Below are 57530 nucleotides of genomic sequence, written 5' to 3' on the forward strand. Positions count from 1 at the left end.
CCGTGGCGCTGGTGGTGTAGTCGGCCACGGCGGTGGCTTGTTCCATGGTCTTGAGCAGGGCGCTGGTGTTGGCCGAGATTTCCTTGGTGGTGGACAGGATCTCGACGCTGGTCTGGGCCTGCTCCACGCCCGTCGCCTCCTGCTGGCGGGCCGAGGCGGCGATTTCCGTGGCCGAACTGGCGACCTGGATGCCGGCCTTTTGCACGTTGTTGATCAGGGCGCGCAGGTTGGCCAGCATGGTGGCGATGCCGTGGCCCAGCTGGCCCACGGTGTCCTCGCCGGCCACGGTGACCTGGCCCGTCAGGTCGCCCGATGCGGCCCTGGAGACGACGGCCAGCAGCGCGTCCACCTTGGCCCGCAGCGCGTTGGTGGCGGCCACTTCGCGCGCCTGGTTGTCCTCCACGGCTTGCGCCATGCGGTTGAATTCCCGGCCCACTTCGCTGTATTCATCGTTGCCGCTGGCGTCGGCCCGCACGCCGGCCTGGCCGGCCGCGATGGCGCCCACGGCCTGGATCAGGCGCGCCAGCGGATCGAGCACGGCGCGCGCCAGCAGCCACGCCACCAGGAAGGCGAGCGCCACGCATAGCACGCCGCCGGCCGTCAGCGTCAGCTTCATGTTCTGCTGCAGCTGGGCCGATTCGCGGGCGCGCACCGTCAGCAGTTTTTCCTCTTCGCCGCTGATCTCGGCCAGCAAGGCTTCGAGCGCCGTCACATGGCTCAAGCCGCTGGCAATCAGGGGCGCGACCTGCGCCTGGTCCATCGTGATGCCGCGTTTGTCGGCCTCGGTACGGCGCGCCATGACCGGTTGCACCACGCTCGTCAGCCAGTCGTCGAACAGTTTGGTCAGCCTGGCGATGCGCTCCTGCTGGGCAGCATTGTCGGCCGTCAGCGTGCGCAGCTTGTCGAGGTGCTGGCGCAGCCGGGCCGCGTTGGTGTCGCTGTCGCGCAAGCGCTGTTCGCCCGTGAGCAGATAGCCCCGTTCGTTGGCCTGGATTTCCAGCGCGAGAATGTCGACCCGGTCGCTCTCGTGCAGCACTTCCAGCGTGTGGCGGTCCCACCCGTTGGCGTCGGACAGGCGCTGGAAATTGGCGTAGGCCATGATCAGCAGGACCAGGATCAGGCCCAGGATGGCGGCAAAGCCCAGATACAGTTTGCTCTTGATGCTCAGGTCTTTGGTCACGGTGGCTCCGGTGCGCGGCAGGGGGAAGATGATGGCAATGTAACATTTTGCCGTGCGCGGCGCGAGCGGCATGTTGCGGCGCGGGCGCGCGCGTCGTCCAAAAAAAACGGGCCGCTGTGAGAGCGGCCCGTGGTGGCGGCTTATTGGCCGCTCACTGGATGAGTGGCTTACTGGCCGCGCTTGAGGCGGGCGTTGGCGGCGATGCGCATGCGCAGCGCGTTCAGCTTGATGAAACCGCCGGCGTCGGCCTGGTTGTAGGCGCCGCCGTCTTCGTCGAAGGTGGCGATGTTCATATCAAACAGGGAGTCGGTCTTGGAGTCGCGCGACACGACGATCACGTTGCCCTTGTACAGCTTGACGCGCACCCAGCCGTTGACGGTCGATTGCGTGTGGTCGATCAGGGTCTGCAGCGCCACGCGCTCCGGCGCCCACCAGTAGCCGTTGTAGATCATGGAGGCGTAGCGTGGCATCAGGTCGTCCTTCAGGTGCGCCACTTCGCGGTCCAGCGTGATCGATTCGATGGCGCGGTGGGCCTTGAGCATGATGGTGCCGCCCGGCGTTTCATAGCAGCCGCGCGACTTCATGCCCACGTAGCGGTTTTCCACCAGGTCCAGGCGGCCGATGCCGTGCTTGCCGCCCAGGCGGTTCAGCTCCGTCAACACGGCGGCCGGCGACAGGCGCACGCCGTTCAGGGCCACGATGTCGCCCTTTTCGTATTCGATGTCCAGGTATTCCGGGGTGTCCGGCGCCGCTTCCGGGCTGACGGTCCAGCGCCACATGGTCTCTTCCGCTTCCGCGCTGGGGTTTTCCAGGTGGCGGCCTTCGAACGAGATGTGCAGCAGGTTGGCGTCCATCGAGTAGGGCGCGCCGCCGTTCTTGTGCTTCATGTCGATTTCGATGCCGGCGTCTTCCGCGTACTTGAGCAGCTTTTCGCGCGACAGCAGGTCCCATTCACGCCACGGGGCGATGATCTTCACGCCCGGTTTCAGGGCGTAGGCGCCCAGCTCGAAGCGGACCTGGTCGTTACCCTTGCCGGTGGCGCCGTGCGAGATGGCGTCGGCGCCGGTCTCGTTGGCGATCTCGATCAGGCGCTTGGCGATCAGCGGACGGGCGATCGAAGTGCCCAGCAGGTATTCGCCTTCGTACACGGTGTTGGCGCGGAACATGGGGAACACGAAGTCGCGCACGAATTCCTCGCGCACGTCGTTGATGTAGATGTTCTCGGGCTTGATGCCGAACTTGAGCGCCTTGGCGCGGGCCGGTTCCAGTTCCTCGCCCTGGCCCAGGTCGGCCGTGAAGGTGACGATTTCGCACTGGTAGTTATCCTGCAGCCACTTGAGGATGACGGAGGTATCCAGTCCGCCCGAATAGGCCAGGACTACTTTTTTGATGTCGCTCATTTTCGATTCCAATCTACGGTTCTACGGTTATTCTTTGCTGTCCAGGCGGCCCAGCAGCAGGTATTCGATCAGCGCCTTCTGGATGTGCAGGCGGTTCTCGGCCTCGTCCCACACCACCGACTGCGGGCCGTCGATCACTTCGGCCGCCACTTCCTCGCCGCGGTGGGCCGGCAGGCAGTGCATGAACAGCGCGTCCGGCGCGGCGCGCGCCATCTTGGCCGCGTCCACGATCCAGCCGTCGAAGGCGGCGATGCGGGCCGCGTTCTCGGCTTCGTAACCCATGCTGGTCCACACGTCCGTGTTGACCAGGTGCGCGCCCTCGCAGGCGTCGGACGGGTTGGCGAAGAAGGTGTAGCGGTCGGTCGACACCAGCGACATGTCCATGTCGTAGCCCTTGGGGGTGGACACGTTGACGTGGAAGCCGAACACTTCGGCCGCCTGCAGCCACGAGTACAGCATGTTGTTGGCGTCGCCGATCCAGGCTACGGTCTTGCCGGCGATGGGGCCGCGGTGCTCGTAGTAGGTGAAGATGTCGGCGAACACCTGGCACGGGTGGTGTTCGTTGGTCAGGCCATTGATCACCGGCACGCGCGAGTTGGCGGCGAAACGCTCGATGATGTCCTGGCCGAAGGTGCGCACCATGATGATGTCGCACATGCGGCTCATCACCTGGCCCGCGTCCTCCACCGGCTCGCCGCGGCCCAGCTGCGAGTCGCGCGTGTTGAGGTAGATGGCCGCGCCGCCCAGCTGGTGCATGCCGGCCTCGAACGAGAGGCGGGTACGGGTCGAATTCTTTTCGAACACCATCACCAGCGTGCGGTCGATCAGCGGATGGTAGATCTCGTAGTTCTTGAATTTCCGTTTGATCAGGTGCGCCCGCTCGATGACGTACTCATATTCGGCCAGCGTGAAGTCGGAAAACTGCAGATAGTGTTTGATCGGTTTTTGGATAAGCATAGTCACAGCGAGTCACAACGGAGAAGGCGTGGGCGCGCGGCAGTGTGCCCGGGCGGCCAGCATAGCCGATCCATTATAAAGGGAATTTGGTGTAACGGTCTAACGGTGGCAGATTCTGCTGTCTATACAGGTTTTCATGGCGCCGCCCGGCCGGCGCGCGCCTTGTTGCCGGCTCACGACAGGGGGGGCGGGCCGGAACGCTGCCGCGATTGACCCGTCCCGCCCCTTCAAGCACAATCGGATCGCCTCATTAATTTCCGTTTTGCAACAATATTTCTAAAAAAATAGCACTGCTGCATTGCCAGGCAAGGTTGCCACCGGGCCGGGGCGGCGCGGCAGATCCTCTCACTTCTGAACGGGAAGCTTATGTTTACAAACATGCGGATCGGGGTGCGCCTGACCCTGGGTTTTGGCGCCATGCTGGCCATGGCGGCAGTGCTGGCGGTGGTGGGCATCCAGGCCTTGTCGTCGTTAAAAGGGGAAATGGATGCCGTCACGCGGGCCACGCTGCCGAAGATGACGCTGGCTAACCACAACATCCAGGCCGCCTATGACTATGCGCGGGCATTCGCCTACATCGTCACGTCGGAAGGCTTGCAGGGCGCCGATGCGGCGGCCCTGCAAGTGGCGCACGGCCAGCTGACCGACACGGTCAAGGAAGTGAACCAGAACGTGGCGGCGCTGGAACCGATGCTGAGCAGCGACGAGGAAAAGCGCCTGCTGGCCAAGGTCAAGGAGAGCCGGGCCAGTTACGGCAAGAGCCGCAACCATGTGCTGGAACTGAAGAAGGCCGGCGACGGCGCCCAGGCGGCGGCGCTGATGTTCACCGAGACCAACAACCTGCAGACCACCTACATCCAGGCCTGGAAGGACTTCATCGCCCATGAGGAGCAACTGATCGCCGACGGCGAGCGCGCCACCAGCGCCACCTATGCCACGGCGCGCGACGTGCTGCTGGCCGTGCTGTGCGTGATGCTGCTGGCGGGGCTGGCCATTTCCATCCTGATCACGCGCAAGCTGCTGCACGCGCTGGGCGGCGAACCGGGCGATGCGGCGGCCGTCGCCGGGCGCATTGCCGGCGGCGACCTGACGGCCGCCATTACGCTGCGCGCCGGCGACGACGCCAGCCTGATGCACGCGATCCGCGCCATGCGCGACAACCTGGCCGGCATCGTGCACCAGGTGCGTGGCGGCACGGACGCGATCCATACCGCGTCCACCGAGATTGCCCAGGGCAACCACGACCTGTCCACCCGCACCGAGCAGCAGGCCGGCGCGCTCGAGGAGACCGCCTCGTCGATGGAGCAGCTGACCTCGACCGTGCAGCAGAACGCGGCGCAGGCCAGCCAGGCCAACGCCCTGGCCCGGCAGGCTTCCGAGGTGGCGCTGCAAGGGGGCGCCGTGGTGGACCAGGTGGTGGGCACCATGGGCGACATCAGCGCCGCCTCGCGCAAGATTGTCGACATCATCAGCGTCATCGACGGTATCGCTTTCCAGACCAACATCCTGGCCTTGAACGCGGCAGTGGAGGCGGCCCGGGCCGGCGAGCAGGGCCGCGGCTTTGCCGTGGTGGCATCGGAAGTGCGCAACCTGGCCCAGCGCAGCGCCGCTGCCGCCAAGGAAATCAAGACGCTGATCGACCACTCGGTGGCGGCGGTCGATTCCGGCAGCGCCCTGGTGGCCCAGGCCGGCACCACCATGGAACAGGTGGTGGCCAGCGTGCAGCAGGTGGGGCAGATGATCGCCGAGATCAGCGCCGCCAGCCGCGAACAGAGCGATGGCATTGAACAGGTCAACCGCGCCATCACGGCGATGGATGGGGTGACGCAGCAGAATGCGGCGCTGGTCGAGCAGGCGACGGCGGCGGCCGAGTCCATGCAGCACCAGGTGGGCCAGCTGGTGCAGGCGGTGGCGGTGTTCCACCTGGCGCCGGGCGGCCAGCCGGCAGCGCGCTTGGGACGGCGGGCGGCGCCGGCCCGGTTGGCCGGCTGAGCGCCCGCGGGCGCGGCTGCGCCCGTCCGTGCTGTCAGTGGTAGATGCGCTGGGCGCTGGCCGCGTCGTGCTGGGGGGCCGTCAAGGGCAGGTCGAGCGTGAACACGGTGCCGTCGGCGCCGCTGGCCACGCTGATCTGACCACCGAGCAGGGAGGTGACAATGTTGTAACTGATTGACAAGCCCAGGCCGCTGCCGCCCTGGCCCAGCTTGGTCGTGAAGAAGGGATCGAAGATGCGCGACAGGTGTTCGGGCGCGATGCCGTTGCCGTTGTCGCCGAAGGTCACCAGCACCCGGCCCTCGGCCGGCGTGGCCGCGCGCAGCCACATGTGGCCCGTCTGCCCGCGCCCGAACGCGTGCAGCAGGGCGTTGTTGATGAAGTTGGCGATCACCTGGCCAAACGGGCCGGGGTAGCTGTCGAGCGCGATGTGCTCGGGCACCTCCGATTCGATCTTGTGGTCCGAGGCGCGGATGCGGTTCATCATGGTGGCGATCAGTTCATGGGCGACCTGGTGCAGGTTGAACGTGCGGCGCTGCTCCGTGGTGCGGTCCACGGCCACCTGCTTGAAGCTGTTGACCAGGTCGGCCGCGCTGTTCAGGCCCCGCATCACCAGTTCCGATGCCTTTTTCGCGTCCGTCACGTAGGCGCCCAGGTCCGAGCGGCGCAGGCCGGGGCCGTTCATGCGGCGTTCCAGTTCCTCCGTCTTCTGGGCCAGCGTGCTGGCGATCAGCAGGCTGTTGCCGATCGGGGTGTTCAGTTCGTGGGCCACGCCGGCCATCAGGCTGCCCAGCGCGGCCAGCTTTTCCTGCGACAGCAGCTGGGCCTGGGCATCCTTGAGCTGGCGGTAGGCCTGGGCGTTGTCGATGGCGATGGCACCATAGGCGCACAGGGTGCGGAAGATCAGCCGTTCCCGTTCGCCGTAGGCGCACGGGCGCAGCGCCTGCACCGTCATCACCCCCAGCGCCCGCTCGCCCACCAGCATCGGTGCGAACAGGGCCGACAGGCTTTCCAGCGTGCCGGGGGTGTGCGTGCTGGGGCCCGCGCTGGGCGCGTGGTCGATCACCACTTCGCGCCGCTCGCGCAGGCTGCGCACGGAATGGGCGTGCGGGTGGTCGAGCGAAACCGTGTTGACGTCCAGCGGCCGGCCCGATTCCACCCCGAACGCGCGGCTCAGCGTGGCGCCGCCCGGATCGGTCAGGTAGACAGCAAAGGTATCGGCCGGCAGCAGCGCCTGCACGTGGCGGTCCAGCGCCTGGAACACCGCTTCCGTGTCGAGGTGGGTGGTGATCTCCTGGCCGATGGCCGACAGGCGCTCCAGTGTGTCGCTGGTCTGCTGCAGCACCTCGGCCCGGCGCGCCTCGGAGGCGGCCAGTTCGCGGTGGTGCTGGCCCTCGGCCCGCGCGTGCTCGGTCTGGTGGTGCACCTGCATGGCGATGGCGCGGTTGGTCGCCTCCTGGCTGTGGGTCTTGTCACGCGCGGCGCTGGCCGCCAGCGCCGATTCGTAGGCCTGGGCGTAGTTGCCCACGTTGGCGTACTCGCGCGCCAGCGCGTCGAGCAGGTCGCCGGGCAGGGTGTAGCCGTCGATGGTGGAGGCCACGGCCAGCGCCTGGTGCAGGTAGTGCAGCGTGGCGTTCTGCTCCGTCATGCCGTCCGGCGCGGGCAGCCGGTGCTCGGTGTGGATCAGGGACAGCACGCGCAGCGCGGCGATGTGGTGGTAGGCGTTGGCTTGGGCGGCGGCCAGCGCCACGGCCTGCTGCGCCGTGCGCAGGGCCGCCTCGCCCTGGCCCAGGAAGCACAGGGCGTGCGCCTGGCCGCGCCGGGCCACAGTCTGGAAGTCGGCCTGCTGCAGCGCGTCGGCCCGTTGTTCGAGCTGGCGGAAGGTGGTCAGCGCGCGTTCGTAGTGGCCCTGGTCGAGCGCCAGTTCGCCCAGGTACAGCAGCGCCACGGCGTAGCTGCGCGCGCCCGACAGGGGGGCCAGGATGGTCAGCGCTTCCTGCAGCAGTTCCTCGGCCGCGTCGAGCCGGCCCAGGCGGCGCATGGTGTCGGCCGTGTGCATCATGCACGCGCCCACGCTGCGCGGCCAGCCCGTGGGACGGGCCAGGTCGAGCGCGCACTGCATCCATTCGAGCGCTGCGTGGTGGTCGTTCAGGTTGGTGAAGTCTTCGCCGATGTTGGTGGCGGCCGTGATGGCGGCGCGCACCTGGCCCGTGCGCAGGGCCGCCTCGTAGCATTGGATGTAGTGGCTGGCGGCCGCGCCGAACTGGCTCAACAGGCTGGCCGACAGGCCCCGAAAGTCGCTGATCCAGGCAGCGGCCGCCGGCGGCGCGCCGGCGCCCAGTTGTTGCAGGCGCTCGCTCCAGCGCTGCTGCGCCGCGCGGGCGTCGCGCAGCACGTCCCAGCGGGCCATGGTCGCCTCCATCACCACGGCGCGCAGCCCATCACCGGCCCGTTGGGCGGCCGCCAGTCCCAGGCCCAGTTCATCGTCGCAGCGCTGGTGGTCGCCGCGGTCGATGGCGATCCAGGCCCGCAGCCAGTGGGCGTCGGCGCAGCCGGCCCCATCGTCGAGGGTGTGCAGCGTGGCGTGGGCGGCGTCGGCCAGGGCGAGCGCGCCATCGAGCTCGCCCTGCAGCCACAGGCTCTCGCCGCGCACCAGATCGAGCCGGGCCAGGCTGGCGCTGGCCAGCGCCGGATCGGCGCCGGCCAGCAGGGTCCGGGCCTCGTCGGCCAGGCCGGCGGCGCGTGCCGGGTCGCGCTGGCGCAGGTGCCAGGCCAGCCGCAGCAGCGGCTGCAGGCGCGCCGGGCCGCGCAGGGGCAGCAGGGCCACTTCCCATTGCGCTACCGCTTCGTCGACCGCGAACATTTCCATCGTCTACCTCGGACAGGTGGGGACCGGCGCCAGCGTACCGGCTCGGTGTATCGCCTCAAAGCATTGCCTCAGGGCATTTCTCAGCTCATTGTAATACCGAGTGGCTGCGTTTGCGCAACCGGCAACATCGATATTTTTGTGGCACGAGCCGCTAAAGGTGGTGTTTTTTGCATTCTGTACCGACAGGCATGCATTTCATCCCAAACCGGCGCAGCTGTGCCACGGTCGTGCTTACACTGGCGCATCGGAAACTTGCGCACGGCGCGGAAAGGTGATGTTGATGAACGAGCGACAAGACCAGCCCTGGATCACCGTGTTGCTGCGCTGGGCGCTGCCGTTGGGGGGCTGGTGCGTGGCGCAGCTGGCGTGCGCCATCGAAGCGCCATCGCCCGTCGATCGCGTCGTGCAACAGGCCGCCGTGGACTTCATGGCCGCGCCGCACGCGGTCGGCTTGTCGATCGGCGTGATCGAGGCGGGCAAGTCGTACCGCTACCACTTCGGGACCGTCAGCACGGCGCAGCGGCGGCGGCCCGATGACGCGACCCTGTATCCGATCGCGTCGTTGACGAAAACCTTCACCGGCGCCTTGCTGGCACAGGCGGCGCTGGATAACAAGCTGGCACTCGATGACGACGTGCGCCGCTATCTCGGTGCCGGCTACGACAACCTTTGCTACGAACAGCAGCCGGTGCGCCTGTATCACTTGCTCAATCACCGATCCGGCTTGCCCTTCGTCCTGCCCGACAAGCCTGAGGCCGCACCTGGGTTCGGGCATGACGCCGTGCCATTCCCGCAGCGGATAGACGCCATCATCGCCGGCAGCAGCCGGGCAGCGTTCTACGCCGACCTGCACCGCGTCAAGCTGAGCGCGCCGCCGGGCGAGCACTTCCAGTATTCGAACGCGGCGGCGCAACTGGCCGGCTACATCCTGGAGCGCCGCTACGGCAGCAGTTTCGACGCCTTGCTCAGGCAGCAGATTACCGGGCCACTGGGCATGCGCGACACAGTGATCGTCCCGAACCCGCAGCAGCAAGGCCGCCTGGTCATCGGTTATGACGACAGTGGCACGGCCCAGCCTTACGGGCCGGTCCAGTCGCAGGCGGCCGGCGCGCTCAAGTCCAGCTTGGCCGATATGCTGGCCTATGCCCGCTGGCAACTGGATGAGCGCGATCCGGCCGTGGCGCTGTCGCATCAGCCCACCTATGCGCATGATGATTACGCGGTCGGCTTGAACTGGCAGATGTTGCGGCGCGGGCCGCAACGCGTCATCTGGCAGGATGGCGCCATCCCCGGCTTCGCCAGCCTGCTGGTGCTGGAACCGGAGGCCGGGGTGGCGATCGTACTGCTGTCGAACGAGCTCGATAGCGGCACGCTGGGGCGCTTGCGTACGCTGGCCAACACCATCGCCAGTGGCTTGCATCAAGACGCGCTGGCCGTTCCCTGAGCGATCGACATGACAGGCGTGGCATGACAAGCGCTGATGCGCCTGGCCATTTTTGCAAGCTATACTGTGATCCCAAGTCCTCTTTGTTGAACTGATGCAGACCGAACGTCTTATTCTCCGGCCATTTACGCTGGACGACGCGGAAGAATATTTCCCGCTCGTTTCCGACCCTGATATCGTGCGCTACACGGGCGAGCCGCCGCTGGCATCGGTGGACGAGGCGCGTGACTTGCTGTTGACACGCCCGCTGCGCGATTATGCCCGGCATGGTTTTGGACGCATGGCCTGCATCGAAAAACAAACCGGGCGCCTGATCGGATTCAGCGGGCTGAAATATCTGGAGCAACTGGGCGAGGTCGATGTGGGCTATCGCTTTCTTCCCGATTGTTGGGGCAAGGGCTATGCGACCGAGAGCGCCATGGCGCTCATGCGGCAAGGCGTGCGCGAGCACGGCCTCCAGCGCATCATCGGCTTGGTGGAACCTGCCAACGGCGCTTCCGTTCACGTGTTGAAAAAACTGGGACTGCAATTCGAGCGGACGACAAGGCTCGACGGCTGCGCCGAGGATCTGGATCTGTACGCCATCGCCACTTCACGATGAGTGGGGACGCGGGCGCCAATCAATACAAGGTCTGCGACGACTCGTGCAGCAGCTGTCCATACAGCGTATGGCGCATGCGCGCGATCTTGCCTTCCTCCACGGCCGCCAGCACCGCGCACTGCGGCTCGATCAAATGGCGGCAGTTGTAGAACTTGCAGTGCCCGAGATAGGGCGCGAATTCCACGAAGGCCCGTTCCAGCATGCCTTCGGTCAAATGGTATAAACCGAATTCCTGGAAGCCGGGCGAGTCGATGATGGACGAACCGCCCCCCAGCGCCGGCAGCTGGTACAGGCGCGTGAAGGTGGTGGTGTGCTTGCCCGTGTCGAGCGCGGCGGAGATCTCGCGCACGGCGATATCGGCATCCGGCACCAGCAGGTTGATCAGCGAGGACTTGCCCATGCCGGACTGGCCGATCAGGATCGACGATTGCCCCGCCAGCAGCGGCGTGAGCGTGGCCACGGTTTCCTCGGGACGGCCCTTGGCCGACACTTCATGCACGGGATAGCCGAGCGCCGCATACGGCCGCAGCCGCTCGCGCGCCTTGTCCAGCGACGCCGTCACGTCCGTCTTGTTGAGGATCAGGCGGGCCGTGATGCCGGCCGCCTCGGCCGCCACCAGCGCGCGCGACACCAGGTCGTCCGCAAAGCCGGGCTCCGTGGCCACCACGATGAACAGCTGGCTCACGTTGGCCGCCAGCAGTTTCGATTTGTACTGGTCGGAGCGGTAGAGCAGGGTGTCGCGCTCGTCGATACGGTCGATCACGCCCTGGTCGGGCGAGGTCAGCGTGACCTGCACCCGGTCGCCGACGGCCACGTTGGTCTTCTTGCCGCGCGTGACGCATTGCAGCCGCAGTCCGTCCGCGTCGGCCAGGTAGTGGCGGCCGTGGGCGGCGATGATGGTGGCGCGGACGGTGGTGCCGCGGCTCATGGGCGCACCGCCTTGTCCTGCGTTGCCGCTTGCTGCGCCAGCGCGCTGGCCTTGGCCGCGCAAATGAAATCGTTGTGCGACAGGCCGCCGCGCCCGCCGTTGACGGAATGCGTGTGGTAGCGTGCCCGGCAGTTGTTATAAGTCACGGTCAATTCAGGATGGTGGTCTTCATTGTGGCTAAGCCATGCCAGCGCGTTGACGAAGGCCATGGTGCGGTAATAGTCGGCCTGCGGGAAGTCGCGGCACAGTTGGCCGTCCTCCAGGCGCCAGCCGGGAATCTGGGCCAGCAGGCGGGTGACGTCGGCCGCGTCCAGCGCGGCGGTCGCGTGGACGCAGCGGGCCTGCAGCAGGTCGGCGGTGGTGAGCATGGCGTGCCGCATCATGCCGCCAGCTTCAGGTGGCGGATGCGCACGCTGGCCGGCGGGTGCGAATCGTAGAACGCTGAATGCAGCGGGTCCGGCGTCAGCGTGGAAGCGTTGTCCTCGTACATCTTGACCAGGGCCGACACCAGGTCGTTGGCGTCCGTGTGGCGCGCCGCGAAGGCGTCCGCTTCGAATTCATGCTTGCGCGAGCTGAGCGAGGTCAGCGGGCCCAGCAGGAAGGTGAACACGGGCAGCACCAGCATGAACAGCAGCAGCACCATGGCGTCGTTGTTCTGGCCCGGCAGCAGCAGCGGGTCCACGCCCAGGCCCGTGTAGAACCACAGCTGGTTCTTCAGGTAGCCCAGCAGGGCCAGGAAGGCCAGCGACACGGCGAACATGATGGCGATGCGCTTGATGATGTGCTTGAGCTTGAAGTGGCCCAGTTCGTGCGCCAGCACCGCTTCGATCTCCTGCGGCGCCAGGCGGGCCAGCAGGGTGTCGAAGAACACGATGCGCTTGTTGGCGCCAAAGCCGGAGAAGTAGGCGTTGCCGTGGGCGCTGCGCTTGGAGCCGTCCATCACGAACAGGCCCTTGGAGGCGAAGCCGACGCGCGCCATCAAGCCTTCGATGCGCGCCTTGAGCGCCGCGTCGGCCAGCGGCGTGAACTTGTTGAACAGGGGCGCGATCACGGTCGGGAACAGCACCATCATCAGCAGCTGGAAGCCGCTCCACACGAACCACGCGTACAGCCACCACAGGTCGCCGGCCTTGGCCATCAGGGTCAGCACCACCCACACCAGCGGCAGGCCGATCACGGCGCCCAGCGCCACGCCCTTGAGCAGGTCGGCGAAGAACAGCCCCGGCGTCATCTTGTTGAAACCGAAACGCTGCTCCATGCCGAATTGCTTGTAGTAGTCGAACGGCAGGTCGATCAGGCCCGTGATGAGGGCGAAGCCGGCCATCAGGGCCAGTTGGTAGGTCATGCCGGGGCCCGTGTGCTGGTACACGGCCACGGACAGGCATTGCAGGCCGCCCAGCAGCGTGAAGCCGACCAGCACCAGCGTGTTGACCAGCAAGCCCAGCAGGCCAAACTTGGTCTTGGCCACCGTGTAGTCGGCCGCCTTCTGGTGGGCCGCCAGCGGGATGGTTTGCGCGAATTCGGCCGGCACGGCGGCCCGGTGGCGCAGCACGTGGCGGATATGGCGCGAGGCGAGCCAGAACCGCAGCAGCAGCGTCAAAATGAGGAAGGAGACAAACAAAATCGAAAACGCGAGTGAATACATGCTGGGCCTGTGAGAAAATGGCGGATTGATTTCGCCAAGAGAGAATTATGTCACAAGCTACCGACTTCGCAGCAACCCAAGGTGTCGCCCCCGCGCCCCAGCGTCCCAATGAGCTCAACCTGGTGTGGGTGGACATGGAAATGACGGGCCTGGAGCCGGATACCGACCGTATCATCGAAGTGGCCGTGGTCGTCACCGACATGCACCTGAACGTGCTGGCCGAGGGCCCCGTGTTCGCCATCCACCAGAGCGACGAGACGCTCGACAAGATGGATGCCTGGAACAAGGGCACCCACGGCCGTTCCGGCCTGACCGAGCGCGTCAAGGCGTCCACCGTCACCGAAGCCCAGGCCGAGGCGGACCTGATCGCCTTCCTCAAGCAGTGGGTACCGGCCGGCAAGTCGCCCATGTGCGGCAACACCATCGGCCAGGATCGCCGCTTCATGGTACGCTACATGCCCAAACTGGAAGCGTTCTTCCACTATCGGAACGTCGATGTGTCCACGCTGAAGGAACTGTGCAAGCGCTGGAAGCCCGAGATCGTGTCCGGCTTCAAGAAGCACCAGAAGCACACGGCCATGGCCGACATCATCGAGTCGATCGAAGAACTCAAATATTACCGCGAGCACTTCATCAAACTGTAAGCGGACCTTCACCCAAGGAGCGCCATGCAAGCAGAGAACTTCGTATTGCAGGATTACCTGGACCGTATCGGCTACACCGGCGAGGCCAGGGCCGACCTGGCCACGGTCACGGCCATGATGCGGCAGCAGTTGTTCACGGTGCCGTTCGAAAACCTCGATGTCCAGGCCGGCAAGATCGTGTCGCTGGTGCCGGAGGAAATCGTGGACAAGATCGTGGCCCGCCGCCGCGGCGGCTATTGTTACGAAGTCAATGGCATCTTCGCCATGGCGCTGCAGGCGCTGGGCGTGCCCTACCAGCTGGTGGCGGCCCGCCCCATGTTCTATCCGGCCCGCCGGCCGCGCACCCACATGGTCATCGTGGTCACGCTCGATGGCGTGCAGTGGCTGTGCGACCTTGGCTTTGGCAGCTACGGCATCCGCGCGCCGATCCGGCTCGACCTGATCGATACGGAACTGGTGCAGGATGACGATGTGTTCAGGCTGAGCAAGCCCAACGAGCGCGAATTCCTCGTGCAGGCGCGCGTGGGCGGGGAGTGGATGAACCAGTTCGGCTTCGACCTGTCGCATCAGGAGTGGATCGACTTCATGCCGGCCAACTACCTGAACTCCACCCATCCCGAATCGATCTTCGTCAAGACGCTGCTGCTGGTGCAGCACCGGGCCGATGGCCGTTCCATCCTGTTGGGCGATACGCTCAAGACCGTCACCCGTGGGCTGGTCGAGCAGCGCAGCATGGGGCCCGAGGAGCGGGCGGCCGTGGTGCGCGAGGTGTTCGGGTTGACGTTGCCATCCTCAGGCGCGGCGGCCTGAGGCGGGGAGGGCGCGCCGGCGTGGCCGGCGCCCCCTGTTGCGATCAGCCCGCACGCGCGGGCTGATGCCTTCGATGCTTACTCGGCGCCCGCGTCGGCCGCGCCGTGGCACTTCTTGTACTTCTTGCCGCTGCCGCAAGGGCAGTCGTCGTTGCGGCCCACTTTCGGTTCTTCGCGCTTGACCGTGGTGACGGGCGCTTTGCGGCGCGGCACCCAGAACTTGTGGATGGCCGGCAGGTTCGCTTCCAGTTCCAGCGCCAGCTTGTGCGCCAGCACGGGGTCTTCCACCAGCGGCAGTTCCTCTTCCTCGATCTCGTCGGCGCCCAGCAGGTAGACCGGGCGCATCAGGTCGCCCACTTCCGAGTCCCAGATCTCGTCCCACGAACCGGGGCGCAGTTCCATGCCTTCCCAGAAGCCCCAGCACCAGGCTTCGGCGTCGATCAGGGTCTGGCCTTCGTGCTCGTGCTCGACGAACAGCGGCTCGAATTCCTTGGGCGCCACTTCGAACGTCACCAGCACCTCGTTCATGAAGCGCATGATCAGGTTGACGATGCGTTCCTCCTCCTTGGCGTTCTTGAACTTGGGCACGTCCTTGCCGTCCTGGCCCCAGATCTTGGGCAGCCATTCGGCCGGCATGATGGTTTCCGGGCCGATCGCGATGGCCGTCAGGAAGCCGTGCAGGGTGTCCATCGTCATCGCGTCTTCGGGCGCGCGATCCGACAGCAGGAAGTTATCGAGTTCGTTGAATTCTTTTTCGCTCAGTGGCTGATCGAGTTGCATAGTTAGCTCTTTTTATCGGGTTGAAGGCGACAGTATACGCTGCGCGGCTGCCGATGCCCACTTCCCACTTGTTAGCGGCGGCCACGTACAATGGCGCCATGCATACCGACGATCTTTCCGGCGCACGCGCCCACCATCCTTTTTCCGACCTGAGCCCGGATTGCGTGCTCGATGCGCTCGACAGCGTGGGCTTGCGCGGCGACGGCCGCCTGCTGGCGCTGAACAGCTACGAAAACCGGGTCTACCAGGTCGGCATCGAGGATGGCGCGCCGCTGGTGGCCAAGTTCTACCGGCCCGCGCGCTGGAGCGACGCCGCCATCCTCGAGGAGCACGCGTTCACGGCCGAACTGGCCGAGCGCGAGATTCCCGTGGTGCCGGCGCTGGCGCTGGATGGCAATACGCTGCATCACTACCAGGGCTTTCGTTTCGCCGTGTTCGCGCGCCACGGCGGCCGCGCGCCCGAGCTGGGCGATCCGGCCGTGCTGGAATGGACCGGCCGCTTCATCGGCCGCATCCACGCCGTCGGCGCGCTCAAGTCCTACAAGGAACGGCCCAGCCTCGATATCGACACCTTCGGCATCGAACCGCGCGACTACCTGCTGGCCAACGGCTTCATCCCGCCCGAACTGCTGGCCGCCTATACCAGCGTCATCGACCAGGCGCTCGATGGCGTGCGGCGCTGCTACGAGCGGGCCGGCACGGTGGCCCAGCTGCGCCTGCACGGCGATTGCCACGGCGGCAACGTGCTGTGGACCGACGCCGGCCCCCATTTCGTCGACTTCGACGACAGCCGCATGGGCCCGGCCGTGCAAGACTTATGGATGATGCTGTCGGGCGAGCGCCACGAGCAGGTACGCCAGTTGAGCGACATCCTGGCCGGCTACGAAGATTTCTGCGAATTCGACCCGCGCCAGTTGTACCTGGTGGAAGCGCTGCGCACGCTGCGCCTGATCCATTACTCGGCCTGGCTGGCGCGGCGTTGGGATGACCCGGCCTTCCCGGTCGCCTTCCCCTGGTTTAACACCCAGCGCTACTGGCAGGACCGCATCCTGGAACTGCGCGAACAGGTGGCGCTGATGGATGAGCCACCGCTGTGGCCCGTGTGAGGGCAGGGCTGTCAGTCGCTAAACATATCGAAATTCTCCTGTGATACAAATCTGATATCGCATTCATTCGCGGGAATTAGCGGGTTTTTCCCGTTCTGCTCGCCGCTCCGCTGGCCAGAGTCGTGTTTGATAATGGCAACTCAGAAGTCCCGGTTGGTGCCGGGGCACAGCGGAAAGCGAGAACTCTCATGCAAGCACAACTGGCTCAGCGCGAAGGCGCCAACCTCACCGTCGCATTCTCGGCCGACGATGCGGCCGTGTCACCGGCACGCGAACAGGAGCAGTTGAGCGCCACGCCGCCGCAGCCGCCGCGCGCCGCGCTGGAAATGCGCGCGATCCAGGAAGCCATCGCCCGCGTCGAAGCGGAAGCGAAGGCCGCCTGCGCCGCCGAGAGCCGCGCCCACGCCGAAGCACGCGCCCGCGCCCTGGCCGAAGACCGCGCCGCCATGGACGCCGCCGCCGCCGCCGTCGCCTTGCAGAATGCCCAGGCGGCCGAGGAAGCCATCGCCGCCAACCGCGACCGCCTCGAATCGCTGCGCGCCGCCGCCCAGGCCAGCGTGGCCCGCCTGGACGCCGTCAAGCAGGAAACGGCTGAACTGCGCGCCCGCGTCGAAGCCGACAACGCCATCCGCCAGGCCGCCGAACAGCGCGCCCGCGCCGAGGAAGAAAGCCGCAAGCGCGCCGCCGAACAGATGGCCGCTGAATCCGAACTGGCCGCGCAAGCGGCCCGCGCCGCCGAAGAGCTGCAAGCGCAGACGGAGCAAGCCCGCCTGCAAGCCGTCGAGCGCGTGGCCGCCGTGCAGGCCGCCAAGGAAGAAGTGGTGGGCATCGCCGAAGCGGACGCCCGCATGGCCACGCTGGCGCGCGAGCGTGAGCGTCACGCCCACGCGGCCCGCCAGGCGGCCGAGAACCTGGCCAAGGCCGAAGCGGAAGCGCTGGAACTGACCATCGAGCGCGAACGCGCCGACAAGATCGCGCTGGAAGCGGCCTTCAACCGCGCCGCCGCCGAAGTGCGGGCGCTGGAAGAAGCCCGCGCGCTGGCCCACCTGGAACAGGAACGCGAACAGATCGCGCTGGCGCAGGCCGAATCGCAGCGCAGCGCCGCCCAGTCGCTGCACCTGCGCCTGCAAACGGAAAAGGAAATCCGCGACGCGGCCCTGCAGCGCGAGCGGCTGGAGATGATGGCCACCACCACCGCCCAGGCCCGGCGCGATGCCGAAGCCCGCATCCTGCAGGCCACCGAGGCGCGCATCGAAGTGGACCGTCAATTGCGCACCGTGGCCGAAGCCCGCGTGCAGGCCGAGGAAGAAGCGGAGCTGCAAACCCTGGCCAAGCTGGAAGCGGAAGCCCACGCGCTGGAACAAACCAAGCTGCGCCAAGCGGCCGACGAAGCAGCGGCCGAGGCGGCCCGCGCCGACAGTCTGGAACAGCAGCGCGCCGCGCAACTGGCCGACGAGCGCGCCGCGCTGGCGCGCGCCGCCGCCGAACTGGCCGCCAGCCAGAACGATGCCGAGCAGCGCGAGATCGCCCTGCTGGCCGAACACGTGGAAGCGCAAAGCCAGGCCCAGGCCCTGGCCGAACAGCGCGCGGCCCGCGCCGCCGAATTGCTGGCCGCCGAGCAGGCCCGCGCGGCCGCCGAACAGCAGGCGCTGGCCGCCATGAAGGACAAGATGGAAACGGAGCGCGTCGCCACCGCCGCCGCCGAGCACCGCGTCGCCGCCGAGCAGGCCCAGGCCGCCGCGCTGCGCCAGCAGCAGGAAGCCGAGCAGCGCCTGGCCGCCGCCGCCGAACAGGAAGCGGCCGCCGCCCGCATGATGGCCGAGCAGACCGCCATCGAAGCGGAACAGAAAGCGGCCGCCGCCACCGCGCTGACGGCGCAAGCCCGCCTGGCCGTGGAGCTGGGCGTGGTACAGGCCGAACGCGCCCGCGTCGAACAGGAAAAGGCCGCCGCCGCCGAAGCGCTGCTGCAGGCCGAGCGCGAGTTCGTGGAAGCGGAGCGCCAGTCGCTGGCGCTGATCGACCAGAAGCTGGCCCAGCAGCGCCAGGCCACGGCCGCCGAAGCGCGCGCCACCAAGTCCATCGCCGGCCGCCTGGAAACGGAAAAGCAAGTGGCCGCCGAAGCGCGCGCCCGCGCCGAAGCGGAGCAGGCCGCACTGGAAGCGATGCGCCAGCGCGAGCAGGCCGAACACGCCGCCCGCGTGGCCGCCGCCGACAAGGCGCAAGCGCAGCAAGCCTTGCTGGCCGCCGCCATGGAGCACGCCGCCATGCAGCGCAAGGTGGCCGACACCACGGCCGCCATGACGGCCGCCAAGCGTCAGCTGCTGGAACTGGAAACCCGCCGCCAGCAAGCGGCGCGCAATGCGCTGGCCGCGCTGCAGGCGAAGGTGGAAGCGGAGCAGGGCGTGTGTACGCAAGCGGAAGCGCAAGCCCGCGTGGCTTCGCTGGACGCCGCCCGCGCCCGCAAGGAGCGCGAACAGTCGGCGTCCATCGCCCGCGACGTCATCGGCCGCCTGACCCAGGGCGTGGACACGGTGGGCGCCGTGTGGCGCGCCCGCTAGGCCCGGCACCCTGGAAAACTCTGGATGCTGAGGTCGGCTGTGCGGGGTAGGGAGTTACTCGTTGGTCCCGATCGCTTGAACCGCCAGACGTAAGCCCATCGTGTTCAGAATAGCGCGAAGCGTTTTCAGCGATGGATTTCCCTGTTCCGACAAGGTACGGTACATCGTGTTCGGATTGGCGTCAGCCTTGCGTGCGATTTCCTGCACGCCGCCGAAGGCCTTGCTCATGTATCTGAGTGCCATCATGAGATCGACTTCATCGCCCGTGGCGAGTACGTCGTTGAGATACTCCGCCGCCAGCGTCGGATCGTTTTGAAACATCTCTATGGTCGCATCTTCATGAGAACGATGAGGCTTTGCCATTTCTGTTTTTCCAATCTCGAAACATTTCGATAGCCGTAGCGATGTCATTAGCCTGCGTGCGCTTTGTGCCGCCGCAAGTGAGCAGGACGGCGGTCTTGCCGACATAGGCGAAATACACGCGGTATCCGGAACCGACATCGATCCGGAGTTCTTGAATCCCGCCGCGCACCGAGTGCCGATCACCCGCCAGGCCGAACGACAATCGCGCGACACGCCGGAGAATGGCAATTTTTGCTTCCCTATCCCGCAACCCATCCAGCCAATCCTGGAAGTGGTCTTTGCCATGCACATCCAGATAATGAAGGATGGAGTACATATTAGCTTATAAGCGAAAATTCGCAAGGCGCTTTGACGGTCGAGGATGACACATGCAGCGCGAACGGGAATTGATTTGTGTCTGAGTGCGGAGTGGTTACTGAGGGAGGACTTGCCCGGATAGTCGGGGACGCAACACGGTGCGGTGCCAACACCGCGTCACGTTCAAAGTATGATTGCGGCGCCTTATTGGCTGATCTGCACCTTGGCGATGTAGTACTCGGTCTCGCCGAAGCAGGCCGTGGGCACGCCCTTGTGCTGTTCGTAGGTGAGCAGCACGCGCTTGCCGGTGGCGGCCAGCAGTTGCTGGGCCACGGCGTCGTCCCGTACGCTGAATTCGAACTTTTCCGGAATCGCGCCCGGCATCGATGTCATCAGGATTTCGCCTTCCCACGTCTTGCACACCCAGCCCCGCTTGGAGAATTTCTGCAGGAAGCCGGCCCGCTCGCCTTCCGAGTACGTCAGGTGCAGCGTGATCCAGGTGTAGGCGCAGAACAGCAGCACGGCGGCGGCCACCAGGCCGGTCAGGGACAGCAGGATGCGTTTGGAGGTGGTCATGTAGTTCGCGTTAGGGTTAAAGCAAGGTTTGCCATCTTATCACCGGACGGCCAGCACGGCGATCAACGCTCCAGCCGCCGCTTGTACAGGATGGACGACCACAGCGAAATGGCGATGAAGGCCACGCCCGACAAGCCCGTGAACCATTCGGGAATGTCGTACTTGACGCTGGCCAGCATGATCAGCGCCAGGATGCCGATCGCGTAATGGGCGCCGTGCTCGAGGTAGACGAATTCGTCCAGCGTGCCCTTGTGCACCAGGAACACGGTGAGCGAACGCACGAACATGGCGCCGATGGCCAGCCCCAGCATGATCACCACGATGTCGCTGGTGATGGCGAACGCGCCGATCACGCCGTCGAAGCTGAACGAGGCGTCCAGCACTTCCAGGTACAGGAAGGCGCCGATGCCGCCCCGCGTGGCAGCCGACAGCGCCAGCGCGGCCGCGCCGGCGCCCACCGCTTCCACGCCCGTCTCGGTGGCGTTGCTGTCATCTTCCGGTTGCGGGTCTTCCTCCAGCAGCGTGCTGATCCAGTGCACGGCCAGGTAGGTGGCCACGCCCGTCACGCCGGCCGTCAGCACGCCGAATTGTTCTTCCTTGCCGGCCACGCCCATGCAGGCAAACACGGCCAGCAGGGCCAGCAGCACGGCCAGGCTGTCCGTGCCGTGCTCGCCCATCTTCTTCTCCATCCAGCCCAGCCAGTGCAATTCCTTTTCCTCGTCGAACAGGAAGTTGAGGAACACCAGCAGCAGGAAGGCGCCGCCGAACGCGGCCACCTGGGCGTGCGAGGCCGTCAGGTGGGCCGCGTACACGTCGGGCGTGGTGGTGGCCATGTGCCACACTTCCACCAGTCCCAGCCCGGTGGCGAAGGCGACGATCAGCAGCGGGAACAGCAGCCGCATGCCGAACACGGCCACGACGATGCCGGCCGTCAGGAACAAACGCTGCCAGAATGGGTTCCAGTGCCGCAGCACGGAGGCGTTGACGACGGCATTGTCGAACGACAGCGACACTTCCATCACGCCCAGCACGGCCGCGATCCACACGGCTTGCAGCACCCCGGCCGCGCCGCCGTGGTGCCAGCCCCACCAGGCGGCCAGGCCCAGCAGCACGACGGTGACGGCGAACGAGAATTTGAAATGCTGCATGGCTTTCCTGGGCTGTGAAGGGTGGCGGTGGCCCGATTTTATAATACTTGCTTGGGAGACAGCATGGCGTTCTGCGATAATGGCCGCCAATTCGCCCGGACGGGCACCCTCAAGCCACGTTTTTCATGAAGGACACCCGATGGATCTCGCTTACCTCGTTACCCCCTTGCTGACCTGGATCACGGTCGGCCCGATCAAGTTCCTGATCAACAGCGTGCGCGCCCGCAAGTGGGCGTTCAACCTGGTGGGCAACGGCGGCTTCCCCAGCAACCACAGCGCCGTCGTCTCCAGCATGGCGACCCTGATCGCGCTGCGCGAGGGCATCGGCCATCCGGCCTTCGGCGTGGCCGTCACGCTGTGCTTCATCGTCATCATCGACGCCAACAGCTTGCGCCAGCACGTGGGCAAGCAGGCGGCCGCCATCAACCGGCTGGCCAAGGGCGACGCCGGCCACACCTGGCTGCGCGAGCGCATGGGCCACACGCTGGTGGAGATCGGCGGCGGCCTGGCCACCGGCATCGCCATGGGCCACCTGATCTTCGCGCTGTTCGGCCGCGGTTGACGCCGCCGGCGGGGCAGGGCGGGGCGGCGGTATCGGTCGCCCTGCAAGCCCGCCCCCGCCACCGCGCTTGGCGTTCGCCGCCCGCCGCCTTCCGGCTGCGCCCCGCCCGTCCCCCGCTCGCCCGCCGACGGTGCCCGCCACACTCTCACCAATTCTCACTTCCTCCCCCCGTTTATCCGCCGATTCCGCGTTCCAGGCACGGAAACCGGCAATCCAGCCATTGTGCGATTGACGGGCGGGCGGCGCTGGTGAATACTCTGCGCCTTGCAGTTTTAACAAAAATTCCAACCGCACCGACGTTCAATTCATTCGGAGATTTTTTATGTTGCGCAAAACCTTAGTTGCTCTCGCCGTCGCCTCGGCCCTGGTCGCCTGCGGCAAGTCCACCAAGGCACCGGACAAAGCGGGCAAGGACGGCAAGGGTGCGGTGACCTTGCAGGTCGCGCCGGAAGACTTGCTGACGGTCGATACCAACGCGCTTGCGTCCGGCCCCGTCATCACCGGCTCGATCCAGCCCGAGCGCCGCGCCGACCTGCGCGCCGAGGTAAACGCCGTGGTGCTGCAAGTGTTGAAGGAGAACGGCGAGGTCGTGCGCAAGGGCGACGTGCTGGTGCGCCTGGACGAGACGGCCATCCGCGACAGCCTCAATTCGGCCGAGGAAGCCACCCGCGCCGCCGCCCAGAGCCTGGAGCAGGCCGAGCGCGCGTTCCAGCGCCAGAAGACGCTGCGCGCCTCCGGCATGGTATCGACCCAGGCGCTGGAAGACGCGGAAATCCGCCGCAACAACCTGCAAAGCGAACTGGCCGCCGCGCGCGCCAAGTCCGTCTCGGCCCGCCAGCAGTTGAGCCGCACCAGCGTGCGCGCACCATTCGACGGCATCGTCAGCGACCGCAAGGTGTCCAACGGCGACACGGCCGCCATCGGCAAGGAATTGATCAAGGTGATCGATCCGTCCAGCATGCGTTTCGAAGGCCTGGTGTCGGCCGACAAGATCGGCGTGGTCAAGGTGGGCCAGCCGGTGCGCTTCCGCGTGAACGGCTACGCCAACCAGGACTTCGCCGGCCGCGTCAAGCGCGTCGATCCGTCGGCCAACCCAGTCACGCGCCAGGTCGAGGTGCTGGTGGAATTCGCCGACAAGCGCCTGCCCGGCGTGGCCGGCCTGTACGCGGAAGGGCGCGTCGAGTCCGACGTGACGGACGCGCTGATGATCGCCGATTCGGCCCTGGTCCGTTCGGGCGACCAGTCCTACGCCTGGCGCCTGAACGGCAAGACGTTGAGCAAGGCCGTGCTCAACATCGGCGTGCGCGACCCGCGCACCGGCCAGTGGGAAGTGCGCTCGGGCCTGGCCGCCGGCGACCGCGTGCTGCGCGTGCCCAATTCGAGCTATGCCAATGGCCAGGTGGTGGAACTGACGGTGCCCAAGGTGGTGGCCTCGACCGCCAACCCGGCCCAGGCCTCGGCCGCCACCCCGGCCACCGCCACGAAAGGGAATTGATCCATGTTCTTATCCGATTTTAGTATCAAGCGGCCGATCGCCACCCTGGTGCTGATCGTGGCCATGATGTGCCTGGGCCTGCTGGCGCTGAAGAAGCTGCGCGTGAACCAGAACCCGGACGTGGAAGTACCGTTCATCATCGTCAACGTGCCGTATCCGGGCGCCTCGCCCGACACGGTGGAGCGCGAGATCGTCAACCGGCTGGAAAAGCCGCTGCTGGCCATTTCCGGCGCCACCAAGCTGGAGAGCACGGCCAATGAAGGCTCGGCCTCCATCTTCATCGAGTTCAGCTTCAAGAAGAATTTGATCGAGGCGTCCGACGAGATCCGCAACGCCATCGGTTCCGTGCGCTACAAGCTGCCCACGGAAATGCGCGAACCGATCCTGCAGCGCATCGACCCGGCGTCCGATCCCGTGATGCAGGTCGCGCTGTCGTCCACCAGCCAGACCCACGCGGAAATCTCGCGCCTGGCCGAGGATACGCTGTCGGACCGCTTCCGCGCCGTCGATGGCGTGTCGCAGGTGCAGGTCAACGGTTCGCTCAAGCGCGAACTGTCGGTGCTGCTCAAGGCCGAGAAGCTGCGTGAATACAATGTGTCGGTGGGCGAGGTGGTCAACGCGCTGCGCAACCAGAACACCAACGCCCCGGTGGGCAAGGTGCGCGGCACTCTGGACGAGAAGAGCATCCGCCTGGTGGGCCGCATCGAGACCCCGCGCGAATTCGAGCAGGTGGTGGTCAAGCGCAACGGCGACGAGATCGTGCGCCTGGCGCAGGTGGCCACCATCGAGGATGGCTTCGCCGAGATCAATGGCCTCAGCATCCGCAGCGGCAAGCCTAACGTGGGTATCGCCATCTCCCGGTCGCGTGACGCTTCCACCGTGGCGGTGGCGGCCCGCTTGCGCGACGAGATCAAGGCCATCAACGCCACCCTGCCGGCCGGCACCAAGCTGGAAATCACGCGCGACGGCGGCGACGAGTCGCAGCGCAGCCTGAACAACGTGATCGAATCGCTGGTGTTCGGCGCCGTGCTGACCATCTTCGTCGTGTACGCCTTCCTCAACTCGTGGCGCTCGACCATGATCACGGCCCTGAGCCTGCCCACCTCGGTGGTGGCGGCCTTCATCGCCGTCTGGCTGTGCGGCTTCACGCTCAACTTCATGACGCTGCTGGGCCTGTCGCTAGCGATCGGCGTGCTGATCGATGATGCCATCGTGGTGCGGGAAAACATCGTGCGCCACATGCAGATGGGCTCGGACCGCCGCACGGCGGCCCTGAACGGCACCGCCGAAATCGGCCTGGCCGTGGCCGCGACCACCTTCTCCATCATCGCCGTGTTCATTCCCGTGGCCTTCATGCCCGGCATCTCGGGCGAGTGGTTCCGGCCGTTCGCGTTGACCGTGACCTGCTCGGTGCTGGTCAGCCTGGGCATCTCGTTCACGCTCGACCCCATGCTGTCGGCCTACTGGGGCGACCCGGTGGATCACCACACGGCGCCCAAGAAGGGCCTGGGCAAGGTGCTGCAGCGCTTTAACGACTGGTTCGACCACCAGTCCGACCGCTATGGCCACGTGATCGCGTGGGCGCTGCACCACCGCCGCTGGATGGCCGTGATCGCGCTGGGCACCTTCGTGGGCGCCATCGTGCTGCACGCCAAATTCGGCGGCTCCTCGTTCCTGCCGGCGGCCGACCGCAGCACCATCGCCATCGACGTGCGCACCCCGCCGTCGAGCAGCGTGGAATATGCGCGCCTGAAGATGGAGCGGGCCGCCGAACTGGCGCGCGCCATTCCGGAAGTGAAGGACACCAACTCCAACATCAACGCCAACGGTGGCCGCATCTACCTCGACATCGGCAAGCGCAATACCCGCAAGCGCACCGCGTTCCAGATCGGCGCCGAGCTGCGCGAGAAGCTGAGCCACGTGGTGGGCGCCGAGATTTCCGTCGTCGATGACCTGGGCAACCAGGGCAAGCCGGTGCAGATCGAATTCACCGGCCCCGATTCGCGCCGCCTGATGGAGATCACCAGCGCCTACATGGACAAGCTGCGCCAGGTGCCGGGCGCGGTGGACGTGGGCCTGTCGCAGCAGGATCCGAAGAACGAGCTGCAGATTGAACTGAACCGCGGCCTGGCCAACTCGATGGGCATTTCCGTCAACGACGCGGCGCAATCGCTGCGGGTGGCCTTCGCCGGCGTGGAAGTGGGCGACTGGGTCGATCCCACGGGCGAGTCGCGCGACGTGGCCGTGCGGCTGGCGCCGGAAGACCGCGTGAACGCGGAAAACATCGAGCGGCTGCCGATCTCGGTGACGGGCACCAACCAGATGGTGCCGCTGGACCAGATCGCCACGATCACCATGGGCAAGGGGCCGTCCACTATCGAGCACAAGAACGGCAAGCGCACGGTGACGGTGTCGGCCAACGTGCAGGGCCGCTCGCCGGGCGAGGTGACGGACGACGCCATGAAGCTGGCCAAGGCCATCGACTTCCCGCCCGGCTACGGGCTGGACCTGGGCGGCGCCGGCAAGGACCAGGCCGAGCTGTTCACGGAAATGGCGATCGCGCTGGTGATGGGTATCGGCCTGATGTACCTGATCCTGGTGATGCAGTTCGGCTCGTTCACGGCGCCGGTGGCCGTGATGCTGTCGCTGCCGCTGTCGCTGATCGGCGTGGTGCTGGCGCTGCTGGTCACCGGCAGCACCTTGAACCTGATGAGCTTCATCGGCGTGATCATGCTGATGGGCCTCGTGGCCAAGAACGCCATCCTGCTGCTGGACGCGGCCCGCAAGCGCGAGCAGGAAGGCTTTGGCCGCGAGGACGCGCTGATGTACGCGGGCCGCATGCGCCTGCGCCCGATCCTGATGACCACCTTCGCGCTGATCGCCGGCATGTTCCCGGTGGCGCTGGGTCTCGGCGAGGGCGGCGAGTTCTACCGTCCGCTGGCCATCGCCATCATCGGCGGCACCATCACCTCGACCATCTTGACGCTGCTGGTGGTGCCGACCTTCTACGACAGCATCGAGATCGCCCGCGACCGCGCGCTGGCCAAGTTCCGCCGCCGCGAACTGCGCTGGACCACGGTGCCGGCACTGTTGATGACCTTGATCGAGGCATTGCTGACGCTGGTGTTCGTGCGGCTCGTGTTCCGCCTCGCCTTGTGGGCCGTGAACAAGGCGCTGGGGCGCGGTGGCAAGGCCATGCCGCCGGGCCCGGCGCTGGACGCGCACTGATCGACAAGCAAGAAAAGGACCCGCGGGTCCTTTTCTTTTTACAACACACTGTTGACTGCGCTGTATTAAAAGACGTGCGGAAATGGCAATCTTGTCGAGCTCGTAGCATAATTAGAACTGTTACTCTAGTTTAATATTTTATGGCTGGTGTATGCTGCTTTCCACCCAGCATCATGCCCGCTGCGCAGGCCAGCGCGATGCCGGCCCAAGAATAATCTGGCGTCGACCAGCCATTACCTACAAAGCGAGACCACCTTGAAACAAAAATACCTGCCCCTCATTATCGCCGTCGCACTGAGCTCGTTGTCCGCCAGCGCACTGGCATCCGGTTACCGCTTTGGTTCGCAAAGCGTGGCCGCCCAAGGTACGGCCGACGCCAACGCGGCCGAAGCGAACGACGCTTCGACCATCTTCTACAATCCAGCCGGCCTGTCGCGTCTGGATGGCACGCAATTGAACTTCGGCGCCACCGTCGTGGTGCCGCACTCGACTTTCCAGGATACTGGCTCCACCCACTTCACGGGCGCGCCCACGGGCGGCACCGCGGCCCACGGCTATGCACCGGACGCCGTGACGGCGCCGTCGCTGTACGCGAGCAAAAAGATCAACGACCAGTGGACTGCCGGCATCGGCCTGTTCGTGCCCTATGGTGCCAAGCTCGACTACGGCAGCACCTGGACCGGCCGTTACGCGCTGGACAATGTGAAACTGCAAGCGATCACGCTGAACCCATCGGCTTCGTTCAAGCTCAATGCACACCATGCGTTCGGTTTCGGCGTGATGGCTGAATACTTCGACGCCGACCTGGGCCAGGCCGTCGATGTGCCCGGCACCATCGCCGCCCTGTCGAGCCCGTTGGCAGCGGCCCAGAATGCCCAGCTGCGCGGCACCATCGTCGCGCTGGGTGGCAATCCCCAGGTGCTGGCCACGGCCCACGACGCGCACGCCTCCATCAACGGCAAGGACTGGGGCTATGGCTTCAACCTGGGCTATATGTACACGCTCGACGCCAACACCCGCTTCGGCATCGCCTACCGCTCGTCCGTGGCGCACGCGCTCAAGGGCGACGCGTACTGGGACTTCTCCATGGTGTCGACCGACCAGATCACCAACCAGGTGCTGGCCGCCAGTGGCCATCGCCTGAACTCCGCGGCGCTGGTCAAGCTGCGCACCCCGGAAACCCTGTCGGTCAACGTATTCCATCAGTTCAATTCGCAATGGGACGGCATGGCCGACCTGACCTGGACCCGCAACTCGCGCCTGCAGGACCTGCACATCCAGTTCCCGAACACGAAGGAAGGCGACCTGGTGATCAACCAGCAATGGAAGAACACCGTGCGCCTGGCGCTGGGCACCAACTACCGCTACAACGACAAGCTGATGGCGCGCGCCGGCGTGGCTTACGACCAGGCGCCCGTGCCGAACGCCAAGCTGCGTGATCCAGCCCTGCCTGACAGCGACCGCTACCAGTTCTCGCTGGGCGCCGCTTACAAGCTGAGCCCGCAATCGACGATCGACGTGGCGTACAGCTACCTGAACTTCAAGAACGCGGACACCAGCTACGCCAACAGCTGCAGCCCTGTGATTCCGACCTGCACCGGCAACGGCGAAACCACGCGCGGCACCTACAAGACCCATCTGCAATTGCTGGGCGTGGCGTACAACTACAAGTTCTGATCGCCGTTTCGGCGTTACGGAGTTGAAATGCCCGCGTGCTGCACGCGGGCATTTTTTTTGAGCGCCAGCAGCGGCGCGCGGGCGCCCATCGGGGGCGCGGATGGAGTATGATCGGCACCATAGCGGCGGCGCGTACTGGTGCGTGCTGGCAGCGCGCCGCGATGACCGATCCGAAAGGGGACTGATGGGGTGGCGTGCCTGGCGGCTGTGGCTGTTGTGCATCGCGCTGCTGCCGGTGACGGCGCGGGCCGATGAGCTGGTCATCGCCATCAACGACTGGTGCCCTTACAGTTGTTCGGCGCAGGGCGAGCACCGCGGCATTCTGGTCGATATCGTCAACGACATCTTTCTCGCCGCCGGGACCACGCCGCACTTCGTGCAACTGCCGTTCGCGCGGGCCCTGTCCGCGGTGCGGTCGGGCCAGGCCCAGGCCATCGTGGGCGTCACGCACGCGGTCGCGCCCGACCTGCAATATTCTGACGAACCCATCATTACCACCCAGTTCTGTTTCTTCACGCGTCCCGATTCCACATGGCGCTTCACCAGCGCCGGCGGTGTGCTGGCACCGGCGCGCATCGGGGTGAGCAGTGGCAAGAAATTCCCGGACGAGGTGGAACATGCCTTGCAGGATGCGATCAGGGTGCCGGGCGGCCCGGACCTGATCTGGCGCATGGTGCGCATGCTCGACATCGGACGGCTGGACGCCGTGCTGGAGGAGCGCCGCACGGTGCCGCTGGCGCTGGCCCAGCGCGGCCACGCGCCGTTGCGCAATGCCGGCTGCATCGGCAGCAATAATGAATACGTGGCGTTCCAGCCAGGCAGCAGCTACGCGAAGATTTTTTCCGAAGGCATGCGCAACCTGCGTAAAACCGGGCGCGTAGCGCAGATCTACGCGCAATACGGCGTGAATTAGGCTCAGGCCACCATGCGATCGTCGCCCGGCTCGTCGTCGCGCTGGAAGATGGCCATGTCGGTCTGGCCCAGCACGCGGCTGGTGACGGTGCCGGCCGTGATGGCGCCACTGACGTTGAGGGCCGTGCGGCCCATGTCGATCAGCGGTTCGACCGAGATCAGCAGGCCGGCCAGCGCCACCGGCAAGTCCATGGCCGACAGCACGATCAGGGCCGCGAACGTGGCGCCGCCACCCACGCCGGCCACGCCCACCGAACCGACCGTGACGATGGCCAGCAGCGGGCCGAGGAAGTGCAGCGTGAACGGGTCGATGCCCACCGTGGGCGCGATCATCACGGCCAGCATGGCCGGGTAGATGCCGGCGCAGCCGTTCTGGCCCATGGTGGCGCCGAACGAGGCGGCGAAGTTGGCGATGCCTTCCTGCGTGCCCAGGCGCTGGGTCTGGGTCTGCACGTTCATGGGGATGGCGCCGGCGCTCGAGCGCGAGGTGAACGCGAACGTCAGCACGGGCAGTACTTTCTTCACGTAGCGCAGCGGATGCAGGCCGGCGCCGGCGACGATGGCCAGGTGCACGCCGAACATCAGGATCAGCGCGCTGTAGGAGGCGAACACGAAGTTGATCAGCTTGAGGATGTCGGCATAGCTGGAGGTCGACACCACTTGCGCCATCAGCGCGAACACGCCGTACGGCGTCAGGCGCAGCACCAGCGACACCATGCGCATCACGACCGCGTGCGCCACGTCGATGAAATGCTGGAACGCGGCGAACGCCGCCGGCTTCTGGGTATGGATGCCGGTCGCCGATACGCCAATGAAAATGGAGAAGATGACGACGGCGATGGTGGAGGTCTTGCGCCCGCCCGTCATGTCCAGGAAGGGATTGGTGGGGATGAAGCTCAGGATCATGCCCGGCACGCTGAGGGCCTTGGCCGCGCCCAGCTTGCCTTGCAGGTATTCCCCGCGCGCCACTTCGGCCGCGCTGGAAGTGAGGCCAACGGCGCTCAGGCCGTACACCTTGGCCATCAGGATGCCGATGCTGGCGGCCACCAGCGTGGTGAGCATCAGCGTGCCGATGGTCAGTACGCTGATCTTGCCCAGTGAACTGGCGCCCTGCAGCTTGAGGATGGCGGCGATGATGGACACCATGATCAGCGGCATGACGATCATCTGCAACAGGTTGACGTAGCCGCTGCCGACGATGTCCAGGTAGTCGCTGGTGGTCTGCAGGGCTGGCGCGCTGGCGCCGTAGATCGCTTGCAGGGCCGCGCCCAGCAGCACGCCCAGACCCAGGCCGGTGAACACGCGCACCGTGAAGGTGGCGTTGCGCCGCTGCTGGCGGACCATGAAGCCGAGCAGGGCCAGCGCGGCCAGCAGATTGAGGATGACGTGCAGTGCCATGGGCAGCCTTTATTCGCGGTTGGGTAGAGGGACCGAGCACGCCGTCGCACATCCAGGTCCCGGCTGGTTGCCGGGCCCGGCTGTGGCGGCGCACAGCAAATGGGCATTTTATCGGGGTTTGGGCGCCGCTGCACGGGCGTCCCGCCTTGCTGGCCGATCCGGCCAGGTTGGCGTGCGGATATGCCCGGCGCCGGGGCCGCCCCTGCGGGCTGGCTGTTCAGTCAACAGGGGGCGGCGTCGGTGTCGTCGCGCCAGGCGACGCGGCCGCCGCCGGCTTCGTTCAGTGCGGCGATGAGGGCCGGGGCCGCGGTGTCGGGCAGGCTGAAGGCGAAGTCGACGGCGTCGCCATGGCGCACTTCCAGCAACTGCGCCTGCGCGCCGGCCAGTTCGCGCCGCAGCCAGCCTTCCAGCGCATAAGGTACGGCGCACTGCAGCGTGCGCGTCTTGATGATGGCCACCTTGGACGCCGTCAGCAGCGCCTGCGCCACGCTGTCCGTGTAGGCGCGCACCAGGCCGCCCGCGCCCAGTTTCACGCCGCCGAAATAGCGCACCACGGTGGCCAGCACGCCCTCCAGGTCCTGGTGGCGCAACACGTCCAGCATGGGGCGGCCGGCCGTGCCGCTCGGTTCGCCATCATCGACGGCGGCCGACTGGCCGCCGGCCAGCAAGGCCCAGCACACGTGGGCGGCAGCCGGATGCTGCGCCTTCAAGTCCGCCACCACCTGCTGCGCCGTGGCCCGGTCCGTCATCGGCTGGACGCAGGCGATGAAGCGGCTTTTCTTGATCAGCAGGTCACTGTGGACGGGGGCGGCGAGGGTGGAAGACATGGGATGGCGCGGATGGTGGCGGAACCGGAGCCGCATTATAGACGTTGCCGGAGGGCGACCGGCGAGGTGGGGCGGAGGATGCGGTTCCCATGTAAGCTGGTTGTTACAACAATATCACTTTGAGATAACATTTCTCATTTACAAATTGCATTTATGCTCATATCATCAGCCGCTTTTGCTCTTGGGGAAGATGATATGAAAACGCTTGCTGCGCCGAACGGGCGCCACGCGGCCGGGTTGATGGCTGGTGTCCTGTTGATGCTGGTTGGCTGCGGCGGTGGTGGCGGTGCCACGCCGGCAGCCAATACGCCGCCGAAGGCGGCCATCGTGCTGGCGGCGGAAACGGCCACGCCCTCGCTGGGCGCGGACGTGGTGCTGAGCGGCGCGGGCAGCAGCGATGCCGAGGCTGGTGCGCTCAGCTATGCCTGGAGCTTGCAGTCGAAACCGGCCGACAGCGCCGCCGTGCTGAGCGGGCCGCAGTCGGCCGACGCGCGTTTCACGCCCGACCGCGCCGGCAGTTACGTGGTGCGCCTGCGCGTGACCGACGCGGCCGGCGCCACCAGCGAGCAGGACCTGACGGTGGCCGTCGCCAACCATGTGCCGGTCCCCGTCATCGACAAGAGCGCCATCACCGTGCTGGCGGGCGCGCCCGTGACGGCATCGGCCGGCCTCAGTTACGACGTCGATGGCGATACGCTCAGCTACAGCTGGTCGCTCGACAGCAAGCCCGCCGATTCCAGCGTCGCCATCGCCGCCGCCGGCGCGGCCGACGTGACGTTCACGCCTGACCGTCCCGGCAATTATTCGCTGCTGGTCAAGGTCAGTGATGGCAAGCATCCTGCCCTGAGCCGGCTCGACGTGCGGGTGCTGGCGCAAAGCGCCGGCGCGGTCGCGCTGCCGTTCACGCCGCTCGACGCGCGCTACAGCAAGTCGCTCGACCAGGTGGTGATGGTGTCGGCCGGCCCGGATGCGCTGAAGATCGCCGATCCCTTCGGCGGCACCATCAAGACCGTGCTGCTGCCCGCGCCCAGCAAGGCGCTGACGCTGAGCCCGGACGGCAAGCTGGCCGCCGTGCTACATGAGGGCGTGCTCACCCTGGTCGACCTGGTCCAGGCCGCCGTGGTGCACAGTGCCGCCACCAATGGTGCGCAGACTGAAGTGTTCCTCACCAACGGCGGCATCGCCTATCTGATCGGTCAGTCGGGCGGTCAGTGGGCGACGCCGGAGGTGCAAGTGCTCGACGCCCGCAGCGGCGCTATCCTGCCGGCTGGCGGCATCAACCTGGGCGGCTATTTCTACGGCACCATGCGTGGCGTGTATTCGTCCATCTACAACAAGGCACTGGCCGTGTCGGCGGGCTTGTCGCCGGTCGACATCACCTATTTCACCATCAATCCCGATACCAACGCGGTGGGGCAAGTGGGCGATTCGCCTTACCACGGCGATTATCCGATCGGCCTGCGGCTGTTCCTGTCGCACAATGAGGACGTGGTGTTCACCTCGGTCGGCACCTATTTCCGCACCGACAAGCTGACCTATCTGGGCAAGCTGGACCTGAACGGATCGCTGATTTCGCTGAGCCAGTCCGGCGGCGGCGAAACGCTGGCGCTGGCCGCCACCACGGGCGGCTACCCGGACTATGCCAATATTTACCCGGCCGCCTACCAGCGTTACACGGGCGCGCTGATGCAGGCCAGCGGCGAGCTGACGCTGCCCGTCATCAACGGCCTGCCCAGCTACGGGCGCGCCATCTTCCACAGCGCCGCCGGCTACCACGTGGCGCTGGTGCAGACGGGGGGCGCGCTGCAGAACGCGGCCGGCCTGAAGTTCTACCTGACTTATCGCTGATCAGGGCGGGCCGGGTGGCGCCCCGCCAACAGCGGCGGGCGCAAGCTTTGCCCGCCGCGCTGGTTGGACATACAATCACGGCCTGCCGGGACTTCACCCACGCAATTACAATAAAGGAAAGCAATGTCATTACCTCAATACGTCACCATCAACGGCACGTCCTACGCGTCGGACAAGCTGAGCGCGGAAGCGAAGGCGCAGGCCGCCAACATCCTGGTCGTGGACGCCGAGCTGGCGCGCCTGCAACAACAAGTTGCGATCGCCCAGACCGCGCGCAACGCCTACAGCGCCGCGCTGATCGAAGCGGTCAAAGGCCGTAGCGAAGCGGCGGCGCCCGCCGCCCAGCCCAAGAAGCCGCGCGCGCCGCGCAAGCCCAAGGCCAAGGCGGAGGCGTAAGCAGTCTGGACCGCCACTCCTGGCCGCGGCAATCGCGGGCCATGAGTGGATGGCTTGCGGTGGCGCTAACGTTTGCCATCCGCACTCGCCTGATCGCTGATGCGCGCCAGATTGGAGCGCGCCCCGGCCACGGCTTGCAAGCGTTGTTGCAGGTAGTTGCCCAGGCGTGGAGGTTGACTGAACGCCACGTTGAAGCGGATGTGTGGGTCAGGCGTGTCATTGGCCGAGAAGGCTGCGCCACGCATGAGCAGGATCTTGTTGCGGTAGGCATCCTGCACCAGCAAGTCCACGTCCAGCCCCGCTGGCATCGTTCCCCACAAAAAAATGCCTGCGTCGCCGGGATGCTCGAACAGCACGCCCGCCGCGCTCAACTGTTGCGTACTGGCGTTGCGCGCCGCCATGATCTTGCGCTGCAACCGGTCCAGATGCTTGCGCAAGGTGCCGGCCCTGAGCACTTCCAGCAGCACATATTCATTGAGCGCTGGCGTCGTCATGATGGCATGGATCTTGGTCCGCATCAGCACCTTGAGCAGGGCGGGGGCGGCCGCGAGGTAACCCATGCGCAGGGCCGGGCTCAGCGCCTTGCAAAAGCTGGAATAGTAAATCACGCCATCGAGCCCGGACAGGGATGCCAGCCGCGTACTGGGGGCTTGCTGAAAATGGCCGTGCACATCGTCCTCGGCGATCAGGAAGCCGTATTGCTGTGCCAATACCAACACCTTGTGCAGATTGGCGGGGCTGCTGCTCCACCCGGTGGGATTGTGTAAAGCCGTCTGCACGAACAGCAGGCGCGGGCGGTGCTCGCGGCAGGCTGCCTCCAACGCATCCAGGTCGAGCCCGTCGGGATTGCGCTTGACGGGGACCAGGCGTATGCCGTCCTGGCGCAAGCGGCCAAACATCAGGAAATAGCCGGGGTCTTCCACCAACACGGTGTCACCCGCTTGCAGGAAACTACGGCAAATCAGGTCGATCGCGTGGGTGCCGCCAAAGGTGGTGAGGATGTGGCTGGCGTCCACGGCGGCGCCGATGCCGCGCATGAGCAACGCGATATGCTCGCGTAATTCCGGCAGCCCTTGTGGCGGACAGCGCGACGCCATGCCGGCGGCGCTGCGGGCCAAGGCTTTTTGCACGGCCGTGGCCGGCACCGCATCCTGCAGCCAGGTTGGCGGCAAGGCGCCGATGCTGGCCAGCAATACGCCGGCGCGCTGGTCGTTGGCTTGCTGCGCCAGCCAGACCGGTTCTTGCTCCTCACCCGCTTCCAGCGTTGCCGCGTCGGGAATCGCCCTGCCGCCGTCGTTCCTTGTGCACACAAAAAAGCCTGCCGTGCCGTGCGTGTCGATGGTGCCGGCCGCGACCAGCCGGTCATAGGCCAGCACGACGGTATTGGTGCTGACCGCCAGTTGGCTGGCGAGCTGGCGTATCGAGGGAAGCTTGGCGCCGCCCGGCAGGACGCGCTGCTCGACCATGTGCTGCAACGTGGTCTCGATCTGCTTGGACAGGCCAATGGGGGAGGTGCGGTCGATGGCGAACATGGCGCAAGTCTAGCGTAAAAACATCACGGCCAGGACGAGCAGGATGGCGCCCATGGTCAAGTTGAACATGCGGCGCATCTTCGGATCGAGCAGCAGGCGGCGAATCGAGACGCCAAACAAAGCCCAAGTGATATTGCAAGGGGTTCCCACCAGGGCGCCAATCACCGCCACCTGCAGCGCGCTGGCGACCGTGCCATGCCCCGCGGGCATGAACACCGATGCCACGGTAACGGCCTTCAGCCAGCTCTTGGGATTCAGCGCTTGAAATGCCGTGGCCTGGGCGAAGGACACCGCTCTGGGCGCCTGTTCCCCCGCCACCGATGCACCGCTAAGCTTCCAGGCCAGAAATGCCAGATATGCCGAGCCCGCGACGCGCAGCACCTGCTGCGCCATTGGGTAGGTCACAAACACGCTTCCCAGTCCGACGCACATGAGCATGGTTTGCACGAACATGCCGGTCTGGATGCCAAGAATGACCGGCACTGCGCCGCGTCCGCCAAAATTGGCGCCGGTGATGGCGAGCATGACGTTGTTCGGCCCGGGTGTGGCCGACATTACGAGGCAATAGCTGATCAGGGGGAGTAGTTCGGTCATGGTGTGCCATTCGTAACATGGAAGAGACACCAGTCTAGGAGTGCGCTGCGGCGTGAACAAGGCACAAGGCAGGAGGCCGCGATCCATGCTGTATCAGTCGATCGACAGGTACAGTTGATCGCGCAATGGGGGATGCGCAGCGGCGGTTCGCCGGCTCAGGCAAAACGATCAGAGGGGAGGGCGGCAAAGAGCGAGACGGGTTACGCCATCGCCGTGCGGGATGCCCGCCTGCGGCCAACGGATGAAAAGACCGCTGCCTGCAACGTCCTTAGCTCGCCAAACCCTTTTGCAACAGCGCGGCGACAACTTCATTGAGATCGGCGCCCTGTTCGGCCGCCAGCGCCTTGATCTGCGTGACCAGGTCGCTATTGAGTTTGACGGCGAACGGCACCAGGCCGAGCGCCTGGTCGCGGCGGCGCTGTTCGCGGCGATCGACCACCTCAGCTGCCTTGCCGAATTCGGCGCCGCCGGGAGCGTTCATTTTTCCCATCAGTTTTTTGGCGTCATACTTTGCCAGATCGGTTTTTCTCATGGGTATGCTTTCGTGGGTGCGCGTGGAAGGGAAAAGAAAAAAAGGTTATGCGCCGAAACGCATAACCTTTTCTGTACTACTGAATTCTTGGTAGGCCGTGCGGGATTCGAACCTGCGACCAACGGATTAAAAGATCGCGAAGCGACAGGTATCGAGGCGGGCGATTTTACCATGCTCGCGGAGCTTCCTTCAGCTACCTCGCTGGTTTCATCGCAATTTTCAGGCTTGCATCGCGAAACGACGATCGTGTCCCGCCGTCCCGTTGCCTCAAGGAGCTCTGCTCTTTTTGCATCTGATCCCGACCAGAGCGCAACCAGAACATCGCAGTGTTTCGACTTACGATCAAGGATACTGCTGTCGCGAGTGCAGGACGGAGACGATTTCTATCGACGTCACACCAACGCGATATACGACAATGTAATTGGGGTGGGCAACGAGTTCGCGCGTGCCAGCTACGCGTCCCGGGCGGTATAGATAGGGATGGTGTGGGAGTTGTGAAACGACGCGCTCCATATCGGAATACAAGTCAAGCGCGGCCTGTGGATTGTGATCCGCAATGAATTCGAGGATCGCTGCGAGATCTGCTTGTGCTTCAGCGCGCCACAGGACTGGCAGCATGGGCGCGCCGCTTCGCTTCGATGATTTCACGCAGTTTGGCCATTACCTCGTCGTGTGCCGCTGATGGGCGCTGATCGTCGAGCGACGCTTGGACTTTTTCCCGAAACCAGCGATCGTACGCCTCGGCTTCTGCAGTCGTAGCGAATTCGGATTCAATCGGCGACAGGATGGTTCTCATGGTCTGGCAATTATACGGCAGCTTGGCCGCACGTGACCCCACACGCGGCGGCAATTGATTGGTGTCACTGTGATGGGGGATTCTTTGGGGGGAACGCATCGTGTCGCTTTCGTCGATGCCGCGCAGTGCCTCCCAGCCGCGGAATTCGAATCCGTGTGTCTAGACCGCGCCTATCGTCTCGAAGTGGCCCAGAAATGGAGCAGAAAACAAAAACGCCAACCGGTGAAGGTTGGCGTTTTCGCTTGAATCTTGGTAGGCCGTGCGGGATTCGAACCTGCGACCAACGGATTAAAAGTCCCTTGGTTGTCTGGATCGCTGCTCCCCAAAACTGTAATAACATACTAATTGAGCAACGCTTCACAAGCGCTTATCGCGTCGCGCGGTGTTTCGTTAGTGAAGGACCAGACCTGGACCAGACGCTCAGATTTCGGCGTCTAGACCGGAGCTCTACCGGAGCACTATTGTAGGTTAGCAATGGTGGATGTAACGGAAAAGCTGAATTCTTTTGGGTTTGAGGTTGAGCGCGAAGGGCGCCCTTTATATAGATTTCTCCAAAAGACCGCTAACTCCTACCGACAATTTCCAGTGCTTTCGCTCATCGACTCCAAGTTTTCGGGTTGCAAACAAAATTGCTGACTTAAGCATAGGCGATGCTGCAACAAAATCATCCTTCATGTTCAGTGCATCGGCGCGACTTCCCGAAATATGGACAGCAAGAGCAGCATATCTCTTTATGATTTCAGATTTTGATTCTCGATATAGGGAAACTATATCAGTTACATGATTCCAATTAGAGGACGTGGAGAAAATGTAGAGTATCCACATCGCGTAATATGGGGGCGGAGGGTTGCGTTTGCTTTTTAAAGGTTTTAATAACTTAGAAGCGATTTTTTTCTGATCTTTGGCAGTCAGGTTATCGAAGGAAAGTATGTATTTGGCAATATACTCAGCTACTGGGTATAGGAGTTCTGCATTATCGATAATTAAGTTTAAAACCTCATGCTTAACGTGCTCTTCAACGCCGGGAATTCGCGGCAATTTTACCAGCGCATATGTGACTGCCTCGTAGTCAACTAGCGCTGTATCCGCAAGTGACTCTTCAAGCATTCCTTTTAGGTCAATACCTTGGAGTACAGCTAAAGTCTCAGCTATCTCTTGTTCATCAGGTTCTTCTTCATCCTCATCTCCCTCGTATCCGATTCGAAATTCTCTAAGTACTTGAACGACAGTATCGCGATCTGTCAACTCTTCGCCAGGGTGAATAAGAATTTCTGATCTATACTTGTCGATAGGCAGGATTTTGGATTTTGCAGATTGCAAAGTTAGGCCATGATTAGTAAATAGCCACTCGGCCAACGTAAATAAGATGGATTGTGCTTCATATTCAGTTTTGCAAAAGATGTTATAGTCATCTACCCAGCGAACAAAATCCACACCTTGTGATTGTAGGTTCGCGTCAACATCAATTAAAACCGCTTCGCCAAGTATTCTGGAGGCGTAAGGGCCAACAGGAATTCCATAACTATTCCTTCCCATTAGGTTTGATATAAATTTCCTTACCAGAACTCTAGCAACATCTGTAGTTCTTTGATTCCTAGCAACCGATTCGATCACATTTTCTAGTCGATGCTGATAGATTCTAGGGTAGAAATCTGCAATATCCGCTAAGGCTACAAACTTAGCGTTTACTTTTTCCGATTTTGAGCTGAGTTGCTCACGGTAAGCCTCGAATGTACCTTTTGACTTATACAGAACGCCCGCAGATCCGTCTATCCTATAAGAGAAGACTCGCTTGGCCTTTTTGGATAGTCTTGCTGCCTCTATATCCGGAGAGGCAATTAAAACTAGAGCTGTATAAATCAAGAGATCCTGAGGATGCAAAAGGTGCGTTACTCGAATGTTGGACCTACTCTTCGGAGCAAATACTTTCGATACAGTGTAAGGTTCATAATTGTCTAAATCAATCTTTTCTATACTCAGACGGATCGCTGCCCAATTAGTCTTTACAACGCTCCATTCCGAAGGTTCTGGAAGCATCGTGCTGTATCCATGATGATTTATTGCCGCGAATGCAGCATCTAGTTCGGTTGTAGTTAAATTGAACATTGTTTAAGTTGATGGAATTGGGAGTTAGTGAGTGATCTGAAATTATTAAAAATTATTCTGCCGAGAAAAACATTAATGGTATCTGCCAGATTCTTGTCTCTTTTTAATAAATGTAGCCGATCTCTAAAATTCGGCGGCAGAAATTTTTTTCGGCGTTTGCATGCGACGTATGTTATATGCTCGCGAAAAGTTAAAATTTTTTATTATCAGGGTGATCCATTTATTCGAGAATACATTATTTGAAGCTTCATTACATTCATAACGTTTATTATCATCGTGTAGCTATTTATGAAAGCCAAAAAGAACAAAAAAACGCCGAATAACGCTAGGCTTTCATGTTTAAAATATTTAACGAATGTTAGGGAAAGTGTGGCTGCACCTTCTACGAAAACTGTGTAAACAGTGGCGTGCAAATATACCGTTGACGCGCCAACACTATCTAACCAGACGTAAAATTTCGAATCTGCTTTTGAGTAAAAAGTCCAGAGAAAACCTATCGCACCAGCAAAGAAAATTGCGCAGAACAAAGTTGCGAAGTCGATTGCACTCTGTTGGATGAATTCAACTAACTTTGATTTTTCTATCAACAAGCACAAAAGTACAGTTAGCAAAATGGCTAGCAATATTTCAGAAAGGTATGACCATGTTACTAGAAGTCGTCGCCGGCTCACTGTGGCCCCTGTGGGTGTATTCTATCGATTTCAGCGAATATAGCGGCCACTGCGGTTTTAGCTTCCTTTGATTTAGTCGTGGCGCTAATGCCTCTCACAAAATCGCGTAACCCCTTCACTACTCCGCGAGCCGCTTCCTCTCCAGATTGCGCGACTTCGAAAGTATCGTTTCTAACGCCCTCAATGGTAACTTCGCCTTTCCTGTATCCTTGCTCTGCCAACACGGCCGATGCGAGCGGACGGCTATCTTCCGATCTAGATAGCCCGTCAGGACTTTTCATGTCTTGAGTAAATTCGCGAATCCCACTTCTGCGGAGATCTTCATAAACCAATTTTGTGTATCTATTTAATTCTGGATTCGGAATGCGTAAAGTAACCTTCATTCTGGTAACTCGCTGGAATGAAAGTAAGAGATCAACTATATTATTGTGGGATGGAATTGCCACTAATGCAACTGTTGACCACCACTCTAGAGATCTGGCCGTATCCGCGATGATGCTATGTAGGAAGTCCAACCAAGCGGTCTGGGATAATTCGCCAGTATGTTCGATCGCTATAAGGTGGCGGGATAAATCCACCAGACATACTGCTGTGCTAGCTAGAGGTGGAAATGAAACTGATGTTGATGTCGTCAATCCAACATCGGTAACGCTCACACCATCTTTTTCCAACACGCTCCTAGCGAGAATGAAATGAAGAAGTTCTCGTCCGTCTGAAATTTCGCTTAAATCAAAATATGATCGAATGCTCCACTTGAATTTTGCACTTCTGGTCTCTTGAATTTGATCATGTTTAGGATCGCAAGCTGATTCAAAAAGAGTTCGGAGATCCTCGTCTCCCCGTATGCGTTTTGGAGTAGGAGACAGAAAAAGATCTGAAATGTCCTCAATGTTAAGGCGATAAAGGTCAAACGAAAATCTCTTGGACACTAGGATCTCTACAAAGTTGGGATTTCATGAGGTCGCGATCAAAAGCGCGAATGGCTTTCTAAATTTTAACGAATTTTCTTTTTGGGAAACTAACCAATTGTAACAGTCAGCCGGTTTGTTGGCAGCGAGCATGATTCGATTAGACACAGTGGCGCCGGCTGGAAGGGTAGCAAAACCGCCATGCTAATTAACTCATAAGTGATGTGTGGAGTGAGGGCGGCCGCGCTGTAGTTTCAAAGTAAGCCGGAAATGGACCAGAAACAAAAAAGCCCACGAACCGAAATTCGTGGGCTTCCTTGATAATTCTTGGTAGGCCGTGCGGGATTCGAACCTGCGACCAACGGATTAAAAGAACGTGAAGCTTCCAACATGGAGTTGTCTTGGCGCGACGGGATCAGTGGCGCTCGTTCCGCTATTTCCTTCGTGCGGCGAAAGACATTGTTCTCTCGGTTCTCAATCTGCCGGGACGCGGTCCCTTGCTGCTCATTGCCACAGCTTGACCGTATTGTATCTGGCCCTGACCAGAGAGAGACCAGACGGTCTCATTGGCAATTCGCTGGCCTTGGTTGCACTATGAGGGGGCACCATCGATATGGGTGGCCTTTTGGCGAGTCGGTTGTTTGACGCCTGCGCACTGAACCCTGACCGGAACAGTACCGGAACCGCTATCCTCATGACTTAGGCGAGGCCTAGCACCCGTCGGTTGTATCGGTGCGATTTTTTGCACAGTTTGCACATTCATGTGCATGCATTGTTTCTACCGACATTAACATTTTCCGACGGGGGCGTATTTGATGGCGGCGAGACCAAGGTTCAGACTATGCCTAATTACTAAATCTGATCTATTGTTTGCAGCGTCCGTCTTACGAATATTCTCAGCTCTTCGTCATTTATGGTATCACCCCACGGAGACGTTGGGTCTGAATGATGGAACTCTTTAGAGTAATCATTGATCTCTCCTATATCAGGTACCAAGTCTTTGAGCCTAAATAATCGATCATTTGGAGTCGATTTATCAATCTTTCCTAACATATCTCCAAGCCATTCTCCGCGCTCAATTTCGTTAAAATACTTAATCCGAAGAATTCCTTCTAGGATGGGGCGAATACATCTTATGACTTCCCGTTTTTCTAGTTCGCTTGATGCGCCTTGATTTAGATATGAACTAAGTACTTTTATGTCTTTGAAGACGCCGCTGAGCGTTTCGTTTTCAATGTCATGGGCGACAATGTGGCTTGTCGATGAATTTTTCGATATTTTTAGATTTACGGTGGAAGCTGCTTCAAATTTTCTGGCTAAAGCCTTGGCGAAATTAATGTCATGAGTAGAAACGAATAACTGTAGGCAACTTGACGAAATTCGCATCAATTGGTTAATCGTTGCGTTTCGCCTTGCTTGGTCAAAGCTGGATATTGGGTCGTCAAATACAACAATCTTTTTTGAAAGATCGCCCTTTTCTAGCTGAGCAAGGAAGAATGAGAAAGCAAATGCGCTTTTGTCACCTTCGCTAAGTGAATATTTTATTTTCCGACCGCTTCCACCTTTTAACCCATGAAATCCCACTATTTCGCCGCTAACCGAAAGACTATACGATACGAGTTGCCGAGGTCCAGAATGGCTTTTTGAAAATTTTTCAAGTCGTATATGTGGTGTGAAATAACGAAGATATTTGTTGATTATCTCAATATTATTTTCAAAGGTTTTTTGAGAGTATTCACCTAGTTCGACATTAACTTGACGGATGTGGTTGGTTTTATATTTTATTTCCGCAGTGTAGAATTTCAAATCTTCCTGCAATCTTTTGGTGACATCTTGCGTTAGATTTTCATTGGATTTTAGCTCGTTTTTAATTCTGGTTTTTGCTCTACGAAAATCATTAAGGTGGCCGTATAGCTCTTCAAGCTTCTTCTTTAGCTGAATTCCTTCTTCACCTGCGATGATTTGGAAAAGATTGTTTCGAGTTTCGCTTAGTAGTGACGAACCAATATAAACATTGTCCTCGATGTAGTGAACATCGAATACATTTATTTCGCTGCAATGCTTATCCCATTTGTTGTCAGTGTATTTTCTTATGCTGCCATCAGCCATCAATATTCGCAGTTTTTGAGGAGTCGAAGAACCAATTGTTCTCTTCTCCTTGAGAAGATTGTCGTCTCCATGTAGCGAAGTTAGGATTAGGGCGAGCGTCGTTTTTCCTACTCCATTCTCTCCATAAATTATATTTTTTGACTTGAACTCACCGTTCCAGTCCTTAGAGCTTTTAACGGGATTTGAGGAGTAAGGGCCAACATTTTCTATCTCTAATATCTTCTTTAACATTTTCGATATTGATATTTGTTTAGGATTATTGCTTGCTTGGTGTGATTTTGTTAAATCCTGCACGATTTGCACACTAGTAATGCGTCACTAGGCTATAACGGCACGGCGAGGCTTCGTCGTCTATTTCATGAATTCGAACCACGGTGGGCGTCTTAATACGATTGCCGCATCTTCACCGAGCTGGATTGGGCGCTGAACATGCGATGATAGCTCTGCTAGAAGGAGAAGAGCTTTTTTGTATATTTTGATTGCGGCCTCGTAGCCAGTGGGTAGTGGTCTTCCATAGCGGGAAGCGATTGCTTGACCAGCGCTAGGAAGAAAACCTAATTTCCTCTTTAGATCCAATGGTATCCCTACGGAATTTGCTTGAGTAACAAGAAGAGGTATTTTGTGCTCCGACAGCGGCGTGGTGCCGGTCTGTGCGATTAGTGCTTTAAGCGCGTTTTCGATCGAGAAATGAACTTCCCAAATGGCCGAAGCATAGTCCTCGTCCGTTCTATTTGTAATATGCTCGGCTGCTTTGCGGATAGCTAAAAGGGTGACATTCCTATGTTGTTCGTATTTCTCCGGTGCAGGATGACCGGTTCCGAAGTTGAGATTAATCAAGCGGAGTTGCTTGACTAGTGTGCTTAGCTCTTTATCCAATCGGGCTGATTCGTTACTGGTAAGATTGCTTAGTGTCGGCGGAGAAATGATCCACTCACGGGGCTTCTCGTGATCCCCGAGTCCTGAGCCGATATAGAGTGTTAATTGTTGGCCTGAAGAGTGAGGCTGGCTATGAGTTGGTTCAATAGTGACCTTGAATGGAATATTGTGGATCTCGATGACCCCAAGAAGTGTCCCAGTCTTGGTGTGAAGCGCAGAGCCATAACGTGTCTCATACCAATCTGCGACGATTGCGAAGAGAATTGCGAACCACTTTTGTTCGTATGGGGGGGCATCCGAAGGAGGATGTACGGTTAGGTAGTCCGCTAAAAGAATTTCAGTAGCTGCCATTTTTCGGCCCCATAACGGGCGCCCAATTTTGTTCAGCAAGGCGTCAATTTCAGGAAGTAGCTCCCCAATCGCGGCAGCTAACTTTGGATTCGTCTCTACCACCTTTTTCATAATTTAACGCCTGATATTTGTTACGGGACTTTGGTGAAACCATTGGGTCACCGTGTCGTTTATCCGAGAATTAGTCTACTTGTTATTCTTCTTGGCGTCTAGGAGCGCGTTGCCGCATTGTCATCGAATGTTATAGCCGGGGGGCAGGTTCAAACCCTTCGAGCTACTCGCGCTCTCACAGTAGCGCATTGATTTGCGATCTGCCTTCGCTGCTGTATTCGATGAACTTCTTATTTCTTGCGGCTGGCCTTGTCGGCTGCTTTGTTTTCTAATTGGGCTGACGATGCGTTGGCGCTTGCTGGCGCTGGTTCGCTTTCGATCAACTGACAGTACTCAGCGTGAAGGACGGACAGCCATTTCCCCCAGCCGCCCGCGATCATGTGTCGGCCTTCGGTAGCCTTCCTACCTTGGGTTCGCAAGGTGGGGTTGTGTGCTATGTGTTCTTGGGGCCGGCTTGCCGTATCGTGATCCCCACCGCAATTTTCTAATGGTTACAATTCGCGTATTTCTTACCGTTTTTATTTCCTATAGTGAATTGGCAGTTTATTCCAGAAGCTTCGTTGTCTGCAGCGCGTTGTCAGCCGCTGCTTAGCCGTATTAGCCATTCGAGGAGCGAATGCCATGACACAAGTAACCGGTTCCACGTCGAAAAAGCCCAAGGGGGTCTATTGGTACTGGACACAGTTGGGGCCGAATAATATCAACCTGACTGATTCGATCGTTGATCTACCTCCCGGCAATTACGAGCTTTTCTGGGATTTTAGAGGGAACCCAGGGGATTCGTTTGCCTTTTCAGTTGCGGGGCCTGCTGGAGTGCTTACGAAAGTATCTGACGCAATTCCGTCGGGTTCTACGGATGGTTGGGGGATGAAGCCGTTCTTAATTCCTTGACGGAGAATTTGAATGGAAAAGATACTTACTACCTACGTAATCGCAGCGTTACCTCTGCTTTTAGGGGCGCGGCTCGCGACCGCCGCCGATGAGTTCAAGCCACCTGCAAGTGTTCTATCTGCACCTGTATCGTCTCTGGTTTCCGGCCCTGGCATCCAGTTTCAAGCTAGCAACGATGGCTCAAGTGTCTCGGCAAAAGTAGCCAAGCAGTACAGTTTTGTTCCCAAGGATTCAAGTGACGTGCAGGCGGCGACCTTTACTTCGTTGAGCTTCACGATGGATGCGCCGATAGATAAGTCCGAGAAACGTCATGACCTGTTTTCTTTGGACGGTTGGGGAAATGCGACATCTATTGGTGTGTCTTACTCGAAATTTCTTACTGGTTGGACTCAAACCAAAGCCCAGCCTGAAGACCGTAAAAAACTTTGTGCTGAACTGGAAGGTGCTGCGAAGGCTAAAGAAGGGAAACTACCTGATGGGTTCGAATGTTCAGCGCAGAATTTTCAGAAGTATTTACCTGAGCGTAGCATCGAGGGGCAACGGGACGTCGGTGGTCCCAATCCCGGTGGCTGGTTGTTTGGCGGCGCTTTGAAGTATGCCACACAGGACTCGACCTACTATGATCCAGGGACACTTGCGAAGTCGAAGGAGCGAAATGAACCTTGGAGTGTCGGAGTTTTTGTCGGATGGAATCCACCGCCGATGTCAGCAGCATTTCTTATTTTTAGAGTGGACAGAAAAAGTAGCTATAAAGACGCTGATGTCACTGTAAGGTGTCCTGCAGCTACTTCCGGCGTTACCGTGCAGTGTGTCAGCGGCTCCTTTGGCGCGCCGACAATGACGCAAGCGACATCGCTGGGACTTGAGGCTCGCAGCCTTATTGGTACGAAGTACGCCGTTTCTTTGGCCGTATCCAGGGACACAAGCAAGAAGGTAACTACCATTGAGTTGCCAGTTTACTGGATCGGCGATGGGAATGGAGGGTTGAACGGTGGGGTAAAGGCTGGATGGAATAGTGACGACAAGAAGGCGGTGCTAGGTCTTTTTGTCGGAGCTCCCTTTACTGCTTGGCCATAGAAGGAGTTAGAGTGTGCCTTCGGACTGAAACGAGCAGGCAGCCCCGGACAATGAGATAGCAAAGTCAAGGCCGTGGTTATTCAGGAATGTTTACTTCCGAGGCTCCAGGCCTTGTCTTTTTGCACTCTGCACACCGTCGCGTCGATGGTGTGCGCGATACTTTACCTGTGACCCATAGTGAAGAAAAGGGACGTAAACAACGCACCCCATGCGAACGAGATGACCCTGATCGTCGTGCTATAGCCCTTACGCAGCGTGAAGAACGGCGTGATCTGAGGGAAGACGAGAAGTGCCAGGAAGAACCAGATACCGACCTTCTTTTGCGTTCTGGCGGTCTCTGCCGCTTCCGGCGTCGAATAGGTCACGCCTTTTACGGTACGGGCCAATTCATCTTTCGCCTCTGCTGCCGCAGCGTCTGACGAATAGGTGACCCCATCGACCGTGCGGCGTTCTCGGTCACGCTCCGACCTCAATGCGATGATAGCCTGACTTTCTTTGGCAAATTCCTGATAGCCAATCGCCGCTGAATATTTGCTGAGCGCAGCCAGGCTGGCGTCACATGCTTCCGGCGTCGAGAAGTCAAGACTGGCCTTGTGGGCCTGGATGAGGTCCCGCTTAGTGGAGGATACGACCGATACGCCGAAGTAGCTTTCCAGCTTTTCCAGCTCGCCGTTTTGATCCCCGAATTCGCCCAGCCAAAGCTGGAAGAAATCTTCGTTATATGGATCGAGTTGGAAAGCGTCGAGCATGACCTGCTTGATGGCCTCTTTCGGCACTCGGCCTGCCTCCACGTTCTGGAGCAGGCGCGATGCCTTGGTTTCGTCGTCGGTGGTGACGAAGCCAGTATAGCTCTCCGGCTTCCTGTCGTTGACAGCATCTATGTATGCGAAATGCATACTGAAGATGGCGCGGTATAGGGCGTTGACCAATGCCTGCTTGGTGGCCGGATCGTTGTATAGTTCGCTTTTCTTCAAGGCGTCGCCCACGGCGCTGATGCCTTTTGCCGTAAGGTTGAACAGGCCGTGTACAGCACCTGTCGCGAGATTCATGGCACCTGCCTGCATCGCGCCTTTGACTGCACCACTAACACCGAAGCCACCGCCTACCCAGCGGCCCCGCGATTCCCGGCGTTGAGTTCTGTATGCGTCCAGTTCTTCGGCCTTCAGGACGATCGCCATATACTTGTCGTCAATGACGGCGAAGTCTTCTTCCCATTTGTAGTAAGGGGCGAAGTATTCAGCGAAGGCGTCGAAGTCGATGTCGTAGAACCCTTGGGCGACGAGATCTGCGACGGCCACCTCTGCCGCCTCATGCATGATGGGCAGCACCACGTCTGCGCACTTGTTATGAATGTCGTCGATGCTTTTGAACAGCGTAGCAAAGTTGTTGGAGAAGTCAGCTGCGGCCTGTCCGGCCAGCCGCTGGTATTTCAAGCGCAGCTTGTTGTAGTTGGCTCGGGCATTGCTGATTGGGACTTCGATACCAGTAAGCGCCAATGTGCTCATTATTTCTGATTCCTTTGTAGTGAAGTGTAGTCGAGGCCTGATGCGGCTTTGACGGTATCTGTTTGGTAAAAACTATCGTTTTATATCAATATAATTGCCATATTACATCATTTTATTACTCTTGCTGACGTAGCACGATGTGCTTTTGCCCATCTGCACAGTTAGCACATGCCCAGACAGACCAAGACAGACAAGGGATCTGCGTTAGGAAAACGAATCGGCCGAAACATCAAGGCTGCACGGGGGCAACTCGGCATCACGCAAGGCCAGCTGGCCGAAGCGTTAGGAATTGAGAACGTGACGGTGTCCCGAATCGAGACCGGCGCACAGCTGCCATCTTTGGACCGCCTGGATGATGTGGCGCGGCATCTGAAGGTTTCGTTGCCTTCGCTGGTAGGAGATACCAGTAAGTCTGAGGCATTCGCCGAATTACTTGGCGAGGCCGTCAAGGACCTGCCTTTGCGCGAGAAAGAGTTTGTCTACGGCTTCGCTGTGCAGTATGCACAGCATTGGCGCGCAGGGAAGAAGAAGTGAGGTAACGGGCGTCGCTTACCGGCCTGCTGTTCAGTAATAGAAGCCGTAGTCCATCTCCTCATATCGCAGCACGTCGAGGTAGATGTGTGCCGGGTCCGGTGAATTACGAATGTCCGACACGCGCAGAAAGATCCGCTCAGTGCGCTCGCCGCGATGCAGATCGTAGGGTTTTTCGGTCATAAATTGGCCGTTGTCGATGCCCAGCAGTTCATCGTCAAGCGGCACTTCAATCTCCACAAAATCCCCATCTTCTGCCGCTCCTATCAACAGGTCCAGCCCGTCGATGACTACTACGATACCTTCGGAAACAAGCGCATCAATTTTGTCGGTACTTTGCCATTGGCTAAAGAGGTCGATATCTGCTGCCAGGGCGGACAGGTCAACGTTGTATTCGTTTGCTTGGTTCTGGTAATAGGCTGCATTGCCCGCATTCGAGTTGACGGTCTCGCCGGTCCAGTACTTGACGATTTCTGCGTATCGCGCTGGAATATTCGGCGCCTTCGCAAAAATGCAGCCACGCAGATGCGCAGGCACGCTGATGTGGCGGGCATGAGCAGCGGCGTCGGATCGCAGAATTTTGAGCGCGATGTTTGCCGTGGATGGCAGGGGAGCCATGCTCATGGCGTTTGCATTTTTCAGGTAATAGCCTGCCTTGCGCGTCCAATCCGATGCCGGATCGTCTGACAAGGTGCAGCGGTCGTAGTAGTCCAGGTCTTTGATTGCTTGGCCGGTTTCCCATGCCTCATTGGTCACGTAGATGGTAGCTGTCATATTTAATTTCTCCTTGTGGTTATTGGTGCGGTTGGTATTTATTCGGTAATCGTGAAGCCCTTATGCAGCAACTTCAGGCGATGCCTTAGTTCGATCTGTGGACGATGCTTTGCGAAGTGGCTTAGATTGCGGGGAGCTATGACCAAGCGAGCGGACTTGGTACTGATGCCATGCCGTTCAAGAACGTCGAAGCCTGTATCGACAAGCACGGGCCCGAACAGGCGCTGCCATCGAAAACCTTCCAGCCTGCCTTTACGGGCAAGTCCAGCAATAACGCTGGCTTTCTCACCGCCATCCTTCGCGCCGAAGGACTGCTCAGCGCCGCCCCCGACGGCGAAGGCCGTCACATTATCGCGGGCAATTGGGCCGAATGGAAATCGTCGGTACTCGCACTAGCCGGTCAAAAAATCGAAGCCGCTGCGCCATCCGTGGCGGAGGCCAGCAAAGAAGACGCGGCAACGGCAAGCAACGACACCAGCAATCCCGGCGAAAGCCCGCGCCGAAAAAAATAATCCCGCTAATGCATCAGCCCAGAGGGGCATCCCCATGATCCTTCGCAATTCAGACCAACCAGCTTGCGAAACCGACAGGCTGGTGCGTTGGCTGAAGAATTCACCGCGCACATACATTTTCGGTGGCCTACTTAAACACATCATCAACCCAGCCATTCATCCAGCCTTCGGCGACATTGATCTGATCGCCTTGGACATGGAAGTCATGAATCGGCTTCGTGATGAATTCGGATATGTATTTAGGGAGGTATCCAAGTCCGGCTGTTCGCCGCGCTACTACCTCGCGAAATCACCGAAGGCCAGCAAGCTGATCCAACTGATTCTAATGCGCTCTCATGCCGAAGCAATGCAGTTCGCGATCGAAGGGCCGCAATACGACATTGACCGAGCAGCATTCAGCGATGGCCGATACTACTTCGATCCCGTGATCGGGGAAGCCGCCATATGGCAGGATCTCCTTGCTGTAATAGCCGCCACCGTCGTTTCCGGTGATTCGGATCATTGGTTCTGCGCGCTTACTGTCGGTCAGGATTTCGTAGCTGATGCCACCTTCTGCATGCTTGCCCAGCTTCGGAGCGATGCTGGTCTTGAGCAGCCAGGTTGGTTCTGCGGCATTGGAAGTGCTGGCTACTGGAATGTTGGTCGTGTTGGATGCGGTCATGATTTCTCCTGCTACTTGTGCTGCTGGATGGGGAAAAAAGAAGCCCCATGACGGCATGTCATAGGGCTGTCGATTTTGATGGGGGAAGAGGCGGGGGCAGCTTCGTTTACCTTCGCCCGATGTGTGACCTTAGCGGCGGTAGCTAAAGGCGAACGATATGTCGAGACTGCGCGGCAACACGGCGCGTTTGATGTCGGGCAGGGACGTGCTAACGGCAACGTTGCGGTTGGTGGAAATGGTTTTAGGTTTGGTGCTTTGCCATTGCCAGGTGGGCGTGGCGGTAACTTTCAGCATCGTGGATTTTCCTTGGCGAGTATTCAGAATGGATAAAGCCGCAAGCCTTGTGCTTGCTTGCAGCTCTCGTGGCGCTAACCAAGAAAATGATATATGTCCGTGATATGTGCTCTTTCGCTGACGTGCCGTGCTGGCGCTTTGCACACTCTGCACACCAAAGCGGCGTGAGGGATAGAGCGGTGTAATCTCCCTCTATATATGTTGCTCATTTTGGATCTAGGTGTTCAAGGCGGGAGAGGGGTGCTTGATCGTCCTTTTTGAGGTGGGAAAGGGAGGCAATTCGATTTAAGGACTTTCTCGGAGCGTCGCCATGTTGCACGTCAATTGGCGCTGCTGCCTGTTGTCGGTGCGTAGCGCATCGAAGCTCGAAAAAAAAAATCGCCGCTCCATGATTGAGCTTGACTGGGCTGGATGCGTGGTGGAAGGGCAGTCTGTATCATCGGTCTTGGTAGTTCTAGTAGAGGACTATCAGCCCATGAAATTGCCACACCCCCAAAAAATAGAAACTCAGTTCTGCTTCACGAAGGCCACGTTGAGCGCGAAGGTTGATGAATTTGTCCGACTCAGCGCGAAGGAACAATTGGATTGCTATGACAGCAAAGCTGTCGGTTTGATCGCGACGATTTACCGTAATGGTCGAATTAATTTTCGCGCTCGGGTTTCTCTGGGGCGCTCACGCCCGTCCGTTTCGCTGGGGGACTACAGCCCGCAATTCACAGTAGAGCAGGCCCGGGCGGCCTGTGCCAGCGCGCGCTTGCTAGCAGCAAGCGGCATTGATCCTCGCAGCGAAATGCGAAGGGCCATGACCTTCACCGAATTGTTCACGACGGTTTATACCCCGCTGGCGCAGCGCAAGCGTAGCTGGAAAGACGATGTGCAGAAGTTTGAGCGCTGGCTGCGACGCCGTTTTGGCAACATGCCGGTGTCTTCTATTACGTCTACGCATATTTCCGAATTCTTGACTATGCTGGAGAAAAAGGAGCAGCTTGCGCCGGCCACCGTTAACAGGTATCGAGCCTTGATGTGCGCTGTATTCCGCGTCGCACGAGATGAGGGAATCATTTCGCACAATCCGACCAAAAATGTCCCGCAGCTTACCGAAGGCGCTCCACGCAAGAGGGTAATTGATGACGACGAATTGAAGGCATTCGTCGCTGCATGCGAGGCTGATGGTAGTCAGGCCAGCACCTTGTTTATGTTGCTGCTCTCGACGGGCGTTCGTCTAGGTGAGGCGCTGGGGGCGAAAGTGAGCGATGTAGATGTTGACTCCGGCGTCTGGCGCTTACCGCAAACGAAAGCCGGAGAGGAGCAGATCGTGCATCTCAGTATGGCTGCGCGTGGATTACTCGGGAAGATTATTGATGACCGGACATCAGGTTTTCTTTTTCCTGGAAAAATTCCTGGACAGCCGATGACTCGACCGGCAAAGGCATTCGCTCGTATTTGTGCGAGTGCTGGTGTTGATGGCAGCGATGGTCAAGTGCCGTTGGTGATACATGATTTGCGACGCTCGTTCTGTTCGATATTGGCGCGACGTGGCGTTGAGCCAGCGAAGTTGATGAAGCTGATGCGTCACTCTTCGATAAACGTCACCATGAAGTATTACACGCACCTGCAGGATCGCGCCTTGGTAGAAGCTAGCGATATCGTCGGCGGGCTGCTAACAAGTTAACGCCGCTTGCACAGTTTGCACAGCGAAGGATGTAGGAGGGGGAAGGGAGATTGCACCTTCCTCTTTTTTTATGCTCTCTTGTGATGGCTGTTGCATTTATGCCGCAGCAAAAAAATATTTTGGTCAAGCACACCCTCTCGTACTTCACGTCGATGCCGAGTACTTTGTGGACTTTGAGCAAGGAGACATCGGGGCGCGTAATGGTGACGGTACTTTCGTCAACGATTTCCGCGAACAAAACCTTGTGTTCCATTTTGTTCTTAGGAAGTCGTTGAACCTGCTGATCTGAGATGGCGTTCATGCTTTGGCGCGGGTGAATGCGGCTCGTCTTCGAGGAGAAGTGGGGGCTTGCGGCGCGACAGAATTTCTCAGTATCATGCAGTTCATTGGTGACACGACGCTCACCGCGAGCAAGTAGATTTCCTGCTGGCTCATCGCGTTCTTTAACAACTGATGCAGGGAAATCGGATTCGAAGAGTTTTTTTTTTGGATCTAATATGGAAAGAATTAATACCGCCGCCATGCTCACCACGGAGCAGGTGGCAGCGATACTCAATGTAAAAGCGGGAACCCTGGAGAAGGCACGCAGTACAGGTGTTGGTGATTTTCCTCCGTTCATTCGCTTTTGTCGAACAGTGCGCTATGTAAAAGCTGACGTTGATGCGTGGATTGCATCTCATCGCGTCGATCTGCGGGAGGGGATGGCATGAGTATCCCAAAGCCGCCTGCTACTCATTTTAATGGTTATTATTTGAGGGACAGGCACGTCACGTATGACACGAAAAAAGGTGAGATCGAGTTGATGACTGGCTGGGTCTGGATTGCTGAGCCGGTGTCATGTCCTGTTACGGGGAATATGTCTTATCTGTTGGAGGTTCAGCCTATTGGCCGAGAACGCTCTACGCTGCTTGTTAAGCCCGAGGATATGAATGCCAAGTACTTGAAGAAGGCACTTGGTCAGCGTGGCATCATTGTTCATCATGAGAGCAAGTTGCCGCACTACCTTAGCATGACGGCGTCGTATAGCGATTACACGGAAAAGGTACCTCGGATTCTTATCGAGAGTCCAGGGTGGTTCGCCAACGGGCAGGGCTTCTACACTGGTCGGAAAGTTATTCGAGCTCAGGGCGTTGATGAGTCTCGTTATCGCCTTGAACCAATTAGCCGTGCGCCTGTTGCTGTAAAAGGATCGGTGGAGGATTGGAAGGAAAATATCGGCGTTCACGCGCAGAACAACCCTGTGATTCTGACGTCATCGTGTATTTTTATCGCTAGTCCTTTTCTTCGAATGATGGGACTAGGCACACGCCTAGTTAACATCCATGGTTCGAAGGGGACGGGGAAAACTTTATGCTCTCAGATTGGTGCGTCGATTTGGGGGAACGGAACTGATCCAGCTGCCGGACTCTACAGCGAAGATGCTCCGTATGTGACGAAGTTCTCGACCACGATGAACGGCATAGAGCCTCTTCTTGCACGCTATAGCCCGCTGCCGATTGCGTTGGACGAGATGACTGAGCAGACCGCCGAAACGGTTGGCGAACTTCTCTACAAGATCGCATCGGGGGAAGGGAAGCACCGGATGACATCTCAGATGGAGGCTGCTGCGGTTAATCGGTGGTTGCTCACGATTATTGCGACCTCGGAGAAGGGCGTCGCCGATGCCGTAAAGGCTGGAGGTAAGGCTCTACTCGGTGGGCAACAAGATCGGGCGATTGATATCCCAATCGATCGCATTGGAGTCATCAGCAACTTTGGTGACTTCAATGGCTTCCCAGAACTAACCCGGCATTTGAAGAAGGCCTGCGGCGACTACTACGGTGCGCCTGGAGAGGCCATTCTTCAATTTGCATGTGACAACCCAGAGTTGGTACGAGATGTGATCTCGATGGCTCCGGAAATCGAAGAGCGCTTGATGCCACCTAATTGTGGCGATGGCGAGCGACGAATTGTGAAGTTCCTAGCCGCTGCTGTTGTGGCTGGAAACCTCGCTATTCTGGCGGGTGTGCTGGACTGTGAACCCGAAGTTGTCGAGAATGCTGTGAAGCTGATCGTCATGGAATGGTGGCATGGTCGCGGCGGAAGTTTGCGCCGAATTGCTGAATTCTTGTCCGCAAATTATGCGGATGTGAAGGAGCACGCGCCAGTACGTCGATCGTCTGCGAAAGCATTCATCGACGGCAACCTTATCATCATTCCTGATCATGTTTTCGACAATGAGTTTGGGGATGAGGCAAAGGGCATCATTGCCGAACTTGTGGGTTTGAATGCACTGATCCGCGAACAAGACAAGCGGAACAAGTCTCGGTTCTGCAACAACTCGCTTTATGCTTATGTCATTAAGCTGGATCGGGTCGAGCCGATCTTGATGGAACTGGAAGATCGCGAGAACGATTCTGATGGCGAAGTTTCAGGTCAAATTTAATTGACCATACATACATGCCGCAGCCCAAAGCTGCGGGTTCTTAGCCGTTGCACTTGACGTGCGCGGCGCAGAGTGGCCGAATGCAGCTGCGCAACGCATGCTATTCCTCTGCCGCTAACGTTGGAGAATTTCGATGGAAATTACTCTGGAAATAGGTACCGATTTCACTGCATCAGTATGTTAATAGGTCTGCATCGCCATTTACGGTGCAGCCAATTGGTGGGGAAAGTGTAGACTGCCAAAGTGCGTATTAGGTGTTTTAGCCGGGAAAAGACGAGGGCAAGGTTAGATAGATTACTTACCCGTATTCGGACATACTCGAAGTCTCGGCAAAGTGGCCCTCTAACTGCGTAATTCGCATCATCTTTCCCTCATTAATTGGTCAATCTGACCAAATCGAATTTTTCATATTTTCCTGCACACCTTGCACAGTAGCGGCGAGGGCAGCAAAGAAAAGACGCTCAAGCAACCTGGGCGATTTTGACGGGTATGGTGAACCTATCGCTTTGCTGCGGATGGCTAGACTGAACCGCTGCGGCTACGCATCGTTCATGTAGTGTGAGCACATAGCGATAATGTCGGCCAGTTTGCTGGCGTCGGGGCGCTCAGCGAGAACATCTTTTACTAGGGCGATTTGACCACGACTTGGGACTATCTCGATTACGCTATGCTCCATCCACGCGATGAGCTTGGCCTTCAGCTCTGCGGGCGGCAGGGTCATAACTTCTTTGCGGGATGGTACGGCCAGGTTTCCCCCTTTGCGGCCGGTTGCTGTGTGTTGACGCGCAGCATTGAGGTTTTCTTCTGGAGTCCCAAAGAAATCTGAGTTATTTGGCATAGATGTTTCTAGATGTTCTAGGAGCCTAAAATCATAGCACTAGGATAGGCAGAAACTGGCCTGAATATGATTTCATTTTTTGCACACCCTGCACAACAACGGCGAGGGTAGCAAAAAAAATCGCTCAAGTAAGCCTTAGGCGATTTTAATGTGAAGGGACGAATACTTCACGGTACAGCAGATGTCCCTGACTGGGCTGCTGCGATAATGGTAGAAACGTGGGAGCTAGCCCTTCTTAAGTTATCAGAAGATAAATGTGAGTAACGCAATGTTGTCTTACTGTCACTATGGCCAAGCAAATGCTGTACTTCATATAATGATGCCCCGTTGTTAATTGCTAAGCTGGCAAATGAATGGCGTAAGTCATGGATTCTCCAACCGCTCAGCCCGGCCCGCTTTTGAGCGCGTTGGAACCCTTTATACGGATTACAGATAGGTGTGCCAGGGGTTCGGCCTTGGAACACATAAACTGTTGACTCCGATCGTGGACGGTCCCTTAGTACGGCCAGGGCTGCGTCGTTAAGCAGCACGAATCGGCTTTTGCCGCTTTTCGTATGAGGTAGATACCATTGCCGCTTGTCGATATCTATGGCGTCCCAGCGTGCGTTGAGCACTTCGGAACGCCGTGCGCCGGTCATTAAGAGGAAGCGCAGCGCATCAGCCAGCGCTTTGTTTGGCTCGTCCTTAAGTGCAGAGAGAAAAGCCCGAAGTTCTTCACCAGACAGGTAACGGTGCCGTTGGTTATTTTCTTGGTGCATGCGGATGCCGCGTACAGGATTGCGACCGTCGAGCTTGCCCCAAATGATAGCCAGGTTAAAGCAGCGTTTGAGCAGTGCCAGATGGCGGTTTGCCGTAGCCGCACACTTCTGCACACGCAAGCGATCATGAAGCTGCTGGATGGCGTGGCTGGTGATGTCGGCCAGCGGTAGGTCGCCCAGCTCAGGCAGGATGTTGCGCATACGGCCCTCGTCGTCCTTGGCGCTTCTTTTCGTCGCGTAGGCGTGCGGCAAGTAGTCGTCCTTGACGAATGCCCTAAGTGTCAGCGCCGATTGCTGGGCGGCGGCTTGCTCGTGCTGCGGGTCAATGCCGTTGGCAATTTTCCCGCGATACTCCAGCGCCCGGTGTCTGGCATCTGCGACTTCCATCTGGGGATAATCTCCCAGCTTCATGCTGCGTTTTGAGCCGTTGATAGTGTAGCGGAGGAGGAAATATTTTCTACCCTTGCGGTTGACGATGACGCGCAGACCGGCAACCTCTGTGTCGGAGTATTCGCTTTCTTTGGACTTTGCGTCTTCAGGATGTGCGGGCAGGGCGTCGATCAACTTCTTATTGAAGCGGAACTGTTTACTCATACATTGAGTTTCCTTTCTGGTTAGGTTGGTGTGATGGGCGGCAGCTTGCGTGCCGAGAAGTTCGAATCCGTGGATCTTGGCGCAGCTAAAGGCGCACTGCGCGAATGCGCGTGGACCTGCGTCGCACATTGCCTGCTGAACGAGACGTCGGAATTGGAACTTGCCTTGTCTGGTCTATTTCTGGTCGTGTCGGGCGTGGTTCCGGCGTTGCCTACGAAAGCGGACTGCACACTTTGCACAGCGCGGCAAGGTATCCGTTATGGAGGCGGTGGAGGGCGGAAATATTTTTACCGTTATCCTTTTTGCATGTACACTTGCCTGAAATATCCGTCAGGCCAGATGCCTTGCTAATATGCCATCCAAAATCACAATAAATAATTTGCGCCATATTTCCCGCTTAGAGTTCACCATTCCAAGGCAAGGTGTTTGGCTCCTCACGGGCAGCAACGGAACAGGAAAAACCTCTCTCTTGGGCTGTCTGAGGCGTATCGGTTTTAAGAACGCTTTCCCATCGCATTTCCCTGCGTCGCGAATGTCCGACCAAGTAGATTCTTGCGAGGGGGCATCTATACAATACGAAACTCCGGGCGGGTTGGTGACGTACACCTACAGGACAGAAAGGTGGGTGCCGTTACCTAAAGCGAACAGTAATGTTCTTGAGACTCTTAATTATCCATCGGTGGTTTATATCGCGGCAAATGCCGATCGTATTGAGCCTAATAAGGATGATTTTTCGCCGAGAAAGGTTCGAGCTGCACGGAACGATATTATTACT

General features: G+C 60.1%; 52 protein-coding genes (1 of these 52 running past the window's edge). 23 read left to right on the plus strand and 29 right to left on the minus strand.

The features are described 5' to 3' along the window. The 3 genes from H3H36_RS12735 to argF all read right to left on the minus strand — a co-directional run. Positions 1–1180, minus strand: a 1180-nt coding sequence (locus H3H36_RS12735; RefSeq protein ID WP_182218117.1) for a CHASE3 domain-containing protein, incomplete at its 3' end; no start/stop codon positions are given. Between the two features lie 167 nt (positions 1181–1347). Beyond that, positions 1348–2580 (minus strand): argininosuccinate synthase, encoded by a 1233-nt coding sequence (locus H3H36_RS12740; RefSeq protein ID WP_182160235.1) that lies wholly within the window; start codon positions 2578–2580, stop codon positions 1348–1350. A 27-nt stretch (positions 2581–2607) separates the two neighbouring features. Beyond that, entirely contained in the window at positions 2608–3537 is a 930-nt protein-coding gene (gene argF, locus H3H36_RS12745) for an ornithine carbamoyltransferase (protein WP_182218119.1), read from the minus strand. Between the two features lie 366 nt (positions 3538–3903). On the opposite strand from argF, the gene H3H36_RS27550 reads away from it, so the two are divergent. Then, positions 3904–5529: a methyl-accepting chemotaxis protein gene (locus tag H3H36_RS27550; protein ID WP_311196630.1), complete on the plus strand. Its 1626-nt coding sequence runs from the start codon at positions 3904–3906 to the stop codon at positions 5527–5529. Between the two features lie 34 nt (positions 5530–5563). On the opposite strand, the gene H3H36_RS12755 is transcribed toward H3H36_RS27550, so the two are convergent. Continuing rightward, on the minus strand, positions 5564–8395 hold the full coding sequence (locus H3H36_RS12755) for a tetratricopeptide repeat-containing sensor histidine kinase (RefSeq protein WP_182218120.1): 2832 nt from the start codon (positions 8393–8395) through the stop codon (positions 5564–5566). Between the two features lie 280 nt (positions 8396–8675). Here H3H36_RS12755 and H3H36_RS12760 point away from each other — a divergent pair, with 280 nt between their 5' ends. Both H3H36_RS12760 and H3H36_RS12765 read left to right on the plus strand, forming a co-directional pair. Then, positions 8676–9839, plus strand: a complete 1164-nt coding sequence (locus H3H36_RS12760; protein WP_182218121.1) for a serine hydrolase domain-containing protein — start codon at positions 8676–8678, stop codon at positions 9837–9839. A gap of 94 nt (positions 9840–9933) precedes the next feature. After that, entirely contained in the window at positions 9934–10440 is a 507-nt protein-coding gene (locus H3H36_RS12765) for a GNAT family N-acetyltransferase (protein WP_182218122.1), read from the plus strand. A 19-nt stretch (positions 10441–10459) separates the two neighbouring features. Here H3H36_RS12765 and rsgA read toward each other — a convergent pair whose 3' ends face one another. From rsgA to H3H36_RS12780, 3 genes are read right to left on the minus strand one after another with little or no spacing between them, the layout of a single operon-like run. After that, on the minus strand, positions 10460–11368 hold the full coding sequence (gene rsgA, locus H3H36_RS12770; RefSeq protein WP_182218123.1) for a ribosome small subunit-dependent GTPase A: 909 nt from the start codon (positions 11366–11368) through the stop codon (positions 10460–10462). Further along, positions 11365–11751: a 4a-hydroxytetrahydrobiopterin dehydratase gene (locus H3H36_RS12775; RefSeq protein WP_375539593.1), complete on the minus strand. Its 387-nt coding sequence runs from the start codon at positions 11749–11751 to the stop codon at positions 11365–11367. The genes rsgA and H3H36_RS12775 overlap by 4 nt, the downstream gene beginning before the upstream one ends. Beyond that, positions 11748–13013: a M48 family metallopeptidase gene (locus H3H36_RS12780; RefSeq protein ID WP_182218124.1), complete on the minus strand. Its 1266-nt coding sequence runs from the start codon at positions 13011–13013 to the stop codon at positions 11748–11750. The genes H3H36_RS12775 and H3H36_RS12780 overlap by 4 nt, the downstream gene beginning before the upstream one ends. A 47-nt stretch (positions 13014–13060) precedes the next feature. Between H3H36_RS12780 and orn the strand changes: the two genes are divergently transcribed. Further along, positions 13061–13657: an oligoribonuclease gene (gene orn / locus H3H36_RS12785; protein ID WP_182160226.1), complete on the plus strand. Its 597-nt coding sequence runs from the start codon at positions 13061–13063 to the stop codon at positions 13655–13657. Positions 13658–13681: 24 nt separating this feature from the next. After that, positions 13682–14467 (plus strand): arylamine N-acetyltransferase family protein, encoded by a 786-nt coding sequence (locus H3H36_RS12790; RefSeq protein WP_182218125.1) that lies wholly within the window; start codon positions 13682–13684, stop codon positions 14465–14467. A 77-nt stretch (positions 14468–14544) separates the two neighbouring features. Here H3H36_RS12790 and H3H36_RS12795 read toward each other — a convergent pair whose 3' ends face one another. Next, on the minus strand, positions 14545–15246 hold the full coding sequence (locus H3H36_RS12795) for a UPF0149 family protein (protein WP_182218126.1): 702 nt from the start codon (positions 15244–15246) through the stop codon (positions 14545–14547). Positions 15247–15344: 98 nt separating this feature from the next. Here H3H36_RS12795 and H3H36_RS12800 point away from each other — a divergent pair, with 98 nt between their 5' ends. Both H3H36_RS12800 and H3H36_RS27340 read left to right on the plus strand, forming a co-directional pair. After that, complete coding sequence (locus H3H36_RS12800; protein ID WP_182218127.1) at positions 15345–16352, plus strand: SrkA family protein kinase; 1008 nt, start codon at positions 15345–15347, stop codon at positions 16350–16352. Between the two features lie 188 nt (positions 16353–16540). Continuing rightward, positions 16541–18910 carry a coiled-coil domain-containing protein gene (locus tag H3H36_RS27340; protein ID WP_182218128.1) on the plus strand — a complete coding sequence of 790 codons (2370 nt, stop codon included), beginning with the start codon at positions 16541–16543 and terminating at the stop codon, positions 18908–18910. A gap of 54 nt (positions 18911–18964) precedes the next feature. Here H3H36_RS27340 and H3H36_RS12810 read toward each other — a convergent pair whose 3' ends face one another. The 4 genes from H3H36_RS12810 to H3H36_RS12825 form a co-directional block, all read right to left on the minus strand. Continuing rightward, positions 18965–19273 (minus strand): helix-turn-helix domain-containing transcriptional regulator, encoded by a 309-nt coding sequence (locus H3H36_RS12810; RefSeq protein ID WP_182218129.1) that lies wholly within the window; start codon positions 19271–19273, stop codon positions 18965–18967. Continuing rightward, positions 19248–19589, minus strand: a complete 342-nt coding sequence (locus tag H3H36_RS12815; RefSeq protein WP_182218130.1) for a type II toxin-antitoxin system RelE/ParE family toxin — start codon at positions 19587–19589, stop codon at positions 19248–19250. The genes H3H36_RS12810 and H3H36_RS12815 overlap by 26 nt, the downstream gene beginning before the upstream one ends. A 185-nt stretch (positions 19590–19774) precedes the next feature. Further along, complete coding sequence (locus tag H3H36_RS12820) at positions 19775–20146, minus strand: DUF8785 domain-containing protein (RefSeq protein ID WP_182218132.1); 372 nt, start codon at positions 20144–20146, stop codon at positions 19775–19777. 62 nt (positions 20147–20208) lie between these two features. Beyond that, on the minus strand, positions 20209–21294 hold the full coding sequence (locus tag H3H36_RS12825) for a DUF475 domain-containing protein (protein ID WP_182218134.1): 1086 nt from the start codon (positions 21292–21294) through the stop codon (positions 20209–20211). A gap of 139 nt (positions 21295–21433) precedes the next feature. Here H3H36_RS12825 and H3H36_RS12830 point away from each other — a divergent pair, with 139 nt between their 5' ends. The 5 genes from H3H36_RS12830 to H3H36_RS12850 all read left to right on the plus strand — a co-directional run bounded on the left by H3H36_RS12830 (position 21434) and on the right by H3H36_RS12850 (position 29169). Further along, positions 21434–21856 carry a divergent PAP2 family protein gene (locus H3H36_RS12830; RefSeq protein WP_182218137.1) on the plus strand — a complete coding sequence of 141 codons (423 nt, stop codon included), beginning with the start codon at positions 21434–21436 and terminating at the stop codon, positions 21854–21856. A 322-nt stretch (positions 21857–22178) separates the two neighbouring features. Then, positions 22179–23351, plus strand: a complete 1173-nt coding sequence (locus tag H3H36_RS12835) for an efflux RND transporter periplasmic adaptor subunit (protein WP_182218139.1) — start codon at positions 22179–22181, stop codon at positions 23349–23351. A gap of 3 nt (positions 23352–23354) precedes the next feature. After that, on the plus strand, positions 23355–26579 hold the full coding sequence (locus H3H36_RS12840; RefSeq protein WP_182218141.1) for an efflux RND transporter permease subunit: 3225 nt from the start codon (positions 23355–23357) through the stop codon (positions 26577–26579). Between the two features lie 255 nt (positions 26580–26834). Then, a complete protein-coding gene (locus H3H36_RS12845) occupies positions 26835–28256 on the plus strand; it encodes an OmpP1/FadL family transporter (RefSeq protein WP_182218144.1) in 1422 nt (473 codons plus the stop codon). Between the two features lie 184 nt (positions 28257–28440). Next, positions 28441–29169: a substrate-binding periplasmic protein gene (locus tag H3H36_RS12850; RefSeq protein ID WP_182218145.1), complete on the plus strand. Its 729-nt coding sequence runs from the start codon at positions 28441–28443 to the stop codon at positions 29167–29169. Between the two features lie 2 nt (positions 29170–29171). Here the strand turns inward: H3H36_RS12850 and H3H36_RS12855 are convergent, their stop codons facing one another. Together H3H36_RS12855 and H3H36_RS12860 are read right to left on the minus strand one after the other, a co-directional pair. Beyond that, positions 29172–30566, minus strand: a complete 1395-nt coding sequence (locus H3H36_RS12855) for an L-cystine transporter (RefSeq protein WP_182218146.1) — start codon at positions 30564–30566, stop codon at positions 29172–29174. A gap of 221 nt (positions 30567–30787) precedes the next feature. Continuing rightward, positions 30788–31393, minus strand: coding sequence for an IMPACT family protein (locus H3H36_RS12860; protein ID WP_182218147.1), 606 nt, complete (start codon positions 31391–31393; stop codon positions 30788–30790). Between the two features lie 195 nt (positions 31394–31588). Here H3H36_RS12860 and H3H36_RS12865 point away from each other — a divergent pair, with 195 nt between their 5' ends. Next, entirely contained in the window at positions 31589–33241 is a 1653-nt protein-coding gene (locus H3H36_RS12865) for a PKD domain-containing protein (RefSeq protein ID WP_182218148.1), read from the plus strand. Positions 33242–33364: 123 nt separating this feature from the next. Continuing rightward, entirely contained in the window at positions 33365–33637 is a 273-nt protein-coding gene (locus H3H36_RS12870; protein ID WP_220459729.1) for a DUF6447 family protein, read from the plus strand. A gap of 65 nt (positions 33638–33702) precedes the next feature. On the opposite strand, the gene H3H36_RS12875 is transcribed toward H3H36_RS12870, so the two are convergent. The 9 genes from H3H36_RS12875 to H3H36_RS12915 all read right to left on the minus strand — a co-directional run bounded on the left by H3H36_RS12875 (position 33703) and on the right by H3H36_RS12915 (position 44223). Beyond that, positions 33703–35169 (minus strand): aminotransferase-like domain-containing protein, encoded by a 1467-nt coding sequence (locus H3H36_RS12875; protein WP_182218149.1) that lies wholly within the window; start codon positions 35167–35169, stop codon positions 33703–33705. Positions 35170–35178: 9 nt separating this feature from the next. Beyond that, a complete protein-coding gene (locus H3H36_RS12880) occupies positions 35179–35763 on the minus strand; it encodes a LysE family translocator (protein ID WP_182218150.1) in 585 nt (194 codons plus the stop codon). Positions 35764–36031: 268 nt separating this feature from the next. Further along, the gene (locus H3H36_RS12885) at positions 36032–36295 is read right to left on the minus strand and encodes a hypothetical protein (protein ID WP_182218152.1); all 264 of its coding nucleotides are present in this window, start codon (positions 36293–36295) and stop codon (positions 36032–36034) included. A gap of 342 nt (positions 36296–36637) precedes the next feature. Beyond that, on the minus strand, positions 36638–36913 hold the full coding sequence (locus H3H36_RS12890; RefSeq protein WP_182218153.1) for a type II toxin-antitoxin system RelE/ParE family toxin: 276 nt from the start codon (positions 36911–36913) through the stop codon (positions 36638–36640). Next, positions 36888–37091 carry a type II toxin-antitoxin system RelB family antitoxin gene (gene relB / locus H3H36_RS12895; RefSeq protein WP_182218155.1) on the minus strand — a complete coding sequence of 68 codons (204 nt, stop codon included), beginning with the start codon at positions 37089–37091 and terminating at the stop codon, positions 36888–36890. The genes H3H36_RS12890 and relB overlap by 26 nt, the downstream gene beginning before the upstream one ends. 537 nt (positions 37092–37628) lie before the next feature. After that, positions 37629–39128 (minus strand): RNA-directed DNA polymerase, encoded by a 1500-nt coding sequence (locus H3H36_RS12900; RefSeq protein ID WP_182218157.1) that lies wholly within the window; start codon positions 39126–39128, stop codon positions 37629–37631. Between the two features lie 736 nt (positions 39129–39864). Continuing rightward, positions 39865–40797, minus strand: a complete 933-nt coding sequence (locus H3H36_RS12905) for a DUF4747 family protein (protein WP_182218159.1) — start codon at positions 40795–40797, stop codon at positions 39865–39867. 831 nt (positions 40798–41628) lie between these two features. After that, positions 41629–43116 (minus strand): AAA family ATPase, encoded by a 1488-nt coding sequence (locus H3H36_RS12910; protein WP_182218161.1) that lies wholly within the window; start codon positions 43114–43116, stop codon positions 41629–41631. 120 nt (positions 43117–43236) lie between these two features. After that, positions 43237–44223: a HEPN domain-containing protein gene (locus H3H36_RS12915; RefSeq protein ID WP_182218164.1), complete on the minus strand. Its 987-nt coding sequence runs from the start codon at positions 44221–44223 to the stop codon at positions 43237–43239. 621 nt (positions 44224–44844) lie between these two features. Between H3H36_RS12915 and H3H36_RS12920 the strand changes: the two genes are divergently transcribed. Further along, positions 44845–45114 (plus strand): hypothetical protein, encoded by a 270-nt coding sequence (locus H3H36_RS12920; RefSeq protein ID WP_182218166.1) that lies wholly within the window; start codon positions 44845–44847, stop codon positions 45112–45114. Positions 45115–45126: 12 nt separating this feature from the next. Beyond that, positions 45127–46191, plus strand: a complete 1065-nt coding sequence (locus tag H3H36_RS12925) for a hypothetical protein (RefSeq protein ID WP_182218168.1) — start codon at positions 45127–45129, stop codon at positions 46189–46191. Between the two features lie 161 nt (positions 46192–46352). Here the strand turns inward: H3H36_RS12925 and H3H36_RS12930 are convergent, their stop codons facing one another. Next, the gene (locus H3H36_RS12930) at positions 46353–47696 is read right to left on the minus strand and encodes a hypothetical protein (RefSeq protein WP_182218170.1); all 1344 of its coding nucleotides are present in this window, start codon (positions 47694–47696) and stop codon (positions 46353–46355) included. 168 nt (positions 47697–47864) lie between these two features. On the opposite strand from H3H36_RS12930, the gene H3H36_RS12935 reads away from it, so the two are divergent. Next, positions 47865–48230 (plus strand): helix-turn-helix domain-containing protein, encoded by a 366-nt coding sequence (locus H3H36_RS12935; protein WP_182218172.1) that lies wholly within the window; start codon positions 47865–47867, stop codon positions 48228–48230. 30 nt (positions 48231–48260) lie between these two features. Here the strand turns inward: H3H36_RS12935 and H3H36_RS12940 are convergent, their stop codons facing one another. Further along, the gene (locus tag H3H36_RS12940; protein ID WP_182218174.1) at positions 48261–49001 is read right to left on the minus strand and encodes a hypothetical protein; all 741 of its coding nucleotides are present in this window, start codon (positions 48999–49001) and stop codon (positions 48261–48263) included. Between the two features lie 170 nt (positions 49002–49171). Here H3H36_RS12940 and H3H36_RS12945 point away from each other — a divergent pair, with 170 nt between their 5' ends. Beyond that, on the plus strand, positions 49172–49513 hold the full coding sequence (locus tag H3H36_RS12945; RefSeq protein WP_182218175.1) for a hypothetical protein: 342 nt from the start codon (positions 49172–49174) through the stop codon (positions 49511–49513). 34 nt (positions 49514–49547) lie between these two features. After that, positions 49548–50225 (plus strand): hypothetical protein, encoded by a 678-nt coding sequence (locus H3H36_RS12950; protein ID WP_182218176.1) that lies wholly within the window; start codon positions 49548–49550, stop codon positions 50223–50225. A 78-nt stretch (positions 50226–50303) separates the two neighbouring features. Here H3H36_RS12950 and H3H36_RS12955 read toward each other — a convergent pair whose 3' ends face one another. Further along, on the minus strand, positions 50304–50468 hold the full coding sequence (locus tag H3H36_RS12955) for a hypothetical protein (RefSeq protein ID WP_182218177.1): 165 nt from the start codon (positions 50466–50468) through the stop codon (positions 50304–50306). A 310-nt stretch (positions 50469–50778) separates the two neighbouring features. Here H3H36_RS12955 and H3H36_RS12960 point away from each other — a divergent pair, with 310 nt between their 5' ends. Then, positions 50779–52140 carry a site-specific integrase gene (locus H3H36_RS12960; RefSeq protein ID WP_182218178.1) on the plus strand — a complete coding sequence of 454 codons (1362 nt, stop codon included), beginning with the start codon at positions 50779–50781 and terminating at the stop codon, positions 52138–52140. Here H3H36_RS12960 and H3H36_RS12965 read toward each other — a convergent pair. Beyond that, entirely contained in the window at positions 52106–52759 is a 654-nt protein-coding gene (locus H3H36_RS12965) for a hypothetical protein (RefSeq protein WP_229219892.1), read from the minus strand. The genes H3H36_RS12960 and H3H36_RS12965 overlap by 35 nt on opposite strands. On the opposite strand from H3H36_RS12965, the gene H3H36_RS27725 reads away from it, so the two are divergent. Both H3H36_RS27725 and H3H36_RS12975 read left to right on the plus strand, forming a co-directional pair. Beyond that, positions 52680–52850, plus strand: coding sequence for a helix-turn-helix transcriptional regulator (locus H3H36_RS27725; protein WP_375539595.1), 171 nt, complete (start codon positions 52680–52682; stop codon positions 52848–52850). The genes H3H36_RS12965 and H3H36_RS27725 overlap by 80 nt on opposite strands. Continuing rightward, positions 52847–54565 carry a DUF927 domain-containing protein gene (locus H3H36_RS12975; protein WP_182218181.1) on the plus strand — a complete coding sequence of 573 codons (1719 nt, stop codon included), beginning with the start codon at positions 52847–52849 and terminating at the stop codon, positions 54563–54565. The genes H3H36_RS27725 and H3H36_RS12975 overlap by 4 nt, the downstream gene beginning before the upstream one ends. Positions 54566–55103: 538 nt before the next feature. On the opposite strand, the gene H3H36_RS12980 is transcribed toward H3H36_RS12975, so the two are convergent. Together H3H36_RS12980 and H3H36_RS12985 are read right to left on the minus strand one after the other, a co-directional pair. Beyond that, on the minus strand, positions 55104–55403 hold the full coding sequence (locus tag H3H36_RS12980; protein WP_182218183.1) for a hypothetical protein: 300 nt from the start codon (positions 55401–55403) through the stop codon (positions 55104–55106). Between the two features lie 167 nt (positions 55404–55570). Continuing rightward, entirely contained in the window at positions 55571–56755 is a 1185-nt protein-coding gene (locus H3H36_RS12985) for a tyrosine-type recombinase/integrase (protein WP_182218185.1), read from the minus strand. 625 nt (positions 56756–57380) lie between these two features. On the opposite strand from H3H36_RS12985, the gene H3H36_RS12990 reads away from it, so the two are divergent. Beyond that, positions 57381–57530, plus strand: partial view of an AAA family ATPase gene (locus H3H36_RS12990; RefSeq protein ID WP_311196631.1) — the start only. It continues 1083 nt past the right edge of the window; 150 of the gene's 1233 nt are visible here — the first part of the coding sequence; the start codon lies at positions 57381–57383; its stop codon lies off the right edge, out of view.

The sequence above is a fragment of the Rugamonas fusca genome, assembly GCF_014042365.1.
In the GTDB taxonomy this organism is placed as follows: domain Bacteria; phylum Pseudomonadota; class Gammaproteobacteria; order Burkholderiales; family Burkholderiaceae_D; genus Rugamonas; species Rugamonas fusca.

Coding starts and splice junctions, on each gene's coding strand:
- H3H36_RS12800 (WP_182218127.1), top strand. CDS start 15,345: ATGCATACCGACGATCTTTCCGGCGCACGCGCCCACCATCCTTTTTCC.
- H3H36_RS12825 (WP_182218134.1), bottom strand. CDS start 21,294: ATGCAGCATTTCAAATTCTCGTTCGCCGTCACCGTCGTGCTGCTGGGC.
- H3H36_RS12890 (WP_182218153.1), bottom strand. CDS start 36,913: ATGCTGCCAGTCCTGTGGCGCGCTGAAGCACAAGCAGATCTCGCAGCG.
- H3H36_RS12920 (WP_182218166.1), top strand. CDS start 44,845: ATGACACAAGTAACCGGTTCCACGTCGAAAAAGCCCAAGGGGGTCTAT.
- H3H36_RS12875 (WP_182218149.1), bottom strand. CDS start 35,169: ATGTTCGCCATCGACCGCACCTCCCCCATTGGCCTGTCCAAGCAGATC.
- H3H36_RS12965 (WP_229219892.1), bottom strand. CDS start 52,759: ATGAACGGAGGAAAATCACCAACACCTGTACTGCGTGCCTTCTCCAGG.
- H3H36_RS12975 (WP_182218181.1), top strand. CDS start 52,847: ATGAGTATCCCAAAGCCGCCTGCTACTCATTTTAATGGTTATTATTTG.
- H3H36_RS12780 (WP_182218124.1), bottom strand. CDS start 13,013: ATGTATTCACTCGCGTTTTCGATTTTGTTTGTCTCCTTCCTCATTTTG.
- H3H36_RS12765 (WP_182218122.1), top strand. CDS start 9,934: ATGCAGACCGAACGTCTTATTCTCCGGCCATTTACGCTGGACGACGCG.
- H3H36_RS12880 (WP_182218150.1), bottom strand. CDS start 35,763: ATGACCGAACTACTCCCCCTGATCAGCTATTGCCTCGTAATGTCGGCC.
- H3H36_RS12835 (WP_182218139.1), top strand. CDS start 22,179: ATGTTGCGCAAAACCTTAGTTGCTCTCGCCGTCGCCTCGGCCCTGGTC.
- H3H36_RS12830 (WP_182218137.1), top strand. CDS start 21,434: ATGGATCTCGCTTACCTCGTTACCCCCTTGCTGACCTGGATCACGGTC.
- H3H36_RS12935 (WP_182218172.1), top strand. CDS start 47,865: ATGCCCAGACAGACCAAGACAGACAAGGGATCTGCGTTAGGAAAACGA.
- relB (WP_182218155.1), bottom strand. CDS start 37,091: ATGAGAACCATCCTGTCGCCGATTGAATCCGAATTCGCTACGACTGCA.
- H3H36_RS12915 (WP_182218164.1), bottom strand. CDS start 44,223: ATGAAAAAGGTGGTAGAGACGAATCCAAAGTTAGCTGCCGCGATTGGG.
- H3H36_RS12900 (WP_182218157.1), bottom strand. CDS start 39,128: ATGCTTCCAGAACCTTCGGAATGGAGCGTTGTAAAGACTAATTGGGCA.
- H3H36_RS27340 (WP_182218128.1), top strand. CDS start 16,541: ATGCAAGCACAACTGGCTCAGCGCGAAGGCGCCAACCTCACCGTCGCA.
- H3H36_RS12790 (WP_182218125.1), top strand. CDS start 13,682: ATGCAAGCAGAGAACTTCGTATTGCAGGATTACCTGGACCGTATCGGC.
- H3H36_RS12960 (WP_182218178.1), top strand. CDS start 50,779: ATGTTGCACGTCAATTGGCGCTGCTGCCTGTTGTCGGTGCGTAGCGCA.
- H3H36_RS12940 (WP_182218174.1), bottom strand. CDS start 49,001: ATGACAGCTACCATCTACGTGACCAATGAGGCATGGGAAACCGGCCAA.
- H3H36_RS27550 (WP_311196630.1), top strand. CDS start 3,904: ATGTTTACAAACATGCGGATCGGGGTGCGCCTGACCCTGGGTTTTGGC.
- H3H36_RS12815 (WP_182218130.1), bottom strand. CDS start 19,589: ATGTACTCCATCCTTCATTATCTGGATGTGCATGGCAAAGACCACTTC.
- H3H36_RS12950 (WP_182218176.1), top strand. CDS start 49,548: ATGATCCTTCGCAATTCAGACCAACCAGCTTGCGAAACCGACAGGCTG.
- H3H36_RS12955 (WP_182218177.1), bottom strand. CDS start 50,468: ATGCTGAAAGTTACCGCCACGCCCACCTGGCAATGGCAAAGCACCAAA.
- H3H36_RS12855 (WP_182218146.1), bottom strand. CDS start 30,566: ATGGCACTGCACGTCATCCTCAATCTGCTGGCCGCGCTGGCCCTGCTC.
- H3H36_RS12775 (WP_375539593.1), bottom strand. CDS start 11,751: ATGATGCGGCACGCCATGCTCACCACCGCCGACCTGCTGCAGGCCCGC.
- H3H36_RS12795 (WP_182218126.1), bottom strand. CDS start 15,246: ATGCAACTCGATCAGCCACTGAGCGAAAAAGAATTCAACGAACTCGAT.
- H3H36_RS12865 (WP_182218148.1), top strand. CDS start 31,589: ATGAAAACGCTTGCTGCGCCGAACGGGCGCCACGCGGCCGGGTTGATG.
- H3H36_RS12840 (WP_182218141.1), top strand. CDS start 23,355: ATGTTCTTATCCGATTTTAGTATCAAGCGGCCGATCGCCACCCTGGTG.
- H3H36_RS12810 (WP_182218129.1), bottom strand. CDS start 19,273: ATGGCAAAGCCTCATCGTTCTCATGAAGATGCGACCATAGAGATGTTT.
- H3H36_RS12985 (WP_182218185.1), bottom strand. CDS start 56,755: ATGAGTAAACAGTTCCGCTTCAATAAGAAGTTGATCGACGCCCTGCCC.
- H3H36_RS12820 (WP_182218132.1), bottom strand. CDS start 20,146: ATGACCACCTCCAAACGCATCCTGCTGTCCCTGACCGGCCTGGTGGCC.
- H3H36_RS12930 (WP_182218170.1), bottom strand. CDS start 47,696: ATGAGCACATTGGCGCTTACTGGTATCGAAGTCCCAATCAGCAATGCC.
- H3H36_RS12925 (WP_182218168.1), top strand. CDS start 45,127: ATGGAAAAGATACTTACTACCTACGTAATCGCAGCGTTACCTCTGCTT.
- H3H36_RS12885 (WP_182218152.1), bottom strand. CDS start 36,295: ATGAGAAAAACCGATCTGGCAAAGTATGACGCCAAAAAACTGATGGGA.
- H3H36_RS12910 (WP_182218161.1), bottom strand. CDS start 43,116: ATGTTAAAGAAGATATTAGAGATAGAAAATGTTGGCCCTTACTCCTCA.
- H3H36_RS12870 (WP_220459729.1), top strand. CDS start 33,365: ATGTCATTACCTCAATACGTCACCATCAACGGCACGTCCTACGCGTCG.
- rsgA (WP_182218123.1), bottom strand. CDS start 11,368: ATGAGCCGCGGCACCACCGTCCGCGCCACCATCATCGCCGCCCACGGC.
- H3H36_RS12860 (WP_182218147.1), bottom strand. CDS start 31,393: ATGTCTTCCACCCTCGCCGCCCCCGTCCACAGTGACCTGCTGATCAAG.
- argF (WP_182218119.1), bottom strand. CDS start 3,537: ATGCTTATCCAAAAACCGATCAAACACTATCTGCAGTTTTCCGACTTC.
- H3H36_RS12945 (WP_182218175.1), top strand. CDS start 49,172: ATGCCGTTCAAGAACGTCGAAGCCTGTATCGACAAGCACGGGCCCGAA.
- H3H36_RS12740 (WP_182160235.1), bottom strand. CDS start 2,580: ATGAGCGACATCAAAAAAGTAGTCCTGGCCTATTCGGGCGGACTGGAT.
- H3H36_RS12755 (WP_182218120.1), bottom strand. CDS start 8,395: ATGGAAATGTTCGCGGTCGACGAAGCGGTAGCGCAATGGGAAGTGGCC.
- H3H36_RS12760 (WP_182218121.1), top strand. CDS start 8,676: ATGAACGAGCGACAAGACCAGCCCTGGATCACCGTGTTGCTGCGCTGG.
- H3H36_RS12850 (WP_182218145.1), top strand. CDS start 28,441: ATGGGGTGGCGTGCCTGGCGGCTGTGGCTGTTGTGCATCGCGCTGCTG.
- H3H36_RS12980 (WP_182218183.1), bottom strand. CDS start 55,403: ATGCCAAATAACTCAGATTTCTTTGGGACTCCAGAAGAAAACCTCAAT.
- orn (WP_182160226.1), top strand. CDS start 13,061: ATGTCACAAGCTACCGACTTCGCAGCAACCCAAGGTGTCGCCCCCGCG.